The organism is Streptomyces sp. NPDC001100, assembly GCF_053598575.1.
The window spans coordinates 1-50381 of sequence record NZ_JBSFKO010000057.1 but is presented as its reverse complement, the minus strand read 5'-3'; the positions used below and the strand labels follow the sequence as shown (position 1 = coordinate 50381).

General features: G+C 70.8%; 46 protein-coding genes and 2 pseudogenes. 24 read left to right on the top strand and 24 right to left on the bottom strand.

The features are described from left to right. Positions 1 to 54 precede the first annotated feature (54 nt). The 4 genes and pseudogenes from ACWDEW_RS45680 to ACWDEW_RS45665 all read right to left on the bottom strand — a co-directional run. Complete coding sequence (locus tag ACWDEW_RS45680; RefSeq protein WP_450521801.1) at positions 55 to 918, bottom strand: EamA family transporter; 864 nt, start codon at positions 916 to 918, stop codon at positions 55 to 57. 230 nt (positions 919 to 1148) lie between these two features. Next, the gene (locus ACWDEW_RS45675) at positions 1149 to 3233 is read right to left on the bottom strand and encodes an ABC transporter ATP-binding protein (RefSeq protein ID WP_450521798.1); all 2085 of its coding nucleotides are present in this window, start codon (positions 3231 to 3233) and stop codon (positions 1149 to 1151) included. 106 nt (positions 3234 to 3339) lie between these two features. Next, positions 3340 to 3471 carry a hypothetical protein gene (locus tag ACWDEW_RS45670; protein WP_019072556.1) on the bottom strand — a complete coding sequence of 44 codons (132 nt, stop codon included), beginning with the start codon at positions 3469 to 3471 and terminating at the stop codon, positions 3340 to 3342. Between the two features lie 254 nt (positions 3472 to 3725). Continuing rightward, positions 3726 to 3866: pseudogene (locus tag ACWDEW_RS45665) on the bottom strand (peptidoglycan bridge formation glycyltransferase FemA/FemB family protein); the annotation flags it as partial. Positions 3867 to 4011: 145 nt separating this feature from the next. Here ACWDEW_RS45665 and ACWDEW_RS45660 point away from each other — a divergent pair. Continuing rightward, complete coding sequence (locus ACWDEW_RS45660) at positions 4012 to 4575, top strand: hypothetical protein (protein ID WP_450521796.1); 564 nt, start codon at positions 4012 to 4014, stop codon at positions 4573 to 4575. 13 nt (positions 4576 to 4588) lie between these two features. Here the strand turns inward: ACWDEW_RS45660 and ACWDEW_RS45655 are convergent, their stop codons facing one another. Then, complete coding sequence (locus tag ACWDEW_RS45655) at positions 4589 to 5347, bottom strand: metallophosphoesterase family protein (RefSeq protein ID WP_450521795.1); 759 nt, start codon at positions 5345 to 5347, stop codon at positions 4589 to 4591. After that, a complete protein-coding gene (locus tag ACWDEW_RS45650; RefSeq protein WP_450521793.1) occupies positions 5344 to 8199 on the bottom strand; it encodes an FAD-binding and (Fe-S)-binding domain-containing protein in 2856 nt (951 codons plus the stop codon). The genes ACWDEW_RS45655 and ACWDEW_RS45650 overlap by 4 nt, the downstream gene beginning before the upstream one ends. 198 nt (positions 8200 to 8397) lie before the next feature. Here ACWDEW_RS45650 and ACWDEW_RS45645 point away from each other — a divergent pair, with 198 nt between their 5' ends. From ACWDEW_RS45645 to ACWDEW_RS45605, 9 genes are all read left to right on the top strand, one after another. Continuing rightward, entirely contained in the window at positions 8398 to 10245 is a 1848-nt protein-coding gene (locus tag ACWDEW_RS45645; protein WP_450521791.1) for an ATP-binding protein, read from the top strand. Next, positions 10242 to 10646, top strand: a complete 405-nt coding sequence (locus ACWDEW_RS45640) for a roadblock/LC7 domain-containing protein (protein ID WP_317880350.1) — start codon at positions 10242 to 10244, stop codon at positions 10644 to 10646. The genes ACWDEW_RS45645 and ACWDEW_RS45640 overlap by 4 nt, the downstream gene beginning before the upstream one ends. Next, positions 10646 to 10990, top strand: a complete 345-nt coding sequence (locus tag ACWDEW_RS45635) for a DUF742 domain-containing protein (protein WP_450521790.1) — start codon at positions 10646 to 10648, stop codon at positions 10988 to 10990. Before ACWDEW_RS45640 ends, ACWDEW_RS45635 begins: the two co-directional genes overlap by 1 nt. After that, the gene (locus tag ACWDEW_RS45630; protein WP_450521788.1) at positions 10971 to 11609 is read left to right on the top strand and encodes a GTP-binding protein; all 639 of its coding nucleotides are present in this window, start codon (positions 10971 to 10973) and stop codon (positions 11607 to 11609) included. Before ACWDEW_RS45635 ends, ACWDEW_RS45630 begins: the two co-directional genes overlap by 20 nt. Then, the gene (locus tag ACWDEW_RS45625) at positions 11606 to 12811 is read left to right on the top strand and encodes a cytochrome P450 (RefSeq protein ID WP_450521786.1); all 1206 of its coding nucleotides are present in this window, start codon (positions 11606 to 11608) and stop codon (positions 12809 to 12811) included. Before ACWDEW_RS45630 ends, ACWDEW_RS45625 begins: the two co-directional genes overlap by 4 nt. A gap of 74 nt (positions 12812 to 12885) precedes the next feature. Then, entirely contained in the window at positions 12886 to 14115 is a 1230-nt protein-coding gene (locus ACWDEW_RS45620) for a cytochrome P450 family protein (RefSeq protein WP_450521785.1), read from the top strand. Positions 14116 to 14202: 87 nt separating this feature from the next. Continuing rightward, entirely contained in the window at positions 14203 to 15321 is a 1119-nt protein-coding gene (serC, locus tag ACWDEW_RS45615; protein WP_450521783.1) for a phosphoserine transaminase, read from the top strand. 267 nt (positions 15322 to 15588) lie between these two features. After that, on the top strand, positions 15589 to 16425 hold the full coding sequence (locus ACWDEW_RS45610) for an acyl carrier protein (protein WP_450521781.1): 837 nt from the start codon (positions 15589 to 15591) through the stop codon (positions 16423 to 16425). A 65-nt stretch (positions 16426 to 16490) separates the two neighbouring features. Next, the gene (locus tag ACWDEW_RS45605) at positions 16491 to 17171 is read left to right on the top strand and encodes a transmembrane-type terpene cyclase (protein WP_450521779.1); all 681 of its coding nucleotides are present in this window, start codon (positions 16491 to 16493) and stop codon (positions 17169 to 17171) included. On the opposite strand, the pseudogene ACWDEW_RS45600 reads toward ACWDEW_RS45605, so the two are convergent. From ACWDEW_RS45600 to ACWDEW_RS45585, 4 genes and pseudogenes are all read right to left on the bottom strand, one after another. Beyond that, positions 17170 to 17400 (bottom strand): annotated as a pseudogene (locus ACWDEW_RS45600) (hypothetical protein); the annotation flags it as partial. The gene ACWDEW_RS45605 and the pseudogene ACWDEW_RS45600 overlap by 2 nt on opposite strands. Positions 17401 to 17404: 4 nt before the next feature. Continuing rightward, positions 17405 to 18922: a cellulase family glycosylhydrolase gene (locus ACWDEW_RS45595; protein WP_450521777.1), complete on the bottom strand. Its 1518-nt coding sequence runs from the start codon at positions 18920 to 18922 to the stop codon at positions 17405 to 17407. A 126-nt stretch (positions 18923 to 19048) separates the two neighbouring features. Beyond that, on the bottom strand, positions 19049 to 19954 hold the full coding sequence (locus tag ACWDEW_RS45590) for an ABC transporter permease (protein WP_450521775.1): 906 nt from the start codon (positions 19952 to 19954) through the stop codon (positions 19049 to 19051). Then, on the bottom strand, positions 19951 to 20967 hold the full coding sequence (locus ACWDEW_RS45585; RefSeq protein WP_450521774.1) for an ATP-binding cassette domain-containing protein: 1017 nt from the start codon (positions 20965 to 20967) through the stop codon (positions 19951 to 19953). The genes ACWDEW_RS45590 and ACWDEW_RS45585 overlap by 4 nt, the downstream gene beginning before the upstream one ends. An 89-nt stretch (positions 20968 to 21056) precedes the next feature. Here ACWDEW_RS45585 and ACWDEW_RS45580 point away from each other — a divergent pair, with 89 nt between their 5' ends. Continuing rightward, positions 21057 to 21830 carry a TetR/AcrR family transcriptional regulator gene (locus tag ACWDEW_RS45580; protein ID WP_450521772.1) on the top strand — a complete coding sequence of 258 codons (774 nt, stop codon included), beginning with the start codon at positions 21057 to 21059 and terminating at the stop codon, positions 21828 to 21830. A gap of 15 nt (positions 21831 to 21845) precedes the next feature. Here ACWDEW_RS45580 and ACWDEW_RS45575 read toward each other — a convergent pair whose 3' ends face one another. Next, the gene (locus ACWDEW_RS45575; protein ID WP_450521770.1) at positions 21846 to 22832 is read right to left on the bottom strand and encodes a WD40 repeat domain-containing protein; all 987 of its coding nucleotides are present in this window, start codon (positions 22830 to 22832) and stop codon (positions 21846 to 21848) included. A 79-nt stretch (positions 22833 to 22911) separates the two neighbouring features. On the opposite strand from ACWDEW_RS45575, the gene ACWDEW_RS45570 reads away from it, so the two are divergent. Further along, positions 22912 to 23688 carry an SGNH/GDSL hydrolase family protein gene (locus ACWDEW_RS45570; protein ID WP_450521768.1) on the top strand — a complete coding sequence of 259 codons (777 nt, stop codon included), beginning with the start codon at positions 22912 to 22914 and terminating at the stop codon, positions 23686 to 23688. Here ACWDEW_RS45570 and ACWDEW_RS45565 read toward each other — a convergent pair. After that, the gene (locus ACWDEW_RS45565; protein ID WP_450521766.1) at positions 23619 to 24464 is read right to left on the bottom strand and encodes a Stf0 family sulfotransferase; all 846 of its coding nucleotides are present in this window, start codon (positions 24462 to 24464) and stop codon (positions 23619 to 23621) included. The genes ACWDEW_RS45570 and ACWDEW_RS45565 overlap by 70 nt on opposite strands. A 72-nt stretch (positions 24465 to 24536) precedes the next feature. Between ACWDEW_RS45565 and ACWDEW_RS45560 the strand changes: the two genes are divergently transcribed. Next, the gene (locus ACWDEW_RS45560) at positions 24537 to 25124 is read left to right on the top strand and encodes a Uma2 family endonuclease (RefSeq protein ID WP_450521764.1); all 588 of its coding nucleotides are present in this window, start codon (positions 24537 to 24539) and stop codon (positions 25122 to 25124) included. Positions 25125 to 25179: 55 nt separating this feature from the next. Next, positions 25180 to 26172 (top strand): aldo/keto reductase, encoded by a 993-nt coding sequence (locus ACWDEW_RS45555; RefSeq protein ID WP_450521762.1) that lies wholly within the window; start codon positions 25180 to 25182, stop codon positions 26170 to 26172. Between the two features lie 203 nt (positions 26173 to 26375). Here the strand turns inward: ACWDEW_RS45555 and thpR are convergent, their stop codons facing one another. Continuing rightward, complete coding sequence (gene thpR, locus ACWDEW_RS45550) at positions 26376 to 26972, bottom strand: RNA 2',3'-cyclic phosphodiesterase (RefSeq protein ID WP_450521760.1); 597 nt, start codon at positions 26970 to 26972, stop codon at positions 26376 to 26378. A 41-nt stretch (positions 26973 to 27013) separates the two neighbouring features. Here thpR and ACWDEW_RS45545 point away from each other — a divergent pair, with 41 nt between their 5' ends. Continuing rightward, positions 27014 to 27526 (top strand): GNAT family N-acetyltransferase, encoded by a 513-nt coding sequence (locus tag ACWDEW_RS45545; RefSeq protein ID WP_450521759.1) that lies wholly within the window; start codon positions 27014 to 27016, stop codon positions 27524 to 27526. Between the two features lie 15 nt (positions 27527 to 27541). On the opposite strand, the gene ACWDEW_RS45540 is transcribed toward ACWDEW_RS45545, so the two are convergent. Both ACWDEW_RS45540 and ACWDEW_RS45535 read right to left on the bottom strand, forming a co-directional pair. Next, complete coding sequence (locus ACWDEW_RS45540) at positions 27542 to 28894, bottom strand: MFS transporter (RefSeq protein WP_450521757.1); 1353 nt, start codon at positions 28892 to 28894, stop codon at positions 27542 to 27544. Between the two features lie 149 nt (positions 28895 to 29043). After that, a complete protein-coding gene (locus tag ACWDEW_RS45535; RefSeq protein ID WP_019072529.1) occupies positions 29044 to 29481 on the bottom strand; it encodes a MarR family winged helix-turn-helix transcriptional regulator in 438 nt (145 codons plus the stop codon). 163 nt (positions 29482 to 29644) lie between these two features. On the opposite strand from ACWDEW_RS45535, the gene ACWDEW_RS45530 reads away from it, so the two are divergent. Beyond that, positions 29645 to 29836 (top strand): ribbon-helix-helix protein, CopG family, encoded by a 192-nt coding sequence (locus ACWDEW_RS45530; protein ID WP_201056140.1) that lies wholly within the window; start codon positions 29645 to 29647, stop codon positions 29834 to 29836. On the opposite strand, the gene ACWDEW_RS45525 is transcribed toward ACWDEW_RS45530, so the two are convergent. After that, positions 29829 to 31223, bottom strand: a complete 1395-nt coding sequence (locus ACWDEW_RS45525) for an NCS2 family permease (RefSeq protein ID WP_450521755.1) — start codon at positions 31221 to 31223, stop codon at positions 29829 to 29831. The two genes, ACWDEW_RS45530 and ACWDEW_RS45525, sit on opposite strands and share 8 nt — an antisense overlap. 133 nt (positions 31224 to 31356) lie before the next feature. Between ACWDEW_RS45525 and ACWDEW_RS45520 the strand changes: the two genes are divergently transcribed. Both ACWDEW_RS45520 and ACWDEW_RS45515 read left to right on the top strand, forming a co-directional pair. After that, the gene (locus ACWDEW_RS45520) at positions 31357 to 31626 is read left to right on the top strand and encodes a DUF2530 domain-containing protein (protein WP_362971337.1); all 270 of its coding nucleotides are present in this window, start codon (positions 31357 to 31359) and stop codon (positions 31624 to 31626) included. Positions 31627 to 31739: 113 nt separating this feature from the next. After that, the gene (locus ACWDEW_RS45515; protein WP_450521753.1) at positions 31740 to 34136 is read left to right on the top strand and encodes a cation-translocating P-type ATPase; all 2397 of its coding nucleotides are present in this window, start codon (positions 31740 to 31742) and stop codon (positions 34134 to 34136) included. Between the two features lie 141 nt (positions 34137 to 34277). Here ACWDEW_RS45515 and ACWDEW_RS45510 read toward each other — a convergent pair whose 3' ends face one another. The 5 genes from ACWDEW_RS45510 to ACWDEW_RS45490 all read right to left on the bottom strand — a co-directional run bounded on the left by ACWDEW_RS45510 (position 34278) and on the right by ACWDEW_RS45490 (position 41197). Next, entirely contained in the window at positions 34278 to 35057 is a 780-nt protein-coding gene (locus ACWDEW_RS45510) for a calcium-binding protein (RefSeq protein ID WP_450521752.1), read from the bottom strand. 220 nt (positions 35058 to 35277) lie between these two features. Beyond that, complete coding sequence (locus tag ACWDEW_RS45505; RefSeq protein WP_450521751.1) at positions 35278 to 36036, bottom strand: calcium-binding protein; 759 nt, start codon at positions 36034 to 36036, stop codon at positions 35278 to 35280. Between the two features lie 140 nt (positions 36037 to 36176). After that, entirely contained in the window at positions 36177 to 39302 is a 3126-nt protein-coding gene (locus tag ACWDEW_RS45500; RefSeq protein WP_450521750.1) for a sacsin N-terminal ATP-binding-like domain-containing protein, read from the bottom strand. Positions 39303 to 39557: 255 nt separating this feature from the next. Continuing rightward, a complete protein-coding gene (locus tag ACWDEW_RS45495; protein ID WP_450521748.1) occupies positions 39558 to 40226 on the bottom strand; it encodes a Type 1 glutamine amidotransferase-like domain-containing protein in 669 nt (222 codons plus the stop codon). A 44-nt stretch (positions 40227 to 40270) separates the two neighbouring features. Further along, positions 40271 to 41197, bottom strand: a complete 927-nt coding sequence (locus ACWDEW_RS45490; RefSeq protein ID WP_450521746.1) for a DUF3027 domain-containing protein — start codon at positions 41195 to 41197, stop codon at positions 40271 to 40273. A gap of 465 nt (positions 41198 to 41662) precedes the next feature. Here ACWDEW_RS45490 and ACWDEW_RS45485 point away from each other — a divergent pair, with 465 nt between their 5' ends. From ACWDEW_RS45485 to ACWDEW_RS45470, 4 genes are all read left to right on the top strand, one after another. Then, positions 41663 to 43087, top strand: a complete 1425-nt coding sequence (locus ACWDEW_RS45485; RefSeq protein ID WP_450521744.1) for an MFS transporter — start codon at positions 41663 to 41665, stop codon at positions 43085 to 43087. A 72-nt stretch (positions 43088 to 43159) separates the two neighbouring features. After that, the gene (locus tag ACWDEW_RS45480) at positions 43160 to 43624 is read left to right on the top strand and encodes a DUF2771 domain-containing protein (protein WP_450521742.1); all 465 of its coding nucleotides are present in this window, start codon (positions 43160 to 43162) and stop codon (positions 43622 to 43624) included. Next, the gene (locus tag ACWDEW_RS45475; protein ID WP_450521799.1) at positions 43594 to 44274 is read left to right on the top strand and encodes a futalosine hydrolase; all 681 of its coding nucleotides are present in this window, start codon (positions 43594 to 43596) and stop codon (positions 44272 to 44274) included. Before ACWDEW_RS45480 ends, ACWDEW_RS45475 begins: the two co-directional genes overlap by 31 nt. Next, the gene (locus ACWDEW_RS45470) at positions 44271 to 45122 is read left to right on the top strand and encodes a 1,4-dihydroxy-6-naphthoate synthase (RefSeq protein ID WP_450521740.1); all 852 of its coding nucleotides are present in this window, start codon (positions 44271 to 44273) and stop codon (positions 45120 to 45122) included. Before ACWDEW_RS45475 ends, ACWDEW_RS45470 begins: the two co-directional genes overlap by 4 nt. A 20-nt stretch (positions 45123 to 45142) precedes the next feature. Here ACWDEW_RS45470 and ACWDEW_RS45465 read toward each other — a convergent pair whose 3' ends face one another. After that, the gene (locus tag ACWDEW_RS45465) at positions 45143 to 45526 is read right to left on the bottom strand and encodes a cold-shock protein (RefSeq protein ID WP_019072514.1); all 384 of its coding nucleotides are present in this window, start codon (positions 45524 to 45526) and stop codon (positions 45143 to 45145) included. A 138-nt stretch (positions 45527 to 45664) separates the two neighbouring features. On the opposite strand from ACWDEW_RS45465, the gene ACWDEW_RS45460 reads away from it, so the two are divergent. After that, a complete protein-coding gene (locus ACWDEW_RS45460; RefSeq protein ID WP_043673562.1) occupies positions 45665 to 45913 on the top strand; it encodes an SUR7/PalI family protein in 249 nt (82 codons plus the stop codon). On the opposite strand, the gene ACWDEW_RS45455 is transcribed toward ACWDEW_RS45460, so the two are convergent. After that, positions 45892 to 46527 (bottom strand): HAD family hydrolase, encoded by a 636-nt coding sequence (locus ACWDEW_RS45455; RefSeq protein ID WP_450521737.1) that lies wholly within the window; start codon positions 46525 to 46527, stop codon positions 45892 to 45894. The genes ACWDEW_RS45460 and ACWDEW_RS45455 overlap by 22 nt on opposite strands. Positions 46528 to 46578: 51 nt before the next feature. Next, positions 46579 to 47559, bottom strand: a complete 981-nt coding sequence (locus ACWDEW_RS45450; RefSeq protein ID WP_450521735.1) for a hypothetical protein — start codon at positions 47557 to 47559, stop codon at positions 46579 to 46581. Between the two features lie 130 nt (positions 47560 to 47689). Here ACWDEW_RS45450 and ACWDEW_RS45445 point away from each other — a divergent pair, with 130 nt between their 5' ends. After that, positions 47690 to 50311 (top strand): helicase-associated domain-containing protein, encoded by a 2622-nt coding sequence (locus ACWDEW_RS45445; RefSeq protein WP_450521733.1) that lies wholly within the window; start codon positions 47690 to 47692, stop codon positions 50309 to 50311. Positions 50312 to 50381: the final 70 nt, after the last annotated feature.

Sequence of the window (50381 nt, the reverse complement as noted above, 5' to 3'; positions counted from 1 at the left end):
ACTCGGTCCGTGGAAGCCCGACACTGACAAAGAAGCGAGTGGCCCAACGTCCACCTACGCCTGAGGAGCAACCCCCGCAGCCTCCTGAGCCGCCACCCGCTTCGCCTTCCCCCGCCCCACCTGAGTCCGCACAGCCCCCATACTCGCCCCGATGACCAACCCGATGGCCAGGGCTTCAGTGACGGACAGTGCCTGGTGCAGGATCAGGAAGCCCGCCGTCGCAGCGATCGCAGGCTCCAGGCTCATCAGGATGGCGAAGGTGGAAGCAGGCAGCCGTCGCAACGCCAGCAGTTCGAGCGTGTAGGGAAGAACGGACGAGAGAACCGCCACAGCGGACCCGAGCGCGATGGTCACAGGGTTCAGCAGCCTCGTACCCGACTCCGCAATACCGAGCGGCAGAAACGCCACCGCCGCCACGACCATCGCCAGCGCCAACCCGTCGGCCTGCGGAAAGCGGCGACCCGTACGCGCACTGAAGACGATGTACGTCGCCCACATGGCGCCGGCACCCAGCGCGAAGGCCACACCTGCAGGGTCCAAGCTGCTGAAGCCTCCCCCGCCGAGCAGGAACACACCTGCCAGGGCGAGTCCCGCCCACACCGCGTTCAGCGCCCGCCGAGAAGTCAGCACGGAGAGGGCGAGTGGGCCCAGTACTTCCAGGGTCACCGCCGGTCCCAGCGGGATGCGGGCCAGCGACTGGTAGAAGAGCCCGTTCATCGCGGCCATCGTGAGGCCGAAGACGACGACCGTGCCCCAGTCGGTGCGCGAGTGACCGCGCAGACTCGGGCGACAGACCACGAGCAGGACCACCGCCGCCACCAGCAGGCGGAGCGTCACCACCCCCAGCGATCCCGCCCTCGGAATCATCGTCACCGCCAGCGCCCCACCGAACTGCACCGAGATCCCCCCGGCCAGCACGAGGCCCACCGGACCGAACCGACGGGGGGCGGCAACCGGGGTCGGGCTCGTCGTCACGGGGGCGGTCGTAGACGTACTGGGGATGCTCACGGCGCTTCCAGGGGATCAGCTCGGGATTCGTCCATCACGATGCACTGCTCGGTCCATGGTAGTGGACTGAGACAGGTGTGAGAACCCTTTATGCAACTGTCCTGACGCTGTCCTGCCTGTCCCTCCGGATGATCAGCGACTCAGATGCCGCTCCAGGGAACCTCGTCGCGGAACAGCGGCCGACCGTCGGGGAGGGTGGTGGGCAGAGGCCCGAAGAGCGGGTCGGAGGCGTACTCGGCCTCGACGTACGCGGGTTGGTACACCGGCTGCGCTTGCTGCACTTGTTGCGGTTGCTGCGCCTGATGCATCTGCTGCGGCTGCGGCGTCCAGCTCTCCACGAAGACCGGAGGCGCGGCGTACTGAACCCCCGCCGCCATCCCTGCTGCCGCCCCCGCCCCCGCCTCGGCGAACAGCGGCAACCGCAGCTCCCCGGTGTCCATCACCGCGTTGTTCTGCGAACGGTGCAGCCGCGAGTACGCCCCGCCCCGTGCCATCAGCTCGTCGTGCCGCCCCGTCTCCACGATCTGCCCGCGGTCGACGACCAGGATCCGGTCGGCGTCGGGGGCGAGGTTCAGGTCGTGGGTGATCATGATCGTCGTACGGCCGGCCATCAGCCGTCGTAGCGGCTTCACGACCCGGCGGGCGGCCATCGAGTCCAGGCCGGTGGTCGGTTCGTCGAGGACGAGGACCGGGGCGTCGCGGAGAATCGCGCGGGCGATGGCCAGGCGCTGGAGCTGACCGCCGGACAGGCGGGCCGAGTTGGGGTCGACCTTCGTGTCGTAGCCGTCGGGGAGGCGGAGGATGAACTCGTGGGCGTCGGCCGCGATCGCCGCGTCCATGATCGCCTGTTCGCTCGCGCCGGGCCGGCCGCAGGCGATGTTCGCGCGGACGGTGTCGTGCAGGACGAGGGTCTCCTGCGGGAGCAGGGTGACGTACTCGCGGAGGCGGGCGACGGGGAGGTCCCGTAAGGGGACGCCGTCGAGGAGTACTTCGCCGGCGTCGGGGTCGTAGAAGCGGAGCAGCATCTTGGAGACCGTGGACTTGCCGGCGCCGCTGGGGCCGGTGACGATCACCAGTTCGCCGGGGTTGACGGTGAAGGAGAGGCCCTCCAGGGCGGGGCGGTCCGCGCCCGGGTAGCTGAAGGAGACGTCGCGGAGTTCGACCGTGCCGTCGGGGCGGCCGAACTCCGTGTCGTGACCGGGGTCGGCGACGGACGGTCGTACGTCCAGGATCTCGATCAGGCGCTCGGCGCCGGCGGTGGCGGCGGTGATGGTGAGGCCGAGTTGGGCGAGGCCGCGGACGGGCGGGTAGAGGTAGCCCAGGAAGGCGGAGAAGGCGAGGAGTTGGCCGAGGGTCATACGGCCGGTGGAGATCTCCCAGGCGCCGATGCCGATGACGGCGAGCACGCACACGGTCTCGATGACGCTGACGAGTTGCTCGTAGGCCTCGTTGAGGCGGGTGGAGCGGACGGAGGCGCGGAACCAGGCGCTCGCCTCCTCGTTCAGACGGCGGCGTTCCGCGTCGCGGCGGCCGTAGGCCTGGGTGAGGACGATGTTGCCGAGGGACTCCTCGACGACGGAGGTGATCGCGCCGTCGGCGACCCGGCCCGCGCGCGAGACGTCCTTGATGGAGCCGGAGAAGCGGCGGGCGGCCAGCCAGAAGAGGGGGGCGAGGACGAAGGTGGCCGCGGCGAGGTCCCAGCGCAGCCAGAACGCGGCGGCGGCGTAGAAGAGGGCGGAGAAGACGGCCGAGGCGGTGCCTACGACGCCGGAGACGACGAGGGTTTCGATCGCCTCGACGTCACTCGTGAGGCGGGACAACAGGTCGCCCTGGCGGTGCCGTTGGAAGAAGTGCGGGGGCAACTGCTGTACGTGGTCGAAGACATGCTCGCGCAGTCTCATCACGAAGCGTTCGGTGGCCCAGGCGGCGAGGGAGTTGCCGGCGTAGGCGACGACCGCGCCGACGAGCGCGACGCCCAGCCATTTGGCGGCCGGGCTCCAGAACGCGGCGAGCGAGCCCTTCGCCAGGGCTCGGTCGGTGAGGTCGCTGAAGAGGAGGATCGACTCGGTCTCGGCGAGTGCGGCGACCACCGTGCACACCCAGACGAGGATCAGCCAGCGTCTGAGACCGACCGTGAGCGGCCAGAAACGGCGGAAAGCCGTGCGGGCGGGAATGGTAGGAGTTTCGTCGTCCTCATATTCGAGGTCTTCCTCTTCCGTATCCATGTCCACAACGCCCTCCACTTTCCGTCATCAGAATTCTTTGGATTTTCGAATTCGGGAAAGAAAAGAGGGCCGACTGCATGGGTCGGCCCTCTTCGCTACTGCCGGATCAGCTGTCCTGGCCGGGCAGCGGCTTCGGCAGGGGCTTCGGCTCGTGCTTCTTGCGGGGCTTCGGGGGCGGCGGGGGCGGAAGCTGCTGCTTCTTGGGCTTGGGCAGCGGGGCGAGCTTGTTGAGGCCCATTCCGAACTCCTAGGTTGTGCAGGGGATTTTGTGCGTCAAAGTCGAGCGTTTTACCGCCCGGGGAATTCCCGACACCGAGAAACTTACACGCCCCCGACGCCAAGAAGCAGCAAAGTCGGCAAGCGAACGGCAAGGAGGCCCTGTGAATACCTTTGTGAATCCTGAGCGAGGTCCGCGAACCTGAGAGTTCTCTAATAAACCTGAGAGCAGCCTTAACGAACCTGTGCTTCCGCCCTCAGACAGGGCCCTCAGCGGCGCGGGATGAAGCGGTCGCGTTCGGCGGTCTCCGCGTAGAGCTCGTAGCAGGCGGGGAGTTCGTCGTGGCCGCCCCGGACGACCTTCCCCCCGGCCTTCTCGGCCTTCTTGATGTTGCGGCACCACTGCTGGTTGAGGCCGGCCGCGTGAACGCGCCCCGCGACTTGAGAGGCCCGCGCATCGGATCGAGCTTCTCGGAGCTCCCCGCTATGGAGCGACGGCAACCTTGACGCCCTGTCGATGGTCCACTGTGTGGTTTGGGCGTCGTCGATGTGCGGGGGAGCTATGAAGCGGATGCTGCAAGTGCTGCGGAAGGCGGAGCTGTTGGTGCTGGCGGCGGGTCTGAAGGTCGAGCGGTCTCTCGGCATGGGCAGGAGGTACGGGCCTCCGGCGCCCATCGCGGTTCGCGTCACCAGCCGCCCGCTGCGCTCCGCGGCTGTCCTGGCCGTGCCACTCGCGGCACTGGGCGGCTCGACCTTCGGGGCATTCAGCGATGGGACGCGCTTCTTGCAGGCGGTCTTGTTGGGCGCTGGGATGACACTGTTCTTCGCCCTGCTCCTGCGGATGGAGCGCCTGAGTCAGCTGCACTACGAGCGCGTCGGCTACGGTCCCGCCGCCCGGCCGTCCGTGCACCGTCCACGCGCCGGCGGGCCAGGACGGACCCTCGCCCGCCTCTCCATTCGCTGGGGCGCGATGACGGTGGCCTTCTGGGGTGTGGAAAGAGTCAGGGGCGCTCCGGTCAGTTGGCTCTTCAGCGGGGTCGCCATGGCGCTGGTGCTGCTGGTCGTTTTCGCGATCAGCTACCTGACGGAGCGGAGAACGCGGCGGTCACGCCCGCCGGCCGGCTAGCGATCGTCGGCCGTCATCGCCCGTCCCGCGGTCCGAACGTCTCCAACGCCTCCGTGTCCGACGCCCGGGCGTTGAGGAAGTAGTCCGCCCAGTCGGCGATCTCCGGGTAGGTGGACTCGTGGACGAGGCGGGCGATTGCCGTTGGGATGTCGTACGGCGTGACGCGCAGGTCTGTGCCGGGGCCGAGGAGGCACCAGTGGGCGCCGGTGCGGCCGTAGGGCATGCCCACGCTGCCGGGGTTGATGATCAGGCGGCCGTGGGCGAGGCGGACGTACGGCATGTGGGTGTGGCCGCAGACCACTGTGCGGATGTCCTCGGCGAGGTCGGCCAGGACCTCCGCCCAGCGGGACGGGCGGAAGTCGACCAGGACGACCTCCTCGTCGTCCCGGGGAGTCGCGTGGCAGAAGAGGACCTTGCCGAGGCCGCGGAGCGTGAGGGTCAGGGTTGTGGGGAGGGCGGCGAGGAAGTCGATCTGGTCGGTGCGGAGGGCCGTTGCCGCGTAGGGGGCGATCGGATCGGGGATGTCGGTGCGTTCGCCGCTGCGGTACTCGACGAGTTCGCGGTCCGCGTTGCCCGAGATCCACAGGACTCGGTCGCCCTGTGCGCGCAACAGGTCCACTACTTCCGCCGGTTGGGGGCCCGCCGTGATGTCGCCGGTGAGGACGATGCGGTCGGCGGCGGCCACGTCCGGTTCGGCGAGGACCGCTTCCAGGGCGGGGAGCACGCCGTGGATGTCGGAGAGGACCGCCACCCAGTCGAGTTCGTCAGTCATTCGCCGTCTGCCTCCAGCGCCTCCGCCAGGACCTCCGCGAGGTGCCTGGCCCGTACCCCCGCCAGTTGCTCCAGCTGCGTACGGCACGAGAAGCCGTCCGCCAGGACCACCGCGTCCTGCGGCGCCTCCCTTACGGAGGGGAGGAGTTGTTCCTCCGCGCAGGTTGCCGACACCTCGTAGTGCCCCTTCTCGAAGCCGAAGTTTCCGGCCAACCCGCAGCAGCCGCCGGACAGTTCACCCGTGAGGCCGGCGGCGGAGCGCAGCCTGTGGTCCGCGGTGTCGCCGAGTACCGCGTGCTGGTGGCAGTGGGTCTGGCCGACCGCGGGGCGGTCGACGCGGGGCGGGGTCCAGTCGGGGGCGAGGCGTTCCAGTGCCTCGGCGAAGGTGAGGACCGACGCGGCGAGGCTGGCCGCCCGGGGATCGTCGGGGAGGAGTTCGGGGAGGTCGGTGCGGAGCGCCGCCGCGCAGCTCGGTTCCAGCACGACGACGGGCGGGGCGCCCTCGACGTCCATCAGCACGCCCATTCCGTCCAGCGTGGTGCGCATGACCTCGCGGGCGCGGTCCAGTTGGCCCGTCGACACATACGTCAGTCCGCAGCAGACGGGCTTCCCCGCCGGCGTCGGCAGGACGGGGAGCACACCCAGTCCCGCCGCCTCCAGCACCCGCACGGCCGCGTGGCCGACAGACGGTGAGAGGTGTTCCGTGAAGGTGTCCGGCCACAGTTGGACACGGCGGCCCTGGGTGGGCGTCTCCACGTACTCCACTCCGTCATCTGTGTTCCGCCGTGACTCCGCCATCACCTCCCGCCGCCAGGCCCGGGTGAACGGCACTCGCGCCACCCGTGGGATCTCCCGCTCCTCCGCGATCCCGCCCAGCCGCTTCGCCAGAGCCGCCAACGGCCTTACCGAAGCGAGGGAGTTGACCAGCCACGCGGTCCGGGTGCGGGCCACCAGCCGCAGCCAGCGCGGCAGCCACCCCATCGCGTAGTGGGACGCGGGCCGACGCCTCCCCTCGTAGTGGTGGTGCAGGAACTCCGCCTTGTACGTGGCCATGTCGACCCCGACCGGGCAGTCCGTACGGCAGCCCTTGCAGGACAGGCACAGGTCCAGCGCGTCGCGGACCTCCGTGGACCGCCAGCCGTCGGTGACCAGTTCGCCCGCGAGCATCTCGTGCAGCAGCCGGGCCCGCCCGCGCGTGGAGTGCGCCTCCTCGCCGGTCGCGCGGAACGACGGGCACATCACGGAGGGGCCGGACACCTCCGTCGTACGGCACTTGGCGACCCCGACGCAGCGCCGTACCGCCGCCGTGAAGTCGCCGCCGTCGGAGGGGTAGCCGAAGGCCACGTCGACCGGTTCGCGGGGCAGGACGGCGAAGCGGAGGTTCGAGTCGAGAGGGGCGGGTCTCACCAGCATCCCGGGGTTGAGGAGGTCGTCCGGGTCCCAGACCGCCTTCGCGCGCTCGAAGAGGGTCACCGTCTCGTCGCCGTACATCTTCGGCAGCAGCTCCGCGCGGGCCTGGCCGTCGCCGTGTTCGCCGGAGAGGGAGCCGCCGTGGGCCACCACCAGGTCGGCCAGGTCCTCGGAGAAGCGGCGGAAGCGGGCGATGCCCGGTTCGGTCAGCAGGTCGAAGTCGATGCGGACGTGGATGCAGCCGTCCCCGAAGTGGCCGTAGGGCGTGCCGCGCAGGCCGTATGTCCCGAGCAGCCCCCTGAAGTCCCTGAGATAGGCGCCCAGTCGGGCCGGTGGTACCGCGCAGTCCTCCCAGCCCGGCCAGGCTTCCGAGCCGTCCGGCATCCTCGTCGCCGTACCGCTCGCGTCCTCGCGGATGCGCCACAGCGCGCGTTGGGCCGCCGGGTCCGTCACCACCAGGGAGTCGACGACGTCGGCCGCGCGGACGATCGTCGCGGCACGCGTGTGCGCCTCCGCCGCCGTGTCGCCGCCGGTCTCCACGAACAGCCAGGCGCCGCCCCGGGGGAGGTCGGCCGTGGAGCGGACCAGGTCTGCGGCCATCCCCTCGACCGTGAGCGGGCCGTGGACGAGCAGGCCCGCCGCCGCCTCCGCCGCCGCGCTCTCGTCGGCGTACGCCAGCACGGCGAGGGCCCGCGCGCGGGGTGCCTCGACGAGGCGTACGACCGCTTCCGTGAGGATGCCCAGCGTGCCCTCGCTGCCGCAGAAGGAGCGGGCGACGTCGGCGCCCTTCTCGGGGAGGAGGGCGTCCAGGGCGTAGCCGGAGATACGGCGGGGGAGGTCGGGGAAGCCGGTGCGCAGGCGCGCCAACTCGCCCTCCACGAGGGGGCGTAGACCTGATGGGGCGCCCGCCCAGTCCTGGCCGGGGCGCAGGGACTCGCCGCGTGCGGTGAGCACCGACAGCTCGCTCACGTTGTCCGCCGTGGTGCCCCAGGCGACCGAGTGGGAGCCGCAGGAGTTGTTGCCGATCATGCCGCCGAGGGTGCAGCGGCTGTGGGTCGAGGGGTCGGGGCCGAAGCGCAACCCGTGCGGGGCGGCGGCCTGTTGGAGGCGGTCGAGGACCAGGCCGGGCTGGACGACTGCCGTGCGGGCGGCGGGGTCCAGGGAGAGCAGCCCGTTCATGTGGCGGGTGAAGTCGAGGACGACGCCGGTGCCGGTCGCCTGGCCCGCGATGGAGGTGCCGCCGCCGCGTGCCACGACCGGCACTCCGTGCGCCCGGCAGGCGGCGAGGGTCGCCGCCACGTCGTCGGCGTCACGGGGTGCGACGACGCCCAGCGGGACGCGTCGGTAGTTGGACGCGTCCATGGTCGTCAGCGCCCGGGAGGTGACGTCGAAGCCGACCTCGCCCCGGACGGTCCTCGTCAGCTCAGCCTGAAGATCCGCCATGTCCCCAGCATGAAGGGATTCTGTAAACGCATCCAGAACCTCCCCAGTTCGATCACTAACTCTCATATAGTGACGGACAGTTGAGCACCCGGTGTCGCTTCTCGCCCAGGAACCCGACGAGCACCCCCCGAGGACACGACCGAGGACGACAGAGGACCACGACCAAAGACGCCCGAGGACCGACCGAGGACCCCCTTCATGACCGCCCCCATGCTTCCCGGCGAACGACCCACCTTCCGCACCCTCGCCCCCGCCCCGCTGCTCACCGCCGTCCTGGCCGGACTCGCGGTCGCCGGCGCGGTCTCCGTGGCCCCCGGTTCGCAGCGCCTCGCGGTCGCCTGCGCGGCGGGCGCCGGCGCGCTGCTGCTGTGCGCGGCCGTCGCGGCGGCGGCGCACGCCTACCAGACCGCCCGTGTCACCCGCCGCCGGCTGGAGGCCGTCACCCTGGACGCGGGGCGGCTGCTGCAGGAACGGGCGCGGCTGAGCACGGAGTTGGACCGCGAGCGCGTTCAGCTGACCGAGGAGCTGACCCACGAGCGGGCCCGGCTGACCGCCGAACTCACGCAGGAACGCGCCCGGTTGACCTCCGAGTTCTCCCAGGAGCGGATGCGGCTCACCACGTCCTTCGCGGAGGAGCGCAGCCGCCTCACGGAGGAATCCGCCCTGGAGCGGGCCCGACTGACCGCCGAGAACAAGCAGTTGGCCGAGCGCGCCCGCCGGGACTCCCACGAGCGGGCCGCCGCGCTCTCCGCGACCGCCAACGCGGCGGGCCGTATGCAGGCGCTGGCCACCGGCATGCTCGCCGACCTGCGCGCGATGGAGGAGCGGCACTCCGACGAGGACGTCCTCGCCGACCTGCTGCACCTGGACCACCGCACCGCGCAGGCGGGCCGTCTCGCCGACTCCGTCGCCGTCCTCACCGGGGCACGCTCCGGCCGCCGTTGGGCCCGCCCGATCGCCATGGAGTCGATCCTGCGCGGCGCGATGGGCCGGATCGGCGGCTACCAGCGGGTGCGGGTGCACTCCACGAGCGACGCCGCCGTCGCCGGGCACGCGGCCGAGGGCGTGATGCACGCGCTCGCCGAACTCCTCGACAACGCCGCGAACTTCTCGCCGCCGACCGCCGAGGTGCATGTCTACGTCGAAGAAGTGCCCGCCGGTGTCATCCTCTCGGTGGAGGACAGCGGACTGGTCATGGGCGACATCCAACTCCGGCGCGCCGAACGGGCCGTGAGCGGCGACTCCGCCGAGCTGGGCGGTCTCACCGGCACCCGGCTGGGCCTCGCGGTCGTCGGCCGGCTGGCCCGCAAGTACGGGCTGAAGGTGTCGTACCGGCCTTCAGCGCGCGGCGGCACGGGCGTCCTGATGCTCGTACCGCAGGACATCCTGGTGCCGCAGGACTCCCCGGCGGCTCCGCCGGAGGCCGTCGCGCTTCCCGAGCCGGTCGCCGTGTCGCGCCCGGAGCCGGAGACCGCGCCGGAACCGCTCGTCCCGGGACAGCTGCGGGTGTCGTACGCCTCCGCGCGCGCCGGCTCCGACCTGGACCCGGACCCGGTCCCCACGCACGAGTCCCCGGACCGCGACGCCCTGTCCGACGTGTTGTCCGACGCCCTGTCCGAGGTCCTGGCCGAGTCACGGCCGGACGACGCCTCGGGCGACGCCCCGGACGACGCCTCTGGCGGCCTCCCGGAAGGCCTGCCCAAGCGGCGCCGGGGGCAGGCGCTGGCGGCGGCCGAGCGTTCCCGCGCGCGTGCGGAGGCAGCGGCCGCCGTGTCGCACCCCGCGCCCACGGCCGACGACACCCTGGCCCGGGCCACCCGCTTCAACAGCTTCCGCCAGGCCGTACGCGGCGCGATGACCGAACAGCTGCCGCCCGTAGCGGAGTCCGGTGCGGCGACGGCCGAACAGTCATCAGCCGTAAGGGAGTTCGGCACGACGACCGCCGAACGGCACGCGCCCGCAACGGAGTCGGAGCCGGAGTCGGAGCGCTCCGAACACGCCACGTCCCTCACCCACCCGAACCCGGAAGGCAACCCCACCTCATGACCGGCACGACCACCGCCGACGAGAAGCTCACCTGGCTCATCGAGGGCCTCCTGGAGCGCACCCCGGGCGCGCGACACGCGCTGGTGCTGTCCCGGGACGGCCTGAAGCTGTGCCGGACGCCCGAGCTCTCCGTCGACCAGGCCGACCAGCTCGCCGCGATCGCCGCCGGGATCCAGTCGCTGTCGCACGGCGCGTCGGTGGAGTTCGGGGACGGCAGCGGGGGTGTGCGCTCCGCGATGACGGAGTTCTACGGCGGGGTGCTGTTCATCGTCGAGGCCGGTGAGGGCGCGCACCTGGCGCTGGTCACCACGGAGGACGCGGACGCGGGTCTGATCGGGCACAACATGAGCGAGCTGGTGGAGCAGCTCGGCGAGCACCTGCGCGCGGAACCCCGTTCGTGATGAGCCGCCCCGGCAGGGACGACTCGCCCGACCGCCTCTACACGCTCACCGGCGGCCGCACCCGTTCCGCACCGGACAACCCGTTCGACCTGGTGACCCTCGTGGTCGCCGAGGGCGATCCGGTGACCGGTATGCAGTCGGAGCACGCGGCGATCCTGCGGCTCACCGAAAGCCCCACCGCGGTGGTGGAGTTGGCGGCCGAACTGCGGCTCCCGGTGAGCATCACCAAGATCCTCCTCTCCGACCTTCTCGCGGCCGGCCGGGTCAGTGCCCGGCATCCGCGGAGGGCCGTGTCCGATCCCGACATCCTGGAACAGGTGCTCGTTGGACTCCGCAATCTCTGACGCGCGCACCCCGTTGGGTGCCTCCGCCGACAACGGCCTCAAGATCGTGGTCGTCGGCGGCTTCGGCGTCGGCAAGACCACGCTGGTCCGTTCGGTCAGCGAGATACGTCCCCTCAACACCGAGGAGACGATGACGAAGGCCGGCGAGGCCGTCGACGACATCAGCGAGGTGCGCGGCAAGTCCGCGACCACCGTCGCCTTCGACTTCGGCCGCATCACGCTCGACGCCCGCAATGTGCTGTACCTGTTCGGCGCGCCCGGCCAGGAGCGGTTCTGGTTCCTGTGGGACCGGCTGTTCTCCGGGACGCTCGGGGCGGTCGTCCTCGTCGACACCCGCCGGATCGGCGACTCCTGGTACGCCATCGACCGCCTCGAACACCACGGCACGCCCTTCATCGTGGCCTGCAACGACTTCGGCGGCCCCGCCTACACCCCGCGGCAGATCCGCGAGGCCCTCGACCTCGACCCGCACGTCCCCCTCCTGGACTGCGACGCCCGCTCCCGCGCGTCCGCGAAACAGGTCCTGATCACCCTGGTCGAGCACGTCAGGAGCTCCTACGCCGCCCAGGGCCCCGCCCGCCACCAAGTCCCCGTCCCCCACCAGGAGTTGGCCCTGTGACCGCGCCCGTACCGCTGAGTGGACCCAGGTTCCAGACCGAACCGGCGCGGCTGTACCGGGAGATGCGGCGCGAGCACGGCTCCGTGACGCCCGTGGTGCTGGACGGCGACATCCCGGCCTGGCTGGTGCTCGGCTACCGCGAACTGCATCAGGTCACCGGCGATCCGGTGCTGTTCAGCCGGGACTCGGACCTGTGGAGCCAGTGGGACCACATCCCCGACGACTGGCCGCTGCTGCCGATGATCGGCCGCAAGCAGCCGTCGATCCTGTACACGGTCGGCGAGCGGCACCGCGAGCGCGTCGGCATGATCAGCGACGCGCTGGAGGCCGTGGACCCCTCCGAACTGCGGTCGTACGCCGAGAAGTTCGCGGACGAGCTGATCGACGGGATCTGCGCCAAGGGTGAGGCGGACATCGTCGGCGACTACGCGATGCTGCTGCCGGTGCGGGTGCTGGCCCGGCTCTACGGCTTCCGGGACGAGCAGGGTCCGGGACTGGTGACCGCGCTCAACGACATGATCGACGGCCGGGATCGCGCGATCGCCGGGCAGACCCATCTCGCCACGTCCATGGGGAGGTTGCTGGCCGACCGGAAGGACGAGCCGGCCGACGACGTCGTGTCGCGGATGCTGACGCACGAGTCCGGCTTCGACGACGTGGAGATCGCCCAGGACCTGATGGTGATGATGGCGGCCGGTCACCAGCCGACCGCCGACTGGATCGGCAACTCGCTGCGCCTGATGCTGACCGACGACCGTTTCGCGGCCTCGCTGTTCGGTGGCCGCAACAGTGTCGCCGAGGCGATGAACGAGGTGCTGTGGGAGGACACCCCGACGCAGAACGTGGCCGGGCGCTGGGCCTCCCGCGACACCCAGCTCGGCGGCCGGCGCATCCGCACCGGCGACCTGCTGCTGCTCGGCCTCCAGGGTGCCAACTCCGACCCCCAGGTCCGCACCGACGGCTCCGCGCTCACCGGCGGCAACAACGCGCACTTCTCCTTCGGGCACGGCGAGCACCGGTGTCCGTTCCCGGCGCAGGAGGTGGCCGAGGTCATCGCGCGGACGGGCATCGAGGTCGTACTGGACCGGCTGCCGGACATCGACCTGGCCGTACCCGCCGAGTCCCTGACACGTCGGCCCTCGCCGTGGCTGCGGGGTCTGACCGCGCTGCCGGTGCGGTTCACGCCCGTACCCGCGCTCTGAGTTCCGCGTTCCGAGTTCCGCGTTCCGGCCCTTGAGCCCTGAGCCCTTGAGCCCTGTCCTGGAGGCACTCCCGTATGAGCACCGGTACTGAAGAGACCCGTATCGTTCTCGACCCCTTCGTCGGCGACCTGGACGGCGAGAGCGCCAGGCTTCGAGCGGCCGGTCCGCTGGCCGCCGTAGAACTCCCCGGTGGGGTGCCCGTATGGGCCGTGACCCGTCACGCCGAGGCGAAACAGCTGCTCACGGATCCGCGGCTGGTGAAGGACATCAACGTGTGGGGGGCCTGGCAGCGCGGGGAGATCCCCGCGGACTGGCCGCTGATCGGGCTGGCGAACCCGGGCCGTTCCATGCTGACCGTGGACGGCGCCGACCACCGCCGGATGCGCACGCTGGTCGCGCAGGCGCTCACCCCGCGCCGGGTGGAGCAGATGCGGGAGCGGATCGCGAAGCTGACGGAGGGCCTGCTCGACGGGGTCGAGGCGGCCGGGGGTGAAGTCGTCGACCTGAAGGCGCAGTTCGCGTATCCGCTGCCCATGTTCGTCATCGCCGACCTGATGGGCATAGCGGAGTCCCGGCTCCCGCGTCTGAAGGAGCTGTTCGAGAGGTTCTTCTCGACGCAGACCCCGCCCGCCGAGGTGATCGCGACGCTGACCGAGCTCGCGGGCATCATGGCGGCGACGGTCGCGGCCAAGCGCGCGGAGCCCGGCGACGACCTGACGTCGGCCCTGATCGCGGCCTCCGAGGACGGCGACCACCTCACCGACGAGGAGATCGTCTCCACGCTGCAGCTGATGGTCGCGGCGGGCCACGAGACGACGATCTCGCTGATCGTCAACGCGGTCGTCAACCTGTCGACGCACCCCGTCCAGCGCGCCCTGGTGCTGGCCGGCGAGGCCGACTGGTCCTCGGTGGTCGAGGAGACCCTGCGCCACTCCACGCCCACCTCGCACGTCCTGATCCGGTTCGCCACGGAGGACGTCCAGGTCGGCGACAAGGTCCTGCCGGCCGGGGACGCGCTGATCGTGTCGTACGCCGCGATCGGCCGCGACGAGCAGGCCCACGGCCCGACGGCCGGCGAGTTCGACATCACCCGCACCAGCGAGAACCGCCACATCTCCTTCGGCCACGGCCCGCACGTCTGCCCCGGCGCCGCCCTGTCCCGGCTGGAGGCGGACGTGGCGCTCCCGGCCCTCTACGAGCGCTTCCCGCAGCTGGACCTGGCGGTCCCGGCGTCCGAGCTCCGCAACAAGCCGGTGGTGACGCAGAACGACCTCTTCGAGCTGCCGGTGCGGCTGGCCCCGTAGCTCACCGTCCGTCCACGGGCCGGAGCGGTCGTCTCATCGAACGGACGCGTTTCCGTCCGGTTTCACCGAGGGGATACGCTCCGGCTCGTGGCTGATATCGAGATTCCCGCTGACATCAAGCCCGCCGACGGACGGTTCGGCGCTGGCCCCTCCAAGGTGCGGACGGAGGCGCTGGACGCGCTGGCCGCCACCGGTACGTCTCTGCTGGGCACCTCCCACCGCCAGGCCCCGGTGAAGAACCTGGTCGGCAAGGTGCGCGAGGGCGTCTCCGCACTGTTCTCGCTCCCCGAGGGCTACGAGGTCGTCCTCGGCAACGGCGGCTCGACGGCCTTCTGGGACGTCGCGACCCACGGCCTCATCGACAGCAAGTCGCAGCACCTGACCTTCGGCGAGTTCAGCTCCAAGTTCGCCAAGGCGGCCAAGCTGGCCCCGTGGCTGGCCGAGCCGACGGTGATCGCGAGCGACCCCGGTACGCACCCGGAGCCGGCCGCCGAGGCGGGCGTCGACGTGTACGCGTTCACGCACAACGAGACGTCGACGGGTGTGGCCGCGCCCATCAAGCGCGTCGCGGGCGCCGACGACGGCGCGCTGGTCCTGGTGGACGCCACCTCGGGCGCGGGCGGCCTCCCGGTCGACGTCGCCGAGACGGACGTCTACTACTTCGCCCCGCAGAAGTCCTTCGCCTCCGACGGCGGCCTGTGGATCGGCGTGTTCTCCCCGGCCGCGATCGAGCGCGCTGAGCGCATCCACGCGTCCGGCCGCCACGTCCCGGAGTTCTTCTCGCTCCCCACGGCGATCGACAACTCGCGCAAGAACCAGACGTACAACACCCCCGCGCTGGCCACCCTGTTCCTCCTCAACGAGCAGCTGGAGTGGATCAACGGCCAGGGCGGCCTGGCCTGGTCGACGGCCCGCACGAAGGACTCCTCCAGCCGCCTCTACAGCTGGGCCGAGAGCTCCAAGTACGCGACCCCCTTCGTCGCGGACGCCACCAAGCGCTCGCAGGTCATCGGCACCATCGACTTCGCCGACGAGATCGACGCGGCGGCGATCGCCAAGGTCCTGCGCGCCAACGGCATCGTCGACACCGAGCCCTACCGCAAGCTCGGCCGCAACCAGCTCCGCGTGGCGATGTTCCCGGCGATCGACCCGGCGGACGTCGAGGCGCTGACGAAGTGCATCGACTATGTGATCGAGAAGCTCTGACCTTTCGGCTACGGCCTTCTCGGCTACGACACGCAGGGCGCCCCGCAGAGCTGGTTGCGGGGCGCCCTTTGTCGTCGTAGGAGACGGCGGGCAGCCTGCGGCCGACATCGAGGTGAACCCGGAACCGGGACAAATCAACCTCCCGCCACAGCCGCGTAACAGCGACCGCACAGAGAACAACTCCCGCTCCACACCACCGGTCGAACCTGCTGCGTCGCACCCTCGCGGCGCAACTCCCGCAGTCCCGACCGAAGATGGAGTTGCCCCATGCCCAGGCCCATGCCCAAGCCCATGCCCAGGAAGTCCCTGCCGACGCGGCTCGCCGCCACCGCCGCGCTGCTGCTCGCCGCCGGCGCCCTGTCCGCGCCCGCCGCCTCCGCGACGCCCTCGGACGCCTCCCCCGGCGACGCCTACGTCCTGAAGGTGACCACCAACCCGGCCGCCACCAGCTACGACAGCCGCCGCGTCGACGTCACCGGCACGGTCACCAAGGCCGACGGCACGCCCGCGCCGAACATCCCCGTCACGGTCCAGGAAGTCGTCAAGTTCACCACCTGGAACCCCTGGGGCGACCCGATCGACCCCACCTACTACGAGCCGCGCGACCTGGGCACGCCGGTCACCGACGCGAGCGGGAAGTTCACCATCCCCGGCGTCGACATCGACCACACGACCGGCAGCAGCCTCCTCAACGTCCAGCAGGGAGTGGACATCACCGCCCTGTACGACGTGGACGGCAACCCCAACACCCCGCAGGACGGCTACTACGCGGACACCACCGTGAACGCCAACGCCCGTTCCAGCTCGGTCAGTTACCGGGTCAGCAAGAAGAAGGTGAAGTCCGGCGACATCCTCACCGTCTCGGGCCGGGTCACCCTCCCCAAGGGGGTCCGGCCCGCGGGCACCGAGGTCTTCCTGCAGACCTACTGGGAGCAGGAGTACGACGTGAAGACGATCGCCACGTACAACGGCTCCTTCGTCCTGTCGGTCCGAGTCAAGGGCTACGACGACACGTTCACGCTGCGCACTGCGCCGAGGGACATGTACGTGGCGGGGGCGACGCGGCAACTCCCCATCACCAACACGTCGTTGCCGCGGGGGTAGTACACAGGCAAACGTGGCTGTTAGCGTCCGCGCGACCCGTCAGAGATCCACAGCAGGAGACGCAGATGGACATCTCCCTCATCCTCGCGAGCGGCATCGCCTGGACCATCGTGTACGTCGAGGCGATCCGGATCGGGTTCCGCGAGCGCACCTACGCCATGCCGGCCGTGGCGCTGGGCCTGAACTTCGCGTGGGAGTGGACGTACGCGGTGCACAACCTGGCCTTCGACCCGTCGGTGCAGGGCGGTATCAACCTGGTATGGGGCATCGCCGACGCGGGTATCGTGTACACGTTCTTCCGGTACGGCCGCGCCGAGTTCCCGTCGTTCGTCACGCCACGGATGTTCGCCGGCCTGAGCGTGCTGCTGTTCGGTATGTCGTTCGCCGTGCAGTGGCTGTTCCTGGCGAAGTTCGGTGCGGAGGACGGGGCCGGCTACTCGGCGTTTCTCCAGAACCTGCTGATGTCCGCCCTGTTCATCGCGATGTTCGTCGCGCGGCGCGGACTGCGCGGACAGTCGGTGACGATCGCGGTGGCCAAGTGGCTGGGCACGCTCGCGCCCACGATCCTCTTCGGCGCCCTTCAGCACGACGGGTTCCTGCTCGGCCTCGGCATCATGTGCAGCGTGCTCGACCTGGTCTACGTCCGGTTGTGCGTGGGGGCGAAGCGGGACGGCCGCGTGGGTGACGTACCCGAGCCGCCCCGCACCGTGACAGATCAGGCCGACAGTACGTCCATGAAGGCATGACCAGGAACGCCGTGGCTTCCAGCGGAGTCATCTCCTCTTTGGTCCGGTCTCCGCACTGCTGACGCCACAGGTTGGGGCTCAGTTCGGAAGCCGCGGCGATCACCAAGCCGGCCATCACCGGGATGGCCTCCCGGGGGCAACTCCTGGGCATCATCCGCATCGTGGCCACGGGGGTGGGCACCACGTACTCGATGACGTCCTTGCCCTCGCTCTTGTGAGCCTTCCTCAGCCCCTCACGTCGCCGTACAGCTCAGGCTCGGCACGCTCCCACCCCCCGGAGCACCCCCGAACCCGAAACTCGCCGAACCCCCCACGCCCACACTCCCGTTGTGATCCGCGTTCACCGCGGTCACACTCGCCCCGCTCTGCGTGTACGTCGCGTTCCACATGTTCGTGATCTGCTGGGTGCCGAACCAAGTCCACTTCACCTGCCAGGACTTGAGGGCCGAGGTCCCGGAGTTCTTCACCGTCACGTCGGCGTTGAAGCCGCTGCCCCAGTCGCTGGTGACGGTGTAGGTCGCCGTGCACGCGGCCGTGCTTCCGCCGCCGCCTCCGTCTCCCCCGCCCGTCCCCGTGCCCGGAAACCCGGCCGCCTTGATGCTCGCCAGATACCCGTCCTTCACCGTGTCCACAGTCGCCCAGTCGTCCTTCAGGATCCCGCCCGTGTCACCGGAGTTGGGGTTCCACGACCAGAAGGTCCAGGAGAAGGTGTCGGCGCCGTACGTCGAAGTCGGGCGGAGGTAACTCACCAGCGCCGCAAGCCACTTCTGGTCCACCGTCGATGCCAGCGTCGTACCGAACTCGCCCACCCACACCGGCGCGATGTTCTGCCGGAAGAGATAGCCCCAGTACTTGTCCCACACCCCGGGCATGTTCGCCGGGAAGGTCGGGTCGCTGAACCACGGCTGCTGGGCCACGCTCGTCGCGTAGTCGTGGGCGGAATACACCACCCGGTTGGGCACGGTCAGTTGGACCGGGTACTGGCCCGCGCCCATCAGGTTGCCGCCCCACCAACCCGACACACCGGCATACGTCTGCACGCCCTCCACGAAGATCAGCAGGTCGGGGTTGACCGACAGCACCGCGTTGCCCGCGCGCTCCGCCGCCAGCCGCCAGTCCGTCGCCACGTCGCCGCAGCCCCAACACGCCGGATCGTGCGGCTCGTTGTGGAGGTCGATGCCGATGACCGTCGACTGGCCCGCGTAACGGGCCGCCAGCGAACGGAGGTTGGCGATCCAGGTCGACTCCGGCACCGCCGCCGTGTACCAGAGCGCCGACTGCGCCGACGCGTCCGGGCGGTGCCGGTCGAGGATGACCTTCAGGCCGTCCTGGCCTGCGTAGGCGACAAGTCTGTCCATGATCTGGAGCGAGTTCAGGCCCTGGAGGTCGGCGTTCTTGCCGCTGGAGAAGTCGATGCTGTTGGGCACCGTGCCGGACTTGAAGATGTCGTCGCTGTAGGGGAGGCGGATGGTGTTGTAGCCCAGCGACTTCATCTGGTCGATCATGCTCTTGTAGTCGCGTGACCAGAGGCCGTGGACGACGTAGTTGGCGGTCTCGAAACCGAACCAGTTGATCCCGGCGATACGGACCGGCTGGCCCGCCGCGTCCAGGATCTGGCGGCCACTGGTGTGCCAGTAGCCGGCGCCGGCGGCACTCGCCGTATCGGCCGCCTGCGCCGTGTGCACACCGGCCAGCGGCAACACGAGCACCGCGGCAACAACCCCCAGCGCTCTTCTCAAGCTGCGGAACATGTCGCTGCTTCCTCTCGGGAGGCGCGGGTCCGGAATCGGTGGGAGCGCTCCCACCACCCTGCGTCTCCCATGGAAGCCACGTCGCGTGGACACGTCAAGACAACGGACGCCGGCAGTCGTCCACGGCTATCTGCTGAGCCTGCGGAACCTCCGCACCGCCAGCGGAAGGAACAGCAGGGTCAGCGCCGCCGGCCACGCCCCCGCCAGCAGCAACGCATGTTGCTCCGGCCAGGACGTCCCCTGCCCCGTCGGCGCCCCGAAGAGCGCCCGCGTCGCGCCCGCCGTCGACGAGAGCGGGTTCCACAGGGCGGCCTGGCCCAGCCAGTGGGGCATCTGGGTCGGGGAGACGTAGATGCTGGAGATCATCGTCAGGGGGAAGACGATCGCGAACAGACCGCCCACCTGCTCGGGCCCCGGGAGCAACAACCCCAGCCACACCCCCACCCAGATCAGCGCGAAGCGGAGTGCCAGGAGCAGCGCCACCGCCTTCACGAAGTCCAGGCCGAGGCCGATGTCGATGCCGAGGCCCGCACCCAGGTCGGGGCCCGCGCCGAACTCCGGGCGCCAGCCCATGCCGTACGCCGTGGCCATCATGATGCCCAACTCCGCGCAGGCGACGATGAGATCGGTCGCGCCGCGCCCCGCCACCACCGCCGACGGCGCCATCGGCATGGAGCGGAACCGGTCGATGACGCCCTTCTTCGCGTCGTTCACGAAGATCGTCGCCGTCGACACGAAGCCCATGGCCACCGTCATCACGAACATCCCCGGCATCAGGAACGCCTTGTAGTCCCCGCCGCCCGGCACCCGCATCGCCTTGCCGAAGACGTACCCGTACAGCAGCACGGACAGGATCGGGAAACCCAACTGCCAGAGGATGCTGACCGGTTGGCGCCGGTAGTGGGTCAGACCGCGCCGGACGACGTTCCAGCAGTCGGCGATCGTCCAGAAGAGACGGCCGTGTTGGGGTCGTCTGCGGTACGTCCGTCCGGTCGCCTCGGACGCCGATGACGTCGACGCGCCTCCGCTCATGCCGCCGCCCCCTCGGTCGTCTCCGAAGCCTCGAACTCCGGCTCCTGGGCTGCCGGTTCTTCTTCCGTACGGCGGCCCGTCAGCCGTAGGAACACGTCGTCCAGGCTCGGGCGGCGCAGGCCGATGTCCTCGACCGGGATGCCGTAGTGCTGGAGGTATCGGGCGACCTCGGTCAGCGACGCCACCCGGTCGGCGACCGGGGCATGCACTCTCAACTCCCCCAGGTCGGCCTCCGGTTGGCCGCCGTGGGCCACCCTCGCAACCGCCTGCAACGCATACGGGATGTGGGCCGGTTCGCGGACCACGACCTCGACGCGGTCGCCGCCGACGCGGTTCTTCAGGCCGTCGAGGGTGTCGTCGGCGATGGCCCGGCCCTGGTCGATGACGGTGATGCGGGAGGCCAGCCGGTCGGCCTCCTCCAGGTACTGGGTGGTGAGCAGGACGGTGGTGCCGTCCGCCACCAACTCCCTTACCGCTTCCCAGACTTCGCCCCGGCTGCGCGGGTCGAGGCCGGTGGTGGGTTCGTCGAGGAAGAGGACGGCCGGGGCGAGGATCATCGACGCGGCCAGGTCCAACCGTCGCCGCATGCCACCGCTGTAGCCGCCCGCGCCCTTGTCGGCGGCGGCCTCCAGGTCGAACTGGCGCAGGAGTTGGGTCGCCCTCAACTTGGCCCGTCTGCGGCCGAGATGGAAGAGACGGCCGAACATCTCCAGGTTCTGCCGGCCGGTGAGGATCTCGTCGATCGCCGCGTACTGGCCGGTGAGTCCGATCCGGGAGCGCACCTGGCGCGGCTGCCGGGCCACGTCGAGTCCGGCGACGGTCGCACTGCCGCCGTCGAGCCGGACGAGGGTGGAGAGGATGCGTACGGCGGTGGTCTTGCCGGCGCCGTTCGGGCCGAGCAGTCCGTGCACGGCGCCCTCGCGGACGGCGAGGTCGAAGCCGTCGAGGGCGCGCTTGTCGCCGTAGCGCTTCTCCAGCCCTTCGGCCTCCACGACGTATCCGTGGCTGCTCATGGTTCCCTCCCTCCCTCCCGAACTGAGTGCACCGTATCCGATGGTGCGTACGGTGTACTCGGTTTTCGCTCCGGACCTAGACTCCCCCCATGACGAGCAGGCCGGCGAGCGGCGGTCAGGAATCCAGTGGCAGCGGCGACATCGGCCGCACCCTCGAACTGCTGTGGGACACCGGCCCCCGCCCGAGCCGCGGCCCGAAGCCGGGCCTGAGCGTCGACCGGATCGTGGACGCGGCCATCCGCATCGCGGACGAGGAGGGGCTCGACGCGGTCTCCATGCGGCGCGTGGCCACCGACCTCGGCACGGGCGCGATGTCGCTGTACCGCTACGTCCCGGGGAAGGCCGAACTCCTCGACCTGATGCTGGACCGCGTCCGCTTCCCGGACCACCCCGACACCCGGGCCACCGCCGCCGGTTGGCGCGCCGCCCTGGAAGGTGCGGCCCGCGACGCGCTCGCCGTCCACCGCCGGCACCCCTGGCTGCTGCGCGTCAACCAGTCCCGCCCGCTGCTCGGCCCCCGCGCCCTCGCCACCCTGGAACACCTGCTCGGCCGCATCCGCCCGATGGGCCTGACCGACCCGGAACTCGTCTCGACGGTCGTGATGATCGACGGCTATGTCGTCGGCGCCGCCCGCACCCAGGTCCACCAGGAGGAGGCGGCCCGCTCCACCGGCCTGACCGACGCGGAGTTCTACGGCGCCCAGGTCCCGGCCCTGGAGAAGGCCATGGCGACCGGCGCCTACCCGACCCTCGCGTCCCTCTCCCCCGACACCTTCACCGCCGGTTTCGACCACTTCGAGTTCGGGCTGGGCCGCATCCTGGACGGTCTTGAGGTACTGGTCCAACAGCGGGGCGGGGACTGAGGGTTCAGCGGTGGCTCAGCTGCGACGGGTCAGCCGCCGCAGCCCGATCACGGCTCCGCACACGACCAGGACGGCGACGGCGCCCACTTTCAGGTTCTTCCCCGAGCCGCCGCTGCCGTCGCCGCTCGCCGAACTCCCGCCCTCCGAGGGCGACTTGGACGCGGACGAGGCACCGTCGGGTGCGTCCTCGGCCTGCACCGGGCTGTCGGTGCCCTCACTGCCGTACATCAGCTTGGTCCCGTCGGCGGAGTAGCTGACGGACTCCCCCTGTCCCTGCAAGGGCACGTCGAGGCGCCCCTTGCGCTTGATCTTCCCGCCGTTCCAGTCGTAGTAGATACCGCCGAAGTAGCCGCGCACGGCGAGCTGTCGGCCGTTGGGGGAGAACGCGGCGTCGGTGGCCCAGAGGTCGACGGAGGCGATCGGCTTGAAGTAGTTGGTGCCGGAGGAGGAGAGCTTGGCCGGCCCCTCGAAGAGATGCCCGCCGTCCTCCTTCTTGTCGATGATGTAGACGCGCCCGGTCTTGGGGTGCACGACCAGCGACTCGGCGTTGCGCGCGCCGTCCGAGTACTTCACGACGTACTGCGTGGCCCGGATCGTCTGGTCCTTGAGCACCTTCGGCTCGGGCAGCTTGTAGATCCAGACGTAGGCCCAGGTCCCGTCGAGGTTGTCGCCGATGTCACCGACGTAGATCTGGTTGTCCGGCCCGATGGAGATGGCCTCGACGTCACGCGGCTTGCCGACCCCGCTGAAGGTGACGGTCGCGACCGTCTTGCCGGTGCTGCTGTCGACGGCGTAGATGTACGGGCCGTCGTTGCTGTCGTTGTGCGTCCAGTAGATGCCCGGGTGCAGGTGCGAGGCGGCGAGGCCGCTGGACTCGGTGATCCGGGAGTCCGTGATCGTGAACCCCTTGTCGCCCTTGCCGTCACCGCCGGCGGCAGCTGCGGGCAGGGCGAGCGCGCCGACGAGGAAGCCGGCGCCGAGGAACGCGAGGAAGCGACGCATGCCCCCAAGCCTGCCATCGTGGCAGGCCTCACACCCCACCGGCTCCAGCGATCGGCCACTGATCGTCCATCATGAGCGGATGCTCAGGTTCATGCCCGTAGGCGACTCCATGACGATCGGGAGCGCGGGCGAACACACATGGCGCTACCGGATCTGGCAGCACCTGCGCGCGACCTACGGCGGCCCCTTCGCCGTGGTCGGCCCGCGCGAGACGCTGTACGACAAGGCGACGGACACGCCCACGTCGTACGAGTACGCCGACCCCGACTTCCCGCACTTCCACCTCGCCGGGTGGGGCGAGGGCTGGCTGCACATGGCCCCGCTGATCGGCGAGGCGGTCCGCGCGCACCGGGCGGACGTCCTCCTGGTCTCCCTCGGCCTGATCGACCTGGGCTTCTACACGAACGCGGCGCAGACGACGGAGAACGTCCGGTCCTTCGTGGCGGAGGCCCGCGCCGCGAGGCCCTCCGTCCGCATGGTCTTCCTCCCGGTCATCCCGAACGTCCGCGCCCAGACGGACGCCCCCTTCGCCGCCGAGGTCACCCTCTTCAACGAACTCCAGGCGAAGGCGGTCGCCGACCTGGACGACCCGCGCTCGCCGCTCCTCCTGGCCTCCCTCCCGGAGTCGTACGACATCAACCACGACACGTACGACGGCACCCACCCGAACGCCTCCGGCGAGCACCGGATCGCGGGGGCGTTCGCGGGGGCGATGCATCAGGCGTGGGGGGTGGGCGGGGAGTACGACGGGGACGGCTCGGACACCTCGTCCACCGCACCTGACGATCAGACGCCGGGGGGCCGCAGCCGGTACCGGTCGGCCCACTCCTCGTTGAGGCGGTCGGCCTGGCGCTGATGACTGGGGGTGACGTGCCGCCCGGCGGGGAGCGTGCGGCCCAGGTGATCGAGGACGCGGAGGGTGACGGCTTCCGGGTCGGCGGAGAGGTCCTCGTAGCGGATGCGGTACGGCTCGACGCCGTGGGCCTCGAACCACCGCTCCCACCCCGCGTTGTGCTCCTCGATCGTCCGCATGGTGCGGGTGATGGCGTCGCGGTCGTAGGAAGGCCGTTCGCTGCCGGGGCGCCCTCCTCCGCTGATCTCGCCCTTCCCGCCGACGAACCAGACACCGCTCTGCTCGGCGCGCACCCATGACACGGCCTGCGCGAGTACGTCGTCCCGCCGCAGCCAGACGAACCGGACCCGGCCGAACTCCCGCTCCAACAGCCGGAGTTCGTCTCCGGCGAGGTCAGGGTGCAGGCGGGTGAGCCGAGTTGTGAGTTCGGCGTGGGTCCCCCACATGAGCTTGGCCCCGAAGACCCCGTTGCCGGTCCGCCCGGCGGCGAGCGCGGCCCGCACGAAGTCGCCGTAGTCCAGGGCGTGTTGGGGCGTGTGGGCCACTCCCCAGCGCTCGGCCCACGCCACCTCGTCCGGCGACCGGAAGTAGGCCTGGGGGTGCCCGGCGACCCCGGTGGAGTCGAGGAGGCCGAGGAGGAGGGAGCTGCCGGTTCGGGGGGTGGCGCAGATGAAGTAGGTGTCCGTGTCCGTGGGGTGGGTCACGAGGAGCAGGGTCGGGGGTGGGGGCGTGGGCGGCAACCGAATATCGACGGTGACGATGGCGTGATCACTCCGCATCCCGGTCACCGTGCGTATCGTTGTACCGCGCGGCTGCACTCGTGCGGAGGGCGGCCGAGGAGGAGCGCCAGGATGACCGTCCTCGAAGACAGGATCGCGATGGCCAAGAGCGACGACGAGATCACGCTCGACGAGTGGTTCGAGCGGATCGAGAAGATGCCCGCCCCCGAGGGATACAAGGTCGAGATCGTCGAGGGGACCGTCTTCATGTCGCCGCAGCGGGACACCCACTGGGAGATCATCTTGGATATCGTCGAGCAGTTGCGGACCAAGTACCCCCGGAAGCGCGTGAAGTCCGACGTCCGTATCGACTACCCGGGTCACCTCAACGGATTCGCGACCGACGTGACGGTGATGGCCGAGGGTGCCGAGAAGACGGAGGGCGGGGGCTGGCGCCACCAGGACGTCGAGTTCGTCGCCGAGGTCATCTCCAAGGGCACGGCCGCCAACGACTACGGCCCGAAGAAGGCCGCGTACGCCCTCGCCGAGGTCCCCGTCTACGTCATCGCCGACCCCTACCAGGGCCGCTGCCACATCTACACCCACCCCAAGGGCGACGACTACACGACCGAGACGAAGGTGGCGTTCGGGGACGACATGGATCTCACCGGCACCGTGGTCGGCCTCACCCTCACCACCGACGAGTTCCCCCGCGACTGATCCCCCATGGCCCCCCCTTGCATCGAGCGCACTCGAAGCCGTTGGCTGAGTACTCATGAAGTACACGCAGCTCGGACGCACAGGTCTCAAGGTCAGCCGGCTCGTCCTCGGGACGATGAACTTCGGTCCGCAGACGGACGAGGCGGACAGTCACGCGATCATGGACGCGGCGCTGGACGCCGGTATCAACTTCTTCGACACCGCCAATGTGTACGGGTGGGGTGAGAACAAGGGGCGCACCGAGGAGATCATCGGCAACTGGTTCGCCAAGAGCCCCGACCACCGCGACAAGACGGTCCTCGCCACCAAGGTCTACGGCAACATGGCCGCCGACGGCGACGCCTGGCCCAACCACGACAAGCTCTCCGCCGTGAACATCCGGCGCGCCGTGGACGCCAGCCTCAAGCGGCTGCAGACGGACTACATCGACGTCTACCAGTTCCACCACATCGACCGTGCCACCCCCTTCGAGGAGATCTGGCAGGCGATCGACACCCTGATCCAGCAGGGCAAGATCCTCTACGTCGGTTCCTCCAACTTCCCCGGCTACAAGATCGCCCAGGCCAACGAGATCGCGGCGCGCCGCGGCGGCACCATCGGCCTCGTCAGCGAGCAGTGCCTCTACAACCTCGCCGAGCGCCGCGCCGAGATGGAGGTCATCCCGGCCGCACAGGAGTACGGCCTCGGGGTCATCCCCTGGTCGCCGCTGCACGGCGGGCTGCTGGGCGGGGTCATCAAGAAGGAGATCTCGGGCGGGCGCCGGGCGAGCGGCCGGGCCGCGGACACCCTCGCCAACCCGGCCTCACGCGCCCAGATCCAGGCCTACGAGGACCTCCTCGACAAGCACGGCATCGAACCCGGAGAAGCCGCCCTGGCCTGGCTCCTCACCCGCCCCGGCGTCACCGGCCCGATCGTCGGCCCGCGCACCGCCGAACAGCTCGACTCCGCCCTGAGGGCCGTAGAGCTGGAACTGAGCGAGGAGATCCTGACCTCGCTCGACGAGATCTTCCCGGGTCCGGGCCCGTCCCCGGAGGCCTTCGCCTGGTAAACGCCGTAAGGGCAAACGCCCCTGTTCTTCTAGGGGCGCGGGGAACTGCGCGACCAGCCACATCCGGCCCGCAGCCGAAATGCGATCCGCAGTTCCCCAGCCCTCACTTGCCGAGCGCCGCCGCAAGCCCGACAACAACGAACAACAGCACAAGCACACCGGCCATGATCCGGTTCCGGAATTTCGGGTCCACGTACCCGAGCCTAACCGCCCGCCCCCAGCCCCCAGCGGGCGACCGCCTCGTACCGCGGCTGCTCCCCCGGAACCCCCGACGTCGGCAGGTCGCTCCGGACGAGCGCCAGCTCGTCCACCGTCCACTGCCGCCCCGCGAAGTCGTCGAGCCGGTCGAGGTACGGCCGTACGTCCGCCGCGTGCCGACTGCGGGCCAGCGTCAGGTGGGGGCGGTAGCGCCGGTGGTCCGCCATCTCCACGCCCGCCTTCCGCGCCGCGGCCTCGCAGCGGTCCGCCAGCAGCCGCAGGACCGCGAGGTCCCCCTCGGCCCCGGCCCACAGCGCCCGCCCGTGCCCGAACTGCCCGCCCCCGCGCACGGCCAGCCCGAACGGCTCGGTCCGCCGCGCCGCCCGCTCCAGCCGGGCCGACAGTTCCGGTACGACGTCCTCGTCGACCTCGCCGTAGAACGCGAGGGTGTAGTGCCAATCGACGGCTCCGCCGTGGGGCCGGCCCGGGCGGCCCGTCCAGCGGAGCGTGTCCGCGCCCGGGAGCTGCCTCAACTCGTCGACCACCGAGGCGAGTTCGGTGGCGATGCGCTCCGGAGGCAGCACGGCGGCGAAGAGTCTCATGAACCCCAGCCTGCCACTGTCCGCACTGCCACCATGAGGGCATGGCCATCAGCATCAGGGACGGCGGGCCCGACGACATCCCCGCGATACTCGGCATGTTCGACAGCGCCGTGGCGTGGCTCGCCGCGCAGGGGCGAACCGGGCAGTGGGGCAGTACGCCGTGGTCGGAGAATCCGAAGGCCGTGGCGATGGTGGAGCGGTATGTGGCGGAGGGGGCGCCGTTCGTCGCCGAGGTGGACGGCGTTCCGGCCGGCACGCTCACCCTCACCGACTCCCCGGGGTCGTACGTCGAAGCCGTCGACGAGCCCGAGCGGTATGTGCATCTGCTGGCCTCCGACCGCCGGTTCAAGGGGTACGGCGTCGGCAGCGCGCTGCTCGCGCACGCGGCGGAGGTGACCCGGGAGGCCGGGATCTCGCTGCTGCGGGTGGACTGTTACGCGGGGGACGACCGCAAGCTCGTCGCCTACTACGAGGCCAACGGGTTCACCGCGACGGAGGCCTTCGTCGTCGGTGAGAACGACTGGCCGGGGCAGGTGCTGGCCCGGAGGGTGTAGCACCTGCCCCAAGTGTCATGCCGCCGCGGTCAGTTGCTCCCGGTCTCTCGGGACGAAGGCCACGCTCGGGTGGCCGTGGTTCCAGCCGACGGACAGGCGCAGGTCGCCGATGCGGGCCAGGACCAGGCCGATCGTGGCGGCGGCCAGGGCGGCGATGGCACCGCCCAGGGCGAAGCTCACGCGGGGGCCGTAGGCGTCGGTGATCCAGCCGACGATCGGTGCGCCCACCGGCGTACCGCCCATGAAGACCATCATGAACAGGGCCATGACCCGGCCGCGCATGGCCGGGTCGGTGCCCATCTGGACGGCGGTGTTGGCCGTCACGTTGACGGTCAGGCCCGCGATGCCGATCGGGACCATGAGCAGGGCGAACAGCCAGTAGGAGGGGGCCACCGCGGCCACGATCTCCAGCAGGCCGAAGGCCGCCGCCGCCGCGATCAGGACGCGGAGGCGGGTGGTGCCGCGGCGGGCGGCCAGCAGCGCGCCGACCAGGGAACCGACCGCCATCAGGGTGTTGAAGAGGCTGTAGGCGCCAGCGCCCGCGTGGAAGATGTCGTCGGCGTAGGCCGACAGCCACACCGGGAAGTTGAAGCCGAAGGTGCCGATGAAGCCGACGAGGACGATCGGCCAGATCAGGTCGGGGCGGCCGGCGACGTAGTGCAGGCCCTCACGGAGCTGGCCCTTGCCGCGCGGGGCGCGCTGAACGGCCTTCAGGTCGCGGCCCCGCATGAGCAGCAGGCTGGCCAGGGGGGCGACGAAGGACAGGCCGTTGAAGAGGAACGCCCAGCCGGTGCCGACGCCGGTGATCAGGACGCCCGCGACGGCGGGGCCCACCAGGCGGGCGGACTGGAAGTTCGCGGAGTTGAGGCTGACCGCGTTCTGCAGCTGCTCGGGGCCGACCATCTCGGAGACGAAGGACTGGCGGGCCGGGTTGTCGACGACCGTGGCGAGGCCGACGGCGAAGGCGGCGACGTAGACGTGCCAGACCTGGACGTGGCCGGAGATGGTGAGGAAGGCGAGGACGAGGCCGGTGAGGGCCATCGCGGACTGCGTGACGAGGAGGGTGGGGCGCTTGGGCAGCCGGTCGACGAGGACACCGCCGTAGAGCCCGAAGAGGAGCATCGGCAGGAACTGGAGGGCGGTCGTGATGCCGACGGCTGCGGAGGAGCCGGTGAGGCTGAGGACCAGCCAGTCCTGGGCGATGCGCTGCATCCAGGTGCCGGTGTTGGAGACGACCTGGCCGATGAAGAACAGCCGGTAGTTCCGGATGCTCAGCGAGCTGAACATCGAGGACTTGCGCGGGGGTGCGGACAGGGAGTCGGGGGTGGCTGGCGCGGGGGCGGAGTCTGCTCCGGGTCCCGAACTCAAAAAAGTCGCCTCCTCTTTCTTTGCTCGTTCGCCTTCGGGGCGCTTCCCGCCGGTGTCGGGAGCCCGACCGTGCTCGGCCCTTCGGGCCTCCGCGCGCTCGACCTCTCGACACCGGCGCGCCCCTACAGCTCACTCGCGCATAGAGCGGTTTACAGGTGTGCGAGTTTCTCCAGTACGGGGGCGGCGGCGACGATCTTCGCCCACTCGTCCTCGTCGAGGCCGTCGACCAGGCCGGCCAGGAACGCGTTGCGCTTGCGGCGGCTCTCTTCGAGCATCGCCTCGGCCTGGGGGGTCTTGGTGACGACCTTCTGGCGCCGGTCCTCGGGGTGCGGCTCCAGCTGCACCAGGCCCTTGGCTTCGAGCAGCGCCACGATGCGGGTCATCGAGGGCGGCTGCACATGCTCCTTGCGAGCGAGCTCGCCAGGGGTCGCGCTGCCGCAGTTGGACAGAGTGCCCAGCACCGACATCTCGGTGGGGCTCAGTGACTCGTCGACCCGCTGGTGCTTGAGTCGACGGGACAGGCGCATCACGGCTGATCGCAGGGAGTTCACGGCGGCAGCGTCGTCGCCATGGGTAAGGTCCGGCATGTTCTTTAGCATAACTCATTACTCTGGCTAAAGACCAACCGGATGCCGCGCGACACGCCGAGATGCCCGTGACCCCGGCCACTGAACCCTTCCGTCACCCATATGAGTGATCCGGGAGCGGAACGTGACACGGTGGCCGGAGCCGCCCCGGACCCTCGTCTGTATGGGGACCAGTGTGCTCAGCCTGCGGATAGACGGGGAGCTGCTTCAGCGGCTCCGGCACCATGCGGCGAAAAGGGGAATGAGCGTCCAGGACTATGTGGTCCAGACGCTCATCCGGGACGACTTCGACGAGCGGTTCCAGACCGCCGTCGAGGAGACCGAGAAGTTCTACGGGGTCAACGGGGTCACGTGAGACCCAGGGCCGGCATCAGGTAGTAGAAGCCGAAGACGGCCGCCACGACGTACATCGGCACCGGGACCTCCCGGCCCCGGCCCGCCACCAGGCGCAGCACCACGAAGGTGATGAAGCCCATGCCGATGCCGTTGGTGATCGAGTAGGTGAACGGCATCATCACCATCGTGATGAAGGCCGGGATCGCGATCGTGTAGTCGGCCCAGTCGATCTCCTTGACGGAGCCCGCCAGGATCAGGAAGCCCACCGCGAGCAGGGCCGGGGTGGCCGCCTGGGACGGGACCATCGTGGCGATGGGCGTGAGGAACAGCGCTACGGCGAAGAGGGCGCCCGTGACGACGTTCGCGAAGCCGGTGCGGGCGCCCTCGCCGACACCGGCCGTGGACTCCACGAAGCAGGTGGTGGCCGACGAGGAGCTGGCGCCGCCGGCCGCGACCGCGATGCCGTCGACGAAGAGGACCTTGTTGATGCCGGGCATGTTGCCCTCGCCGTCGGTCAGCTTCGCCTCGTCGCTGATGCCCATGATCGTGCCCATCGCGTCGAAGAAACACGACAGCAGGACCGTGAAGACGAAGAGCACGCCGGTCAGCACGCCGACCTTGGAGAAGCCGCCGAACAGGCTGAACTTGCCGATCAGGCCGAAGTCCGGGCTGGCGACCGGGTTTCCGGGCCACTTCGGGGTGGTCAGTCCCCAGGAGGGGATCGTCGCGACCGCGTTCACGATCACCGCGAGGACGGTCATCGTGACGATCGAGATCAGGATCGCGCCGGACACCTTGCGGACGATCAGCGCGAGCGTCAGCAGCACGCCGAGGATGAAGATCAGCACCGGCCAGCCGTTGAGGTGACCGTCGGCGCCGAGCTGGAGCGGGACGGTGGTCTGGGCGGCGTCCGGGATGCGGGTGATGAACCCGGAGTCCACGAGTCCGATCAGCATGATGAACAGGCCGATACCGATGGAGATGGCCTTGCGCAGGCCGTAGGGCACGGCGTTCATGACGCGCTCGCGCAGCCCGGTGGCGACCAGCAGCATCACGACCAGGCCGGCCAGCACGACCATGCCCATCGCGTCCGGCCACGTCATGCGGGGCGCGAGCTGGAGGGCGACGACCGAGTTCACGCCGAGTCCGGCGGCCAGCGCGATCGGGACGTTGCCGATGACACCCATGAGGAGAGTGGTGAAGGCGGCCGTGACGGCGGTGGCGGTGACCAGCTGGCCGTTGTCGAGGTGGTGCCCGTACATGTCCTTCGCGCTGCCCAGGATGATCGGGTTGAGCACGATGATGTACGCCATCGCGAAGAAGGTGGCGAACCCGCCCCGGATCTCCCGAGGGAGGCTGCTGCCCCGTTCGGAGATCTTGAAGTAGCGGTCGAGGGCGGTCTGCATTGGATGTTCCTACGAGCAGAAGTGGACAGACGGAAACCGTTTCAGTATGAACATATGAAGACGTCAGGCGCTATCTCCGCGCGTAGACACCCGGAGATCTCCGCGTGTCGCGGCCGCCTCGTAAGCTGTGGGCATGGCGAAGTGGACACCGACACACGAGGCACCGGAGCCCCTGGAGGGCCCGATCGTCCCGACCATCATCGGCGGCACGATCCTCTGGTTCGTCCTCTTCCTGGTACAGCTCCCCTTCTACGGCTGGTTCGACGACCACGGCCATCTGTGGTGGCTGTGGACCTGTCTGGCCGGGGGCGGGCTCGGGCTGATCGGCGTCTGGTACGTCCGGGGGCGGGACGCGGCCCTCAAGCGCGCGGCGGAGGCCTCCCCGTCGACTGCTGCCGAGTAAGGACACTCCCCTACAACCACGGCATCATTGCGCGCAGTCCGCCGTCCTCCCTTGGTCGGATCTTCCGGTCACTCGGCGGGTGAAGCCGTAAAACCGCACGTACCGTCGAATGCATGACGCACACCGACGCGGGCGCCGAACTCGACCCGGTGCACCCCGTGCCCGTCCCGGCACGGCGGGCCCATGGACTCAGCACCGCCGAGGTCGCCGAGCGGGTGGCGCGCGGGGAGGTCAACGACGTCCCGGTACGCAGCAGCCGGTCCCTCGGCGAGATCGTGCGCGCCAACGTCTTCACCCGGTTCAACGCGATCATCGGTGTGCTCTGGCTGATCATGCTGTTCGTGGCGCCGCTGCAGGACAGCCTGTTCGGGTACGTGATCCTCGCCAACACCGGGATCGGGATCATCCAGGAGTGGCGGGCGAAGAAGACCCTCGACTCCCTCGCCGTGATCGGCGAGGCGAAGCCGACGGTGCGGCGGGACGGTGCCGCCCTGGAGGTGAGCACCTCCGAGATCGTGCTGGGCGACCTCATCGAGATCGGGCCCGGGGACAAGGTCGTGGTCGACGGGGAGTGCGTCGAGGCCGACGGTCTGGAGATCGACGAGTCGCTGCTCACCGGTGAGGCGGACCCCGTCGTCAAGCGGCCGGGGGACGCGGTCATGTCCGGGAGTTTCGTGGTCGCCGGCGGTGGCGCGTTCGAGGCGACGAAGGTGGGGCGTGAGGCCTACGCCGCCCAACTCGCCGAAGAGGCCTCGCGGTTCACGCTCGTCCACTCCGAGCTGCGCACCGGTATCTCCACGATCCTCAAGTACGTGACGTGGATGATGATCCCGACCGCGATCGGCCTGGTCATCAGCCAACTCGTCGTCAAACAGCACGGGTTCAAGGACTCGGTCGCGCGGACGGTCGGCGGGATCGTCCCCATGGTCCCGGAGGGGCTGGTGCTGCTCACCTCGGTGGCCTTCGCGATCGGGGTCATCCGGCTTGGCCGGAAACAGTGTCTCGTCCAGGAGCTTCCGGCCATCGAGGGGCTCGCCCGCGTCGACACGGTCTGCCTCGACAAGACGGGCACGCTCACCGAGGGCGGCATGGACGTCACCGAGCTGCGCCCGCTCGGCGGGGCCGACGAAACGTACGTACGCAAAGTCCTCGGCGCGCTCGGCGAGTCGGACCCGCGGCCGAACGCGTCGCTGCAGGCGATCATCGCCGCCTACCCGGACAGCGAGGAGTGGCGGTGCGTCGAGTCGCTGCCGTTCTCGTCCGCGCGCAAGTACAGCGGAGCGTCCTTCAGCGAGGGCAACGGGGAGTCGAGTACGTGGCTGCTCGGGGCGCCGGATGTGCTGCTGGGCGCCGACGATCCCGCGCTGGCCGAGACGGAGCGGCTCAACGAGCAGGGGCTGCGGGTGCTGCTGCTGGCCCGGGTCACGGGCGAGCTGGACGACCCGGAGGTGGCGCGGGGCGCCCGGCCGACCGCGCTGGTCGTCCTGGAGCAGCGACTGCGGCCCGACGCGGCCCGGACGCTGCGCTACTTCGCCGAGCAGGACGTCCACGCCAAGGTCATCTCCGGGGACAACGCGGTGTCCGTCGGCGCGGTGGCCGGGAAGCTGGGGCTCACCGGGCAGGTCGTGGACGCCCGTCAACTGCCTTCGGATCAGGGGGAGATGGCGAAGTCCCTGGACGAGGGCACGGTGTTCGGGCGGGTCACTCCGCAGCAGAAGCGGGACATGGTGGGGGCGTTGCAGTCCCGCGGACACACGGTCGCGATGACCGGGGACGGTGTCAACGACGTACTCGCCCTCAAGGACGCCGACATCGGGGTGTCGATGGGCTCGGGGTCCGAGGCCACCCGGGCGGTCGCGCAGATCGTGCTGCTCAACAACAGCTTCGCGACGCTGCCTTCGGTCGTCGCCGAGGGGCGGCGGGTCATCGGGAACATCACCCGGGTGGCGACGCTGTTCCTGGTGAAGACGGTCTACTCGGTGCTGCTGGCGGTGCTGGTGGTGTGCTGGCGGGTCGAATATCCCTTCCTGCCACGGCACTTGACGCTGCTGTCGACGCTGACGATCGGCGTCCCCGCGTTCTTCCTGGCCCTCGCGCCCAACACGGAGCGTGCGCAACCCCACTTCGTGCGGCGGGTGATGCGGTACTCGATCCCGGGCGGGGTGATCGCCGGGGCGGCGACCTTCGTGACGTATCTGATCGCCCGTCACTACTACACGGGGAAGGGGTCGTTGGAGGCGGAGACCAGTGCGGCGACCCTGACGTTGTTCCTGATCTCGATGTGGGTGCTGGCGATCATCGCCCGGCCGTACACGTGGTGGCGGGTCACGCTGGTGGCGTCGATGGGGGCGGCGTTCGTGGTGGTGCTGATCGTGCCCTCGCTTCAGCACTTCTTCGCGTTGAAGCTGGTGGGGGTGACCATGCCGTGGGTCGCGGTGGGGATCTCGGGGGTGGCGGGCGTTCTGCTGGAGGTGGTGTGGCGGGTGGTCGATCGGCGGGATTCGGTTTAGCCGGGTTGTGTGTCGGCTGCGGGTGTGTGGGGGCTGGGCGCGCCCGCGCGGCGGAGCCGCATATCGGCACAGCCCCCGCGCCCCTGAAAAGCAGTTGCCGCGCCCCCGTTTCCGGGGGCGCGGCAACTGCTCTCAGTACTGCTACCTCACGTCGACGAAGTCACCCGCGGCGTTGACCGCCGGGGTGGTCGAGGTGCCCGCGAAGCTGTAGCGGAAGTAGCCGTCGACGTTCGCCGTGACAGTGGTCTTCAGGGCGCCGGTGGAGCTGGTCTTGATGGTCTTGACGGTGGTGTAGGTGCTGGAGCCGTTCTTGCGGAACTGGAGCTTGACCGGCTGGGTCGAGTAACCGGAGTAGGTGCCGGCGTCCCAGTTCGCGCGGGTCAGCTTGCCGGTGACCGTGATGGTCTTGCCCTTCTTCACGGGCTCCGGGGTGGCGTCGGCCGTGAGCTTCGACAGGCGCTGGACCTGGAAGGTCTTCGCGTTGTCCTTCTGGACGTAGTCGTTGTCCTTGCCCGTGGCGATCGCCCAGACCTTCCAGCTGCCGGCCGCGAAGTTGAACACCTCGGTGTTCGGCGTCAGGTCGAAGGTCGACTTGCAGGTCGATGTCGTGGCGTTGACCGTGGTGCAGGTGGCGCGGTGGTTGCTGCTGTTGGCGACCGAACCCGTGTCGGAGGAGTCGATGTCGGCACCGTGGTACAGGATGGCCTGCGCCCAGCCGACGCCCGAGGCGTCCTTCACGGTGAAGCTGACCGTGATGGTCTTCTTCGCGGTCGCGCCTACGACGACCGCCTTCCCACCGTTCACCACGACGCCCGAGATCGTGGTGTCTCCCTGGACCTCGTCCGCGTGGGCGGCGGGCACGGCGAAGACGGAGAGGGCCAGGGCGCCGGAGACGGCAGCCACAGTGGCGCGTATGCGCATGCGTTCCCCAAGTGGAGAAAGGGGGCCCCGGCGCGGTGGTCGTTCCGTACGGCTCGTCGTCGGCGCCGGGGCCCAAGTGATGGCGGAGCCTGTTGGCTCAAGAGATCTGATCCGTGACGGCTGGGGCGGGTTGTACGCCGGATCAAGACTTTGTACGGGCATTACGAACCCATGGTGAAGTGCGGAGACTCCGCCATCGCCGTCCCCTGGCTCCCCTGGACTACTGCACGTCGACGAAGTCACCCGCGGCGTTGACCGCCGGGGTGGTCGAGGTGCCCGCGAAGCTGTAGCGGAAGTAGCCGTCGACGGTCGCCGTGACAGTGGTCGACAGGGCGCCGGTCGAGCTGGTCTTGATGGTCTTGACGGTGGTGTAGGTGCTGGAGCCGTTCTTGCGGAACTGGAGCTTGACCGGCTGGCTCGCGTAGCCCGCGTTCTTGTGGGTCTCCCAGTTCGCGCGGCTCAGCTTGCCCGTCACCGTGATGGTCTTGCCCTTCTTGACCGGCTCCGGGGCGGCGTTGGCGGTCAGCTGGGAGGCGCGCTGGAGCTTGAAGGAGGCGGCCTTCTCCTTCCAGATGAAGTCGCCGTCCTTGGCGTCGACCCACGCGTCGACGTACCAGGTGCCGGCCTCGTCGTTGAAGACGTCGCCGACCCGCGGGTCGACCAGGACCGAGGCGGAGCAGGTCGAGGTGGTGGCGTTGACCTTCACGCAGGTCGGCTTGGCGGTGGAGAGGTAGCCGTAGTTGGGGCCGATCAAGGAGAACTCGTCGGCGCTCGCGATGCCCGAGTTGTCGGTGGCCGTCACGCTGACCTTGATGCTCTTGGTGCTGGCGGCGCTCACGCCGACCGTGTTGTCGCCGTCGACGACCACCTTGGTGATGGCGGTGTCGCCCGAACCGCCGTCCGCCTGGGCGGCCGGGACCGCGAAGGCGGAGAGGGCGAGGGCGCCGGAGACGGCGACGACGGTGGCACGTATGCGCATGTGTTCCCCCTGTGGAACGTGATCGTGGAGCCGGGTGGCTCCGGTGATCAGATTCGCGAGGCGGGGGAATGGTTGTACATCTCGTGACTTTTTCTTGGGGTTTTGGTGAAGATCGCTCCGGGCCCCCGGCTGCTGTCCGGTCAGTCGAACCAGCGGTCGCGCTCCAACTCCTCCGTCCGTGACGGGTCCTCCAGCAGCGCCGCCACCTCGAAGCGCCGGGGCCACTGGCCCGCCGCCCAGGCCAGGCCGGCCGCGACGCCCTCCAGGGTCGAGGCGTGGAGCATCCCGTCCCGCGTCCGGCGCCAGTCGATCTCCACGCCGTCCACGACCAGTTCCTCGTGTTCGACGTAGGTCGTGGGGGTGAGGGGGCCGAGGAGGACGCGGACGGATTCCGGTACGTCGTGTTCGGTGCCCTCGGAGGTGACCTCGCCGGTGATGGACTCGCTGAGGCGCCGTACCTGGAAGAGTTCGGCCAACTCGGCCGCCCTGGACGGGCGTACGGGGAGGAGCGGGACGCCGCTGGTGAAGGGCAGCAGGTCGGGTGAGTCGACCACCACCGCGTCCGCCGCGTCCACGACCGTGACCTCGCCGTCGACCACGGCCCTCAAGTCGTCCGGCAGGGTGACCTGTTCGGGGTCCAGGTCGGCCAGGGCTCCGTACAGGGCGTGCAGTTGGGCGCCGGTGACCTCGCGGTCCGGGTCGGCGAGGCGGTCGAGGAGTTCGGCGGCGCCGCCGGGCTCGTCGAGGAGGGCGGCGACGGAGGTGCGGACGCCGAGTGCGCGCAGTACCTGTTCGTCGTCGAAGCCCGTCGCGTCGGCCTCGTCGTAGAGGCCGCGGAGGAGGGGGTCGCCGCCGGACGCCAGCAGGCCGGCCGGGCGGCGGCCGTCGAGCACCGGGTGGCCGCGCAGCCACCAGGCCGTGTACGGCCGTACGACCTCGTAGGAGCCGTCGGGGAGCAGGATGCGGACCTGTTGGGTGATCGCGTCGCGGAGTGGGGGCTGGGCGAGGAGGGCGAGGGCCTGGGGCCAGCGGTCGTCGTCGACGAGGTCCAGGTCGCGGACCGCTACCAGTTCCGTGGCCACGGGCGGGACGGGGGTGTCGGGGAAGCGGTCGAGGACGTCCTCCGACCAGACGTCCACCGAGTCCAGCAGGCCGGGGTCGTCCGGTTCCGCGAAGTCGCTGTCGCGGGGCTCCAGTTCGTCCGGGTCGAGGACCACGTCGGTGGCGCGGACGAGGGCGAAGGTGGCGAGGACTCCGCAGGCGGCGAGGGGCTGTTCGCCCCAGCGGTCTGCCAATTCGGAGTCGACGAAGGCCAGTTCGTCCTCGCGCATCACCTGGGCGAACGGGCTGCCGGGGAGGACGAGTTCGCCCGCGGGCGCGAGTTCGCCCTCCTCGTCGGGGAGGGCGAGCGCGCCGAGCCAGGGTTCGTCGCCGGGTTCCAGGCCCGCGTCCCGGACGAGGGCGAGCACCGTGTCGGCCAACTCCTCGGCGTCCGGGGTGGGTTCGTCCCATACGGCGCCGCCCTCGTCGTCGAGGGAGGCGGCCACGGCGGCCCGCACCTGGGGTGTGGTGAGCACCGCGCGGGGTGTCGCGGGCAAGGCGCCGAGCTTCTCCAGGAGGGGGTGCGCCGCGTCCGGGTGGGCGACCTTGAGGCCGAGGCGGGCGAGGACTTCGGGTTCGACGTGTGCGGAGTCGGGGGTGGGGAGGAGGACCTGGCGGGGGCCGATGGTCGTGCGCCCGTCGGCGAGCGGCACGGGCAGCCCGGACAGCCGGTCGGGGTCCACGCCCGCGAGGCTGTCGTAGAGCCGTCGCCACCAGGCGGGCTCTTTCTCCAGGCCGGCCAGGCGGTCGATCGCGTCGGCGAGGGGGACCCGGGCGACGCCCAACGTCCGTAGTTCCACGCGGCGTTCGAGGCCGGCGGGGAGGAGGGTGGGGAGGACCTCGGCGAGGACGCGCACGGTGTCGGCTCCCGCGCCCTCCACGACCTCGGCGTCCCGGGGCCGTAGGGACTCGGGCAACTCCGTGTCGTCGGTGGGGGGTTCGACTGCCGGCGGCAGGAAGGCGGTGCGGGGCAGCCGGTCCAGGACGGCCTGGCGCAGGGCGCCGTCCAGTTCGCCCTTGCCCAGCGGGCCGGGCACGAGGTCGATGATGCCGGCGGTCACCGGGCGCCAGGCGGCGAGGAGTTCGACGTAGGCGTCGGCCGCTCGCTCCACGACGAAGTCGGTGAGCGGGCCGGGGGCGGCGTGGCGGCGGGTGGTGTCGAGCGGGAGCGAGGCGATGAGCAGCGCGGGGACGCCGAGGGGTTCGTCGCTGGGCGTGGGCGCGTGCACGACGGGGCTGGTGCGGGGGTGGGCCGGGGTGCCGTCGGCGTCGACGGGGACGGCCCAGGTGACGGACCAGTAGGGCCGCTGCCGCTCCTCGACGGGGCGGTCGGCGAGGAGTTCCGCGGCGAGTTCGCCGTGGGCGTCGGACGTACGCCAGCGGGTGGTGCCGTCGCGGCTGTCGTCGACGACGGTGTCGGCGCCGGCGGTGCGGCGGGTGAGGCTGCGCGGGGCCCGGTCCCCCACCTCGATCACGACCTCCACCAGGCCCGGCAGGGCGAGCAGCAGCGCGTCGTCCACGGCGTTCAGCAGGCGCTCGGCCAAGTCCTCGGCGGCGGTGTCGCGCAGCGGGAGGATGACGACCGTGTCGTAGGAGTCGGGGGCGCTGCCGACGGCGGCGAACGGGAGGCGGAGGAGGGGGATGTGGCCGTCGCGGCGGCGGATCTCGGTGCCGAGGCCCGGGCTGTGGCGGGCGGTCTCGTCGGCGAGTTCGCGGGCCTCGGCGAGGGACCAGCGGACACCGCCGTGGCGTCCGACGAGGGCGGGCTCGTCGGTCACGGCGACGACGGCCGCGAACCCGACGCCGAACCGGCCCACGGCGCTGTCGCCCGCGTCGCGTTTCGCGGAGGCGCGGAGGGTGGAGAGTGATTCGACGCCGGCCGCGTCGAGGGGGGCGCCGGTGTTGGCGGCGCACAGGACGCCGTCGCGGAGGGTGAGCCGGAGGCGGCCGGCCACGCCTGCGCGGGCGGCGGCGTCGGCGGCGTTCTGCGCGAGCTCCACGACCAGCCGGTCGCGGTAGCCGCCGAGGACGAGGTCCTCCTCGGCGTTGGCGTCCTCCCGGAACCGGGCCGGGCTGGTCGCCCAGGCGTCGAGCACCCCACGCCGCAGACGGGCGGTCCCGAACGGGTCGGCACCCTCGGCAGCGGGCCGCACGAACTTACTCACGTACGTTCACTCTCCTCATCGGCGTCGCGATGAAGGTACCGCGCGGCGGGGGGTGCTGGGTTTTCGCCCGCGGGCGGTGGTGGGGTCGGGGTCGTGGCGGTACGGCGAGCCCGCCGCGGGTCGCGCCCCTCCGTCAGTTGCCAAGGGGACGGCGCGGGGACCAGCTGAGCGGCGGGCTGCGCCGTACCGGCACGACCTGCTCCCGTTTCGCCGACGGCTGCGAGTGCGGGTGCGTGGTGCTTCCGCCTCGCGTGGCTACGGGTGGAATCGCCAGCGGCCTTCGGTGACGACGTCCACCTCGCCGTCCCTGACGCGGAGGGCCGTGTCGTCGTCGATGAAGTAGACGGGGAAGTCCGCGCGTTCGGTGATGCGGTCGGCCCAGGCGTCGTCCCGCTCGGGGAAGTCCGGCGAGTAGAGGTGGGGCTTGAGGTACCAGTCGAAGAGGCCGAACGGCGGGTCCACGGTGGTCGCGCCGAGGAGGTGGAGGTCTGCCGCGTCCCCGATGACGTCGGCGGAGTGTTCGGTGAGGTTGCGGCTGAAGATCATCGAGCCGGCGCTCACGCCTACGTAGACCCGGCTCTCCAGCGCTTCCAGGAAGCCGTCGGTCAGGTCGTTGCCGGTGATGCTGCGGGCCAGGTGGTAGTGGTTGCCGCCCTCGACGTAGATGACGTCGGCGTGGAGCAGGCGGTCGAGCACCACCTGCCCGGGCAGGCCGTTCAGCTCCAGGACGTCGAACTCCCGCCAGCCGAGGGCATGCAGGCGGTTCATGTCCTCGACGAACCAGGCGTGGTCGCCGGGCTGGGCGAGCGACGCCGTGGGAACGAACACGACGTTCGCCTCCCCGAACGGCTTGCCCAGCATGTCCCGGAGGGCTTGCCGCAAGGTGTCGTTGCGCAGCCCGCTCGCCGTCAGCAGAAGATTCATCGGGAGATCCAAGCACGGGTGCCGGGCGGGCACGAGTGCGACCCCTACGAGTGCCCCAGCTCCGCCGAGTCCTCGTCCACGCCCACCGGCACCGAGCCCGAATCCGGCGCGGGCCGCAGCGGGAACGGGTCGACCCTCGTCTCGTCGATCACCGGGGCGGGCGGCTGGGGCGGTTTGGGCATGACGGCTGCTTCCGAGTGGCCGCCGCAGCCGTAGGAGAGGGACACGACGTGGCCGTCGGCCGGGGAGAACTCGTTGGCGCAGACGCCGAAGGCCTGGCCGAGGGAGCCGCCGATGGCGACCAGGAAGCCGCAGCTGACGCAGGCCGCGGGGGCCGCCTGGGCCATGGGGGTCTTGTGGCCGTAGCCGTCCTCCCAGCGGTCGGCGGCGACGTGCAGGCCGTAGCGGGAGAGGACCCGGGCTCGGCGGATGCCGAGTTCCTCCGCGACCGCCGCGATGGAGCCCCGGGTGGGGGCGACGGGGAGGGTGGCGGGGGTGCCCGCCGTGACCTCGGCGTCCTCCGCCTCGACCAGTTCCGCCATCTCCTCGGAGACCGCGGAGTTCGGCGGGGGCTCGTCCTCGCCGGTGTAGCCGGGCTCCAGGCGCAGGTCCTCGGCGTCCGTGGGGAGCAGGTCGCCGGGGCCCATGTCGCCCGGGCGCAGGCGTTCGCTCCACGGGACCCATTCGGGGGCCAGGAGGGAGTCGGGGCCGGGGAGCAGGACGACCTCGTCGAGCGTCACCAGCTTGGCGCGGGACGCCCTCGCGACCGTCACCGCCCAGCGCCAGCCCCGGTAGCCGAACTCCTTGCACTCGAAGAAGTGCGTGACCACACGGTCGCCCTCGGATTCGAAGCCCGCGTGCTCGCCGACCACGCCGGGCGCGGCGGCCTCCTCGGCTGCGGCACGGGCGAGGTCGACGGCCTCGGCGCACAGGCGGTCGGGGGTGCGGCTTCGCGTGGTCGCTGCGCTCACAGGTATCGCTTCTCTCCTACGCCGTCTCACGGGTGCGCCTGTTGCGGCGAAGGGAGCGGACGGAGCGGCTGAAAGACATGTACCAGGCCCTTGGGAGCACTGGTGAGAGGCCGCGTCGACGTCCGCGCCCGATCGCGCTCGGGCGCGCCTACGCCATCCATTCTGCGGGATGGCCGAGAGGCGCGCGGCCGAGAACAATCGCCACGGCGCGCTACGCACGCTACCTTCTCCCGGGCCATGCGCCCACACCGACGGCCCCTTGGGCGGTGCGCGGCGATCAAACAGAGACCTGCGGATGCCTCTGTGGATGCCTGTGGATGCCTGTGGATGCCTGGCGCGACCGTCTTCCCAAGAGCCGTGGACGCTCGTCCCAAGACCTGTGCAACGGCACTGAATCCGCCCTTGCAGGCCGCCATACGTGCGGTAACGGCACTACTCACCCCGTTCTCGGGGCACTATGACGGGGTGGCAGCCGCGAGGTCGCCCCAAGGTGCCACCGGTGTCGGTGGCGCCAAGGGGAACATCCGAGGTGGCGGTTCGGGCCGGGTCGGCGGTTCCGTCCGCGCGATGGGTCGTGCCCTGCACTTCCCCGTCACCGGTACCGCCCGGGGTATCCGCAAGGCGACCCACGCGCACGGCGCGGGCGAGTCGGGCCTCGGCCGGCTGATCGAGCTGCACGCGGTGAACGGCGCCGGCGATGTCATGATCACCGTCGCCCTCGCGTCGACCGTCTTCTTCTCCGTGCCGACCGACGAGGCGCGGGGGCGGGTCGCTCTGTATCTCGCGATCACCATGGCGCCTTTCACCGTTCTCGCGCCGGTGATCGGGCCCCTTCTCGACAAGCTCCCGCACGGGCGCCGTGCCGCGATGGCCGCCGCGATGCTGGCCCGCGCCCTCCTGGCGCTGATCATCTCCGGCGCGGTCGCCAGCGGCAGCCTGGAGCTGTATCCGGCGGCCCTGGGCGCCCTGGTCGCCTCGAAGGCGTACGGCGTCGTCAGAAGCGCCGTGGTGCCACGGCTGCTGCCACCCCGCATCTCCCTGGTGAAGGCGAACTCGCGCGTCACCCTCGCCGGGCTGCTCGCCACCGGTGTGGCCGCCCCGATCGCGGGTGGCCTGCACGCCATCGGCGACCCCTGGCCGCTCTACGGCGCCTTCGTGATCTTCGTGGCGGGTACGGTCCTGTGCTTCTTCCTGGACCCCAAGGTCGACTCCGCCAAGGGCGAGGACACGGCGCTGCTCGCGGCCGACGAGAACCATCTGCACGGCCCGCATCCCAAGGAGGTCAAGCGGCCGGGGCTGCGTACGGTCGGCATCGCCGTGACCCACGCGCTGGGCGCCAACGCGGCGCTGCGCTGGCTGTCCGGCTTCCTGACCTTCTTCCTCGCGTTCCTGCTGCGCGAGCATCCGATGACCGGGCAGAGCGCGGCCGTGTCGCTGGGCATAGTCGCCGTCTCGGCGGGCGTCGGCAACGCGCTCGGCACGGCGGTCGGGTCCTGGCTGCGGCAGCGGGCGCCGGAGATCATCATCGTGACGGTGATGGCGGTCGTGCTGGGCGCGGCGATCACGGCGGCGATCTTCTTCGGCGCGGCCCTGGTGGCCTGTCTCGCGGCCACCGCCGGGTTCTGCCAGGCGCTGGCCAAGCTGTCCCTGGACGCGCTGATCCAGCGGGACGTGCCGGAGCTGGTGCGTACGTCGGCGTTCGCGCGCTCGGAGACGATGCTCCAGATGGCGTGGGTGCTGGGCGGCGCGATCGGCATCGTGATGCCGCTGAACGGCTCCCTCGGCTTCACCCTCGCCGCCGCGGTCATCGCCCTGGGCTGGCTGACCACCCTGCGCGGCCTGCTCGCCTCGGCCCGGCACGGGGGCGGCGGGCGCCCGCGAGTGGCCTAACCCTGGCGTCCGGCCCGGCACGCCGCACCCCACGTGGGGGGAGGACTGGACGGGCCCGATAGCCTTCGCCCCATGACCATGCAATCCGCTGTGCGACGCCGCCGCGCCGTCGCCGCCGCCGGCGCCGTTTCCGCCGGACTGCTCGTCCTGTCGGCGTGCGACAAGCCGACGCCGATCTCGACGATCACCGTCGGGAGGAACTCGGTCCACACGGAGGCCACCTGCTACAACGACGGCGACGCGGTGAAGACCGCGGACCTGGCGAAGTGCCTGAAGGCCTCCACGTCGATCTCGGTCGACCCGGACGAGACCGTGCGCTTCGGTGTCGACCCGAAGATCGCCGAGAACGGCTGGACGATCCTGATGAACGGTCAGCCGCTGACCGACTCCAGCAAGAAGACCTACCGGACGATCCCGGGCAGCGTGTTCTTCAACACCCAGTACGGCGCGACCGGCAACTCCACCGTCGTCTCCATCAAGGAGGGCGACAAGACGGTCAAGGGCATCTGGTCCTTCAAGTTCAAGAAGGACTCCTGACCACGTCGTCCCCACGCGTCCTGGTCGCCACCGCCGTCCCGGCCGAACGGGACGCGGTGGCACGGGCGTTGACCGGCCTCACCTGGGATGTCCTCGCCGTCGGGGTGGGTCCGGCGGCCGCTGCCGCCGGCACCGCGACCGCCCTCGCCCGCGCCCCCTACGACCTCGTCGTCTCCGCCGGGATCGCCGGCGGTTTCCAGCCCGGGGCGCCCGTCGGCTCCCTGGTGGTCGCCGACGAGATCACCGTCGCCGACCTGGGCGCGGAGACCCCCGACGGGTTCCTCCCGGTCACCGAGCTCGGCTTCGGCACGGTCACCCACCGTCCGCCGGCCGCACTCGTACGAGCGCTGGCGACCGCGAGCGGTGCCCGCCCCGGGACCGTACTGACCGTGTCCACGGTGACCGGTACGGCAGCCCGCGCCGCGGAACTCCGCGCCCGCCACCCCCGGGCCCTCGCGGAGGCGATGGAGGGCTTCGGCGTGGCCGAGGCGGCCGCCGCCCATGGCCTCCCCGTCCTGGAACTGCGCGCGGTCTCCAACCCCGTCGGCCCGCGCGACCGCGCCGCCTGGCGCATCGGCGACGCGCTCGCGGCCCTGACCGAGGGATTCGGGAAGTGCGCGCCCGTACTGGAGAGTTGGGAACAGGTATGACCACATCGACCGAGCCTCTGCGGATCGCGTACTCCCCCTGCCCGAACGACACCTTCGTCTTCGACGCCCTCGCGCACGGCCGGGTGCCGGGCGCGCCCGTGCTGGACGTGACCTTCGCGGACATCGACATCACCAACGGCATGGCCGAGCGCGGTGAGCTGGACGTGCTGAAGGTGTCGTACGCCGTGCTGCCGTACGTTCTCGACGAGTACGCGCTGCTGCCCTGCGGGGGCGCGCTGGGGCGGGGCTGTGGGCCGCTCGTGCTCACCCGGGGGCCGGGGGACCTGACGGGTCGTACGGTCGCCGTGCCGAGCGAGCGGTCGACCGCGTATCTCCTCTTCCGGCTCTGGGCGGCGGACACGATTCCGGGCGGGGTGGGCGAGATCCTCGTCATGCCGTTCCACGAGATCATGCCGGCCGTGCGGGACGGGAAGGTCGACGCGGGGCTCGTCATCCACGAGGCGCGCTTCACCTACCAGAACTACGGGCTGCACAAGCTCGCGGACATGGGCGAGCACTGGGAGGCGACCACCGGGCTGCCGATCCCGCTGGGCGCGATCATCGCCAAACGGTCCCTGGGCAGCGAGCGGTTGAACCTGCTCGCCGACTCGATCCGGACGTCCGTCCGCGCCGCCTGGGACGACCCCGAGGCCTCCCGCCCGTACGTCATGGCACACGCCCAGGAGATGGACCCGTCCGTCGCCGACCAGCACATCGGCCTGTACGTCAACGAGTTCACCGCCGACCTCGGCGAGGACGGATACGCGGCGATCCGGGGGCTGTTGACGCGTGCGGCGGCCGAGGGGCTGGTGCCGCCCCTCGGGCCGAACGCGCTCGAATTCCCGTAGAACAGACGGTGTGGCGGCTGCTATACGTCCAACTGGTCGGCGACCGCGCGCAGCAGGCCCGCGATCTTGCCGCCGGAGGCCTTGTCGGGGTAGCGGCCCTTCTCCAGCATCGGGGTGATGTTTTCGAGAAGGGTCGTCAAATCCTGGACGATGGAGGCCAGTTCGTCCGGCTTCTTGCGCTGGGCCGCCGCGACCGAGGGGGTCGGGTCCAGCAGCGTGACCGAGAGTGCCTGGTCGCCGCGCTGACCGGCGACGACCCCGAACTCCACGCGTTGTCCGGGCTTCAGGGCGTCAACTCCGGCGGGCAGTACCGAGGAATGGACGAAGACGTCGCCGCCGTCGTCGCGGGAGAGAAAGCCGAAGCCCTTCTCACTGTTGAACCACTTGACCTTGCCGGTGGGCACGTCTGTCCTCGTCCTCGTACTCGTCGGAAAACTGCTCGGAAAACACTGGGGAACTGCCGGTACCAAGGCTAATGGTCTTCAGGCCGGTGACAAGACGTCGCCGGACTGTTCCTGTGCGCAGGGAACTACCCTGGTCCAGTGCGTGACAAAACCCAAACGAATTCCGCCGTGGCCGGTGACCGACTGATCCGTGCCGGTGCCATCGTCTTCTTCGTCGGTGCGGTGGCCACACTCGTCACCGTGGTACCGCTGCTGCTCCACACGACGCCTTTTCCGACGTACATGTACCTCTTGAGCATGCTCATGGGCGTCGGATTTCTGCTCGCCGCCGCCGGTGTGCTCCAGTCCGTCGCCGCCGGGCGGCGTCAGGCGCGCGCCACGAGGTAGTCCGAAAGCCATCGCGGGAACTCGGTGAGATCGCCGAGCACGACATCCGCACCGGCCGTCCGCAACTCCTCCGCATCGCACGGCCCGGTCGCGACCCCGACCGACAGCGCCTCGGCGCCGCGGGCACCGCGGACGTCCCCGACGTGGTCGCCGACGTAGACGCTCGCGCCCTCCTCGCGCAGCGCCTCCGCCTTCCGTTCGGCCCACAGGTCGCCGATCACCGCGTCGGCGTCGATGCCGAGGTGTGCGAGGTGCAGTTTCGCGTTGGGCTCGTACTTCGCGGTGACGACGACCGCCCGCCCGCCGGCCCCGCGTACGGCCGCCATCGCCTCGCGGGCGCCGGGCATCGCGGGGGTCGCGGCGATGGCGATCGCCGGGTACATCTCGCGGTACAGGTCGGACATGGCGGGCACATCGTCCGCCGGGAACCAGTTGATCAACTCGTCGGCCAGCGGCGGCCCGAGGCGGGTGATCGCCAGATCGGCGTCGATGTACGTCCCCGTCCGCTCCGCCAGCGCCACATAGCAGGCGTGGATGCCGGGCCGGGAGTCGATGAGGGTCATGTCGAGGTCGAAGCCGACGGTCGGGGCGGGGTGCTGAGCGCGCGAGGTCATATGGGCCATTGTGCCCAGCGCCCGTGAACGGCCGTGAAATCCCGCCCCGCCCTACCGCTGCCGTTGCGACCGCCACACCAGGTACAGCGCCGACGCCACCGCCGCGCCGCGCACCACCCACGGCCAGGTCTCGGAGATCGCGTCGTTCATGTGGCCCTGCGCGATGGGGGTGCCCCAGCGGCCGGTGTTCCTGCCCCACAGCCAGACGATGCCGGCCGCGACGGCCGCCGTCGGCAGACCGATCACCGCCGCCTTCGTCTCGGCGTCGGTCAGCCGCTTGGAGGCGTACGCGATGAGCCAACCCAGCAGCAGCGCGAACCAGTTGCCGAGTACGGCGCCCACGACGAGCAGCGCGGCGGCGATCAGGAGGAGGGGGTTGGACCAGCCTCCGGTGGGGAGGCGGGGGACTCGGCGCCGACGACGGGCGGGGGCTTCCGGTTCCTGCTCCACGGCCGGTTCGGCCACCGGCTCCGGTTCCTTCCGAAGCGCCTTCGGGGGCTCTTTCGGCGGCGGGGGCTTGAGCAGTTCCGGGATCTCCACCCCGCCGGTGAACCCGGGCACGCTGTCGCCGAGCCCGAAGCCGTTGCCCTCCGTCCGCCACCAGTCGGGCTGCAGCACGCTGTCGCCGAGCTCGGCCGCGCTCGCGAGATGCGGCGGAGCGGCGGCGGCGTCGGGTTCCGGTGCGGGCGCGGCCTTGGCGGGGCGCGGGCGCGGTACGACCCGGCGCAGGCCCTTGGGCCGCAGATCGTCCTCGTGGCCGCGCTGTACGGGGACGGAGGTGGACGGTGCCCGGGGGACACCGGCGCCGGTGCTGGCCGCGGCGACGACCTCGTCCGGGCTGCCGAGGTTCTTGAGGATGCGCTGGACGGCGGCGGGGGTGTCGGCGGTGGCTCCGGCGCGGCGCCGGTCGATCTCGTTGCGCAGCTCCGACACCAGCCGCATCCGGGTGGCCGAGGGCAGCTGGCGTTGCTGCGCGACGTCACCGACGCGGCTCAGATACTCGTAGACGACCTGGTCGCTCTCGATACCCACGAAGTCCCCTCCGGGGCGGGTGCGTTGGATACCCCGTGGTGACAGACGTTACCGCCAGCGGACCCGGTGCCGGGAACCTCACGTCCTGCGCGCTCCCCCACCGTCACACCCACCCGCTACCGTGGGTCGGATGAGCACTCCGGCCACGCCGCCCCGTTCGCTCGCGGAGGCACTCCGAACCAGGGACGACGTCTCCCTGGCCGCGCTGCTGCGCAGTCGCCCCGACCTCATCACGCCCGTGCCCACCGATCTCACCCAGCTCGCGACCAGGGCCGGAACGCGCGCTTCGGTGGTGCGGGCGCTGGAGCGGCTGGACCGTTTCACGCTGCAGACGGCGCAGGCGCTGGCCGTGGCGGCGGACCCGGCGCCGTACGACGAGCTGCTGGGGCTGATGGCGGGTGACGCGCGCGATCCGGCGGTGGTGAACGCGCTGCCGCGCGCCGTCGCGGCGCTGCGCGAGCAGGCCTTGGTGTGGGGCGGGGACGACCGGCTGCGGCTGGTGCGGACGGCGCGCGAGCTGCTGGCGCCCGCGCCGCAGCATCCGTCGCCGACCGGGCTCGGTCCCACGGTCGCGGAGGCCACGGCGGGCATGTCGCCGGGCCGGATCCAGGAACTCGTGACGGCGGCGGGCCTGCCCTCCACGCACGACCCGATGTCGGCGGTGGCCGCGCTCACCAAGCTGTTCACGACGCGGCGGCGGATGAAGGCGCTGCTGGCCGGCGCCCCCGAGGAGTCCCTGGAGGTGCTGAACCGGCTGGTGTGGGGGCCGCCGTACGGTCAGGTGACGGCCGACCCGGCGGCTCGGCTGCGCTGGCTCATCGACCGGGGGCTGCTGCTGCCGACGGCGCCCGGCACGGTCGTACTGCCGCGTGAGGTGGCCCTGCATCTGCGGGCCGGGCGGGCGCACCGGGAGACGGAGCCGGTGGCGCCGCCGGTGGAGGCGAAGGCGACGCACCGTCCACAGGTTGTGGACGCGGCGGCGGCCGGGCAGGCGTACACGGCGCTGGCGACGGTCGAGGAGCTGCTGAAGGACTGGGACGAGGGCGGGCCGACGGTGCTGCGGGCCGGTGGCCTCAGCATCCGCGACCTGAAGCGGACCGCCGTCGCGTTGGACCTGGCGGAGCCGGTCGCCGCGTTCTGGGTCGAACTCGCCTACGCCGCCGGCCTGTTGGCGTCCGACGGCGAGGCGGACGAACGGTATGCGGCGACCCCGGCCTACGACGAGTGGCTGCAACAGCCCGCCGCGCAGCGCTGGACGCACCTCGCGGAGACCTGGCTGACGGCGACCCGGACGTCCGGGCTGGTGGGCGGCCGGGACACGAAGGAACGCACGCTGTCGGCGCTGGGCCCCGGCCTGGACCGCTCGGCCGCCCCGGAGGTACGGCACCGGGTGCTCACGCTGCTCGCCGCGCTTCCCGAGGGCACCGCGCCGGCCACGGAGTCGCTGCTGGCCCGGCTGCGCTGGGAACGCCCGCCGCGCGGAACGGGAGGCGCGGCACCGCAGCCGGACGACGACCTGCGCAGCCGCCTGGCCCGCTGGACCCTGAACGAGGCCGAGTTGCTGGGGGTGACGGGGCGGGGGGCCCTGTCGGGGCAGGGGCGGGCGTTGCTGGGGGCGCCGAAGGGGACGGCGGCGGGGCGCGCCGCTACGGCGGAGAAGGGCACGGCGGCGGGGAACGCTGCGGCGGCGAGGGGCTCGGTGGCGGACGGTGCGGTGGCCGAGGACACGCCCTCCGATGCCGGTGACAAGCTCCCCGTCCACCACCACCGCACGCCCGCTCCCCCCGAACCCCTCTCCCCGGCCGAGCAGGCCGTGGCGAGTGCCGCCGCCGCTCGACTGCTCGCCCCGCTGCTGCCCGAGCCCCTGGACCACGTCCTGCTGCAGGCGGATCTGACGGCGGTGGCCCCGGGCCCGTTGCAACGGCCGCTGGCCGATGTGCTGGACGTGCTCGCGGACGTGGAGTCGAAGGGCGGTGCCACGGTGTACCGCTTCACGCCGGGCTCGGTGCGCCGTGCCCTGGACGCCGGCCGCTCGGCCTCCGACCTGCACGACTTCCTCACAGCGCACTCCCGTACGCCCGTCCCGCAGCCCCTCGCCTATCTGATCGATGACGTGGCCCGCAGACACGGCCATCTGCGGATCGGCGCGGCCTCGGCGTATGTGCGCTGCGACGACGACGCGGTGCTCAGCGAGATCCTCGCGGACAAACGCTCGGCGGGTCTGCGGCTGCGCCGCCTGGCGCCGACCGTGCTGGCGGCGCAGGCGGATCCGGCGGCGCTCCTGGACGGGCTGCGCGCGATGGGCTTCGCGCCGGCCGCCGAGTCCGCGGACGGCGATGTCGTCATCACTCGCGCCCATGCCCACCGCACCCCGCCCCGCACGGCTCCGGAACCGGTGCCGGACGGTCCGCCGACCCCGGACACGACGCTCCTGTCGGCGGCGATCCGCGCGATCAGGGCGGGCGACCGCGCCTCCACGACGCCTCTGAAGCCGTCGACGACCCCGGCCCCGGCCGGTGAACTTCCGCGCACCGGCTCCGCCGAGACCCTCGCCACCATGCAGGCCGCCGTCCTCACCGGCACCACCCTCTGGATCGGCTACGTCAACGCCGAGGGCGCCGCCAGCCAGCGCGTCATCGCGCCCATCCGCGTGGAGGGCGGCTTCGTCACGGCGTACGACCACACGGCGGACGAGGTCCGGACGTATCCGCTGCACCGGGTGACGGGGGTGGCGGAGCTGGCGGAGGGGTAGGTCTGGGAAAGTGTGTCGGCGGTTCGCTGCGCAACGACGCCACGACCCTCGACGCGGACCAGGTCGCGTA

What these genes read in the sequence shown, in the direction of transcription:
- ACWDEW_RS45565 (WP_450521766.1), bottom strand. Translation starts at nt 24,464, where the DNA reads ATGCGGAGTGATCACGCCATCGTCACCGTCGATATTCGGTTGCCGCCC.
- ACWDEW_RS45610 (WP_450521781.1), top strand. Translation starts at nt 15,589, where the DNA reads ATGCCCAGGCCCATGCCCAAGCCCATGCCCAGGAAGTCCCTGCCGACG.
- ACWDEW_RS45645 (WP_450521791.1), top strand. Translation starts at nt 8,398, where the DNA reads ATGACCGCCCCCATGCTTCCCGGCGAACGACCCACCTTCCGCACCCTC.
- ACWDEW_RS45560 (WP_450521764.1), top strand. Translation starts at nt 24,537, where the DNA reads ATGACCGTCCTCGAAGACAGGATCGCGATGGCCAAGAGCGACGACGAG.
- ACWDEW_RS45545 (WP_450521759.1), top strand. Translation starts at nt 27,014, where the DNA reads ATGGCCATCAGCATCAGGGACGGCGGGCCCGACGACATCCCCGCGATA.
- ACWDEW_RS45570 (WP_450521768.1), top strand. Translation starts at nt 22,912, where the DNA reads ATGCTCAGGTTCATGCCCGTAGGCGACTCCATGACGATCGGGAGCGCG.
- ACWDEW_RS45510 (WP_450521752.1), bottom strand. Translation starts at nt 35,057, where the DNA reads ATGCGCATACGCGCCACTGTGGCTGCCGTCTCCGGCGCCCTGGCCCTC.
- ACWDEW_RS45515 (WP_450521753.1), top strand. Translation starts at nt 31,740, where the DNA reads ATGACGCACACCGACGCGGGCGCCGAACTCGACCCGGTGCACCCCGTG.
- ACWDEW_RS45535 (WP_019072529.1), bottom strand. Translation starts at nt 29,481, where the DNA reads ATGCCGGACCTTACCCATGGCGACGACGCTGCCGCCGTGAACTCCCTG.
- ACWDEW_RS45655 (WP_450521795.1), bottom strand. Translation starts at nt 5,347, where the DNA reads ATGACTGACGAACTCGACTGGGTGGCGGTCCTCTCCGACATCCACGGC.
- ACWDEW_RS45555 (WP_450521762.1), top strand. Translation starts at nt 25,180, where the DNA reads ATGAAGTACACGCAGCTCGGACGCACAGGTCTCAAGGTCAGCCGGCTC.
- ACWDEW_RS45650 (WP_450521793.1), bottom strand. Translation starts at nt 8,199, where the DNA reads ATGGCGGATCTTCAGGCTGAGCTGACGAGGACCGTCCGGGGCGAGGTC.
- ACWDEW_RS45640 (WP_317880350.1), top strand. Translation starts at nt 10,242, where the DNA reads ATGACCGGCACGACCACCGCCGACGAGAAGCTCACCTGGCTCATCGAG.
- ACWDEW_RS45675 (WP_450521798.1), bottom strand. Translation starts at nt 3,233, where the DNA reads ATGGATACGGAAGAGGAAGACCTCGAATATGAGGACGACGAAACTCCT.
- ACWDEW_RS45575 (WP_450521770.1), bottom strand. Translation starts at nt 22,832, where the DNA reads ATGCGTCGCTTCCTCGCGTTCCTCGGCGCCGGCTTCCTCGTCGGCGCG.
- ACWDEW_RS45585 (WP_450521774.1), bottom strand. Translation starts at nt 20,967, where the DNA reads ATGAGCAGCCACGGATACGTCGTGGAGGCCGAAGGGCTGGAGAAGCGC.
- ACWDEW_RS45590 (WP_450521775.1), bottom strand. Translation starts at nt 19,954, where the DNA reads ATGAGCGGAGGCGCGTCGACGTCATCGGCGTCCGAGGCGACCGGACGG.
- ACWDEW_RS45455 (WP_450521737.1), bottom strand. Translation starts at nt 46,527, where the DNA reads ATGACCTCGCGCGCTCAGCACCCCGCCCCGACCGTCGGCTTCGACCTC.
- thpR (WP_450521760.1), bottom strand. Translation starts at nt 26,972, where the DNA reads ATGAGACTCTTCGCCGCCGTGCTGCCTCCGGAGCGCATCGCCACCGAA.
- ACWDEW_RS45505 (WP_450521751.1), bottom strand. Translation starts at nt 36,036, where the DNA reads ATGCGCATACGTGCCACCGTCGTCGCCGTCTCCGGCGCCCTCGCCCTC.
- ACWDEW_RS45530 (WP_201056140.1), top strand. Translation starts at nt 29,645, where the DNA reads ATGGGGACCAGTGTGCTCAGCCTGCGGATAGACGGGGAGCTGCTTCAG.
- ACWDEW_RS45620 (WP_450521785.1), top strand. Translation starts at nt 12,886, where the DNA reads ATGAGCACCGGTACTGAAGAGACCCGTATCGTTCTCGACCCCTTCGTC.
- ACWDEW_RS45595 (WP_450521777.1), bottom strand. Translation starts at nt 18,922, where the DNA reads ATGTTCCGCAGCTTGAGAAGAGCGCTGGGGGTTGTTGCCGCGGTGCTC.
- ACWDEW_RS45525 (WP_450521755.1), bottom strand. Translation starts at nt 31,223, where the DNA reads ATGCAGACCGCCCTCGACCGCTACTTCAAGATCTCCGAACGGGGCAGC.
- ACWDEW_RS45495 (WP_450521748.1), bottom strand. Translation starts at nt 40,226, where the DNA reads ATGAATCTTCTGCTGACGGCGAGCGGGCTGCGCAACGACACCTTGCGG.
- ACWDEW_RS45520 (WP_362971337.1), top strand. Translation starts at nt 31,357, where the DNA reads ATGGCGAAGTGGACACCGACACACGAGGCACCGGAGCCCCTGGAGGGC.
- ACWDEW_RS45635 (WP_450521790.1), top strand. Translation starts at nt 10,646, where the DNA reads ATGAGCCGCCCCGGCAGGGACGACTCGCCCGACCGCCTCTACACGCTC.
- ACWDEW_RS45605 (WP_450521779.1), top strand. Translation starts at nt 16,491, where the DNA reads ATGGACATCTCCCTCATCCTCGCGAGCGGCATCGCCTGGACCATCGTG.
- ACWDEW_RS45470 (WP_450521740.1), top strand. Translation starts at nt 44,271, where the DNA reads ATGACCACATCGACCGAGCCTCTGCGGATCGCGTACTCCCCCTGCCCG.
- ACWDEW_RS45670 (WP_019072556.1), bottom strand. Translation starts at nt 3,471, where the DNA reads ATGGGCCTCAACAAGCTCGCCCCGCTGCCCAAGCCCAAGAAGCAGCAG.
- ACWDEW_RS45480 (WP_450521742.1), top strand. Translation starts at nt 43,160, where the DNA reads ATGACCATGCAATCCGCTGTGCGACGCCGCCGCGCCGTCGCCGCCGCC.
- ACWDEW_RS45445 (WP_450521733.1), top strand. Translation starts at nt 47,690, where the DNA reads ATGAGCACTCCGGCCACGCCGCCCCGTTCGCTCGCGGAGGCACTCCGA.
- ACWDEW_RS45660 (WP_450521796.1), top strand. Translation starts at nt 4,012, where the DNA reads ATGAAGCGGATGCTGCAAGTGCTGCGGAAGGCGGAGCTGTTGGTGCTG.
- ACWDEW_RS45580 (WP_450521772.1), top strand. Translation starts at nt 21,057, where the DNA reads ATGACGAGCAGGCCGGCGAGCGGCGGTCAGGAATCCAGTGGCAGCGGC.